This window comes from Streptomyces sp. NPDC029139 (genome assembly GCF_055564335.1).
The window spans coordinates 568103-624223 of record NZ_JBVHWN010000001.1 but is presented as its reverse complement, the minus strand read 5'-3'; the positions used below and the strand labels follow the sequence as shown (position 1 = coordinate 624223).

The 56121-nt window shown below is 72.6% G+C and carries 52 protein-coding genes and 1 pseudogene (2 of these 53 only partly in view); 21 read left to right on the top strand and 32 right to left on the bottom strand.

What is annotated here, in order from left to right:
* Positions 1 to 601, top strand: the 3' portion of a protein-coding gene (locus tag ACZ4VW_RS02785; RefSeq protein WP_467957685.1) for a response regulator. The gene continues 38 nt to the left of window position 1, outside the view; the window shows 601 of its 639 coding nt (coding positions 39-639); its start codon lies beyond the left edge, outside the window; the stop codon is at positions 599 to 601.
* Positions 602 to 694: 93 nt separating this feature from the next.
* Here ACZ4VW_RS02785 and msrA read toward each other — a convergent pair whose 3' ends face one another.
* The 4 genes from msrA to ACZ4VW_RS02765 form a co-directional block, all read right to left on the bottom strand.
* Positions 695 to 1354 (bottom strand): peptide-methionine (S)-S-oxide reductase MsrA, encoded by a 660-nt coding sequence (gene msrA, locus ACZ4VW_RS02780; protein WP_467957683.1) that lies wholly within the window; start codon positions 1352 to 1354, stop codon positions 695 to 697.
* Positions 1355 to 1431: 77 nt separating this feature from the next.
* Positions 1432 to 2562: a hypothetical protein gene (locus tag ACZ4VW_RS02775; protein ID WP_467958151.1), complete on the bottom strand. Its 1131-nt coding sequence runs from the start codon at positions 2560 to 2562 to the stop codon at positions 1432 to 1434.
* 15 nt (positions 2563 to 2577) lie between these two features.
* Positions 2578 to 4233, bottom strand: a complete 1656-nt coding sequence (locus tag ACZ4VW_RS02770) for a M48 family metallopeptidase (RefSeq protein ID WP_467957680.1) — start codon at positions 4231 to 4233, stop codon at positions 2578 to 2580.
* 296 nt (positions 4234 to 4529) lie between these two features.
* Positions 4530 to 5633, bottom strand: a complete 1104-nt coding sequence (locus tag ACZ4VW_RS02765; RefSeq protein WP_467957678.1) for a hypothetical protein — start codon at positions 5631 to 5633, stop codon at positions 4530 to 4532.
* A 156-nt stretch (positions 5634 to 5789) separates the two neighbouring features.
* Between ACZ4VW_RS02765 and ACZ4VW_RS02760 the strand changes: the two genes are divergently transcribed.
* Complete coding sequence (locus ACZ4VW_RS02760; RefSeq protein ID WP_467957676.1) at positions 5790 to 6944, top strand: cystathionine gamma-synthase; 1155 nt, start codon at positions 5790 to 5792, stop codon at positions 6942 to 6944.
* Between the two features lie 192 nt (positions 6945 to 7136).
* Here ACZ4VW_RS02760 and ACZ4VW_RS02755 read toward each other — a convergent pair whose 3' ends face one another.
* From ACZ4VW_RS02755 to ACZ4VW_RS02740, 4 genes are read right to left on the bottom strand one after another with little or no spacing between them, the layout of a single operon-like run.
* Entirely contained in the window at positions 7137 to 7328 is a 192-nt protein-coding gene (locus ACZ4VW_RS02755; RefSeq protein WP_467957674.1) for a DUF1059 domain-containing protein, read from the bottom strand.
* A 53-nt stretch (positions 7329 to 7381) separates the two neighbouring features.
* Positions 7382 to 7630 (bottom strand): hypothetical protein, encoded by a 249-nt coding sequence (locus tag ACZ4VW_RS02750; protein WP_467957672.1) that lies wholly within the window; start codon positions 7628 to 7630, stop codon positions 7382 to 7384.
* Positions 7627 to 8127, bottom strand: a complete 501-nt coding sequence (locus ACZ4VW_RS02745) for a sigma factor-like helix-turn-helix DNA-binding protein (RefSeq protein WP_467957670.1) — start codon at positions 8125 to 8127, stop codon at positions 7627 to 7629. The genes ACZ4VW_RS02750 and ACZ4VW_RS02745 overlap by 4 nt, the downstream gene beginning before the upstream one ends.
* A gap of 31 nt (positions 8128 to 8158) precedes the next feature.
* Complete coding sequence (locus tag ACZ4VW_RS02740; RefSeq protein ID WP_467957668.1) at positions 8159 to 8674, bottom strand: MarR family winged helix-turn-helix transcriptional regulator; 516 nt, start codon at positions 8672 to 8674, stop codon at positions 8159 to 8161.
* 147 nt (positions 8675 to 8821) lie between these two features.
* Here ACZ4VW_RS02740 and ilvA point away from each other — a divergent pair, with 147 nt between their 5' ends.
* The 3 genes from ilvA (at position 8822) to ACZ4VW_RS02725 (ending at position 12044) form a co-directional block, all read left to right on the top strand.
* Entirely contained in the window at positions 8822 to 10051 is a 1230-nt protein-coding gene (ilvA, locus tag ACZ4VW_RS02735; protein WP_467957666.1) for a threonine ammonia-lyase, read from the top strand.
* A gap of 125 nt (positions 10052 to 10176) precedes the next feature.
* Positions 10177 to 11202: an ATP-binding cassette domain-containing protein gene (locus ACZ4VW_RS02730; protein ID WP_467957664.1), complete on the top strand. Its 1026-nt coding sequence runs from the start codon at positions 10177 to 10179 to the stop codon at positions 11200 to 11202.
* On the top strand, positions 11199 to 12044 hold the full coding sequence (locus ACZ4VW_RS02725; RefSeq protein WP_467957662.1) for an ABC transporter permease: 846 nt from the start codon (positions 11199 to 11201) through the stop codon (positions 12042 to 12044). The genes ACZ4VW_RS02730 and ACZ4VW_RS02725 overlap by 4 nt, the downstream gene beginning before the upstream one ends.
* 13 nt (positions 12045 to 12057) lie before the next feature.
* Here ACZ4VW_RS02725 and ACZ4VW_RS02720 read toward each other — a convergent pair whose 3' ends face one another.
* The 4 genes from ACZ4VW_RS02720 to ACZ4VW_RS02705 form a co-directional block, all read right to left on the bottom strand.
* Complete coding sequence (locus ACZ4VW_RS02720; RefSeq protein ID WP_467957660.1) at positions 12058 to 14406, bottom strand: protein kinase domain-containing protein; 2349 nt, start codon at positions 14404 to 14406, stop codon at positions 12058 to 12060.
* A gap of 37 nt (positions 14407 to 14443) precedes the next feature.
* The gene (locus tag ACZ4VW_RS02715) at positions 14444 to 16813 is read right to left on the bottom strand and encodes a protein kinase domain-containing protein (RefSeq protein WP_467957658.1); all 2370 of its coding nucleotides are present in this window, start codon (positions 16811 to 16813) and stop codon (positions 14444 to 14446) included.
* 99 nt (positions 16814 to 16912) lie between these two features.
* Positions 16913 to 17410, bottom strand: a complete 498-nt coding sequence (gene greA / locus ACZ4VW_RS02710; protein WP_467957656.1) for a transcription elongation factor GreA — start codon at positions 17408 to 17410, stop codon at positions 16913 to 16915.
* Between the two features lie 200 nt (positions 17411 to 17610).
* Positions 17611 to 18012 (bottom strand): DUF4307 domain-containing protein, encoded by a 402-nt coding sequence (locus ACZ4VW_RS02705; protein ID WP_467957654.1) that lies wholly within the window; start codon positions 18010 to 18012, stop codon positions 17611 to 17613.
* A gap of 98 nt (positions 18013 to 18110) precedes the next feature.
* Between ACZ4VW_RS02705 and mca the strand changes: the two genes are divergently transcribed.
* Positions 18111 to 18992 carry a mycothiol conjugate amidase Mca gene (mca, locus tag ACZ4VW_RS02700; RefSeq protein ID WP_467957652.1) on the top strand — a complete coding sequence of 294 codons (882 nt, stop codon included), beginning with the start codon at positions 18111 to 18113 and terminating at the stop codon, positions 18990 to 18992.
* Positions 18985 to 19218, top strand: a complete 234-nt coding sequence (locus ACZ4VW_RS02695; RefSeq protein ID WP_467957650.1) for a hypothetical protein — start codon at positions 18985 to 18987, stop codon at positions 19216 to 19218. The genes mca and ACZ4VW_RS02695 overlap by 8 nt, the downstream gene beginning before the upstream one ends.
* Positions 19219 to 19349: 131 nt before the next feature.
* Here ACZ4VW_RS02695 and ACZ4VW_RS02690 read toward each other — a convergent pair whose 3' ends face one another.
* Positions 19350 to 22565 carry a tetratricopeptide repeat protein gene (locus ACZ4VW_RS02690; RefSeq protein ID WP_467957648.1) on the bottom strand — a complete coding sequence of 1072 codons (3216 nt, stop codon included), beginning with the start codon at positions 22563 to 22565 and terminating at the stop codon, positions 19350 to 19352.
* A 277-nt stretch (positions 22566 to 22842) separates the two neighbouring features.
* On the opposite strand from ACZ4VW_RS02690, the gene ACZ4VW_RS02685 reads away from it, so the two are divergent.
* Both ACZ4VW_RS02685 and ACZ4VW_RS02680 read left to right on the top strand, forming a co-directional pair.
* Positions 22843 to 23232 (top strand): rodlin, encoded by a 390-nt coding sequence (locus tag ACZ4VW_RS02685; RefSeq protein WP_467957646.1) that lies wholly within the window; start codon positions 22843 to 22845, stop codon positions 23230 to 23232.
* Positions 23233 to 23374: 142 nt separating this feature from the next.
* Positions 23375 to 25444 carry a thioredoxin domain-containing protein gene (locus tag ACZ4VW_RS02680; protein ID WP_467957644.1) on the top strand — a complete coding sequence of 690 codons (2070 nt, stop codon included), beginning with the start codon at positions 23375 to 23377 and terminating at the stop codon, positions 25442 to 25444.
* 19 nt (positions 25445 to 25463) lie between these two features.
* Here ACZ4VW_RS02680 and ACZ4VW_RS02675 read toward each other — a convergent pair whose 3' ends face one another.
* Entirely contained in the window at positions 25464 to 26495 is a 1032-nt protein-coding gene (locus ACZ4VW_RS02675; RefSeq protein ID WP_467957642.1) for an LCP family protein, read from the bottom strand.
* Positions 26496 to 27034: 539 nt separating this feature from the next.
* Here ACZ4VW_RS02675 and ACZ4VW_RS02670 point away from each other — a divergent pair.
* Positions 27035 to 27268, top strand: a complete 234-nt coding sequence (locus ACZ4VW_RS02670; protein ID WP_467957640.1) for a chaplin — start codon at positions 27035 to 27037, stop codon at positions 27266 to 27268.
* 262 nt (positions 27269 to 27530) lie between these two features.
* Positions 27531 to 28631, top strand: a pseudogene (locus ACZ4VW_RS02665) (glycoside hydrolase family 26 protein); the annotation flags it as partial.
* Between the two features lie 621 nt (positions 28632 to 29252).
* Here ACZ4VW_RS02665 and ACZ4VW_RS02660 read toward each other — a convergent pair.
* From ACZ4VW_RS02660 to ACZ4VW_RS02625, 8 genes are all read right to left on the bottom strand, one after another.
* A complete protein-coding gene (locus tag ACZ4VW_RS02660; protein ID WP_467957638.1) occupies positions 29253 to 30389 on the bottom strand; it encodes a GNAT family N-acetyltransferase in 1137 nt (378 codons plus the stop codon).
* Complete coding sequence (locus ACZ4VW_RS02655) at positions 30386 to 31081, bottom strand: YveK family protein (protein ID WP_467957636.1); 696 nt, start codon at positions 31079 to 31081, stop codon at positions 30386 to 30388. Before ACZ4VW_RS02655 ends, ACZ4VW_RS02660 begins: the two co-directional genes overlap by 4 nt.
* A 7-nt stretch (positions 31082 to 31088) precedes the next feature.
* The gene (locus ACZ4VW_RS02650; RefSeq protein WP_467957634.1) at positions 31089 to 32222 is read right to left on the bottom strand and encodes a glycosyltransferase; all 1134 of its coding nucleotides are present in this window, start codon (positions 32220 to 32222) and stop codon (positions 31089 to 31091) included.
* A complete protein-coding gene (locus ACZ4VW_RS02645) occupies positions 32219 to 32923 on the bottom strand; it encodes a polysaccharide deacetylase family protein (protein ID WP_467958149.1) in 705 nt (234 codons plus the stop codon). Before ACZ4VW_RS02645 ends, ACZ4VW_RS02650 begins: the two co-directional genes overlap by 4 nt.
* Entirely contained in the window at positions 32892 to 34694 is a 1803-nt protein-coding gene (gene murJ / locus ACZ4VW_RS02640) for a murein biosynthesis integral membrane protein MurJ (RefSeq protein ID WP_467957632.1), read from the bottom strand. The genes ACZ4VW_RS02645 and murJ overlap by 32 nt, the downstream gene beginning before the upstream one ends.
* Positions 34695 to 35007: 313 nt before the next feature.
* Positions 35008 to 36342 carry an O-antigen ligase family protein gene (locus ACZ4VW_RS02635; protein ID WP_467957630.1) on the bottom strand — a complete coding sequence of 445 codons (1335 nt, stop codon included), beginning with the start codon at positions 36340 to 36342 and terminating at the stop codon, positions 35008 to 35010.
* A 2-nt stretch (positions 36343 to 36344) separates the two neighbouring features.
* Positions 36345 to 37781 (bottom strand): sugar transferase, encoded by a 1437-nt coding sequence (locus ACZ4VW_RS02630; protein ID WP_467957628.1) that lies wholly within the window; start codon positions 37779 to 37781, stop codon positions 36345 to 36347.
* Positions 37778 to 38983: a glycosyltransferase gene (locus ACZ4VW_RS02625; protein WP_467957626.1), complete on the bottom strand. Its 1206-nt coding sequence runs from the start codon at positions 38981 to 38983 to the stop codon at positions 37778 to 37780. The genes ACZ4VW_RS02630 and ACZ4VW_RS02625 overlap by 4 nt, the downstream gene beginning before the upstream one ends.
* 605 nt (positions 38984 to 39588) lie before the next feature.
* On the opposite strand from ACZ4VW_RS02625, the gene ACZ4VW_RS02620 reads away from it, so the two are divergent.
* The 6 genes from ACZ4VW_RS02620 (at position 39589) to ACZ4VW_RS02595 (ending at position 43701) form a co-directional block, all read left to right on the top strand.
* The gene (locus ACZ4VW_RS02620) at positions 39589 to 39828 is read left to right on the top strand and encodes a chaplin (RefSeq protein WP_467957624.1); all 240 of its coding nucleotides are present in this window, start codon (positions 39589 to 39591) and stop codon (positions 39826 to 39828) included.
* 259 nt (positions 39829 to 40087) lie between these two features.
* Complete coding sequence (locus ACZ4VW_RS02615; protein ID WP_467957622.1) at positions 40088 to 40549, top strand: hypothetical protein; 462 nt, start codon at positions 40088 to 40090, stop codon at positions 40547 to 40549.
* 246 nt (positions 40550 to 40795) lie between these two features.
* On the top strand, positions 40796 to 41062 hold the full coding sequence (locus tag ACZ4VW_RS02610) for a hypothetical protein (protein ID WP_467957620.1): 267 nt from the start codon (positions 40796 to 40798) through the stop codon (positions 41060 to 41062).
* Positions 41063 to 41505: 443 nt separating this feature from the next.
* Positions 41506 to 42450 (top strand): LPXTG cell wall anchor domain-containing protein, encoded by a 945-nt coding sequence (locus ACZ4VW_RS02605; RefSeq protein ID WP_467957618.1) that lies wholly within the window; start codon positions 41506 to 41508, stop codon positions 42448 to 42450.
* Positions 42451 to 42652: 202 nt separating this feature from the next.
* Positions 42653 to 43129, top strand: a complete 477-nt coding sequence (locus ACZ4VW_RS02600; protein ID WP_467957616.1) for a hypothetical protein — start codon at positions 42653 to 42655, stop codon at positions 43127 to 43129.
* A gap of 290 nt (positions 43130 to 43419) precedes the next feature.
* Positions 43420 to 43701 carry a chaplin gene (locus ACZ4VW_RS02595; RefSeq protein ID WP_467957613.1) on the top strand — a complete coding sequence of 94 codons (282 nt, stop codon included), beginning with the start codon at positions 43420 to 43422 and terminating at the stop codon, positions 43699 to 43701.
* A 66-nt stretch (positions 43702 to 43767) separates the two neighbouring features.
* On the opposite strand, the gene ACZ4VW_RS02590 is transcribed toward ACZ4VW_RS02595, so the two are convergent.
* Positions 43768 to 44634: a tyrosinase family protein gene (locus ACZ4VW_RS02590; RefSeq protein WP_467957611.1), complete on the bottom strand. Its 867-nt coding sequence runs from the start codon at positions 44632 to 44634 to the stop codon at positions 43768 to 43770.
* Positions 44618 to 45022, bottom strand: coding sequence for a tyrosinase family oxidase copper chaperone (locus ACZ4VW_RS02585; RefSeq protein WP_467957609.1), 405 nt, complete (start codon positions 45020 to 45022; stop codon positions 44618 to 44620). Before ACZ4VW_RS02585 ends, ACZ4VW_RS02590 begins: the two co-directional genes overlap by 17 nt.
* Before the next feature lie 227 nt (positions 45023 to 45249).
* Here ACZ4VW_RS02585 and ACZ4VW_RS02580 point away from each other — a divergent pair, with 227 nt between their 5' ends.
* Genes ACZ4VW_RS02580 through ACZ4VW_RS02570 form a run of 3 tightly spaced genes read left to right on the top strand, consistent with a single transcriptional unit; the run spans position 45250 to position 47384 of the window.
* On the top strand, positions 45250 to 45708 hold the full coding sequence (locus tag ACZ4VW_RS02580) for a DUF5949 family protein (RefSeq protein ID WP_467957607.1): 459 nt from the start codon (positions 45250 to 45252) through the stop codon (positions 45706 to 45708).
* A 19-nt stretch (positions 45709 to 45727) separates the two neighbouring features.
* Complete coding sequence (locus tag ACZ4VW_RS02575; protein ID WP_467957605.1) at positions 45728 to 46372, top strand: vitamin K epoxide reductase family protein; 645 nt, start codon at positions 45728 to 45730, stop codon at positions 46370 to 46372.
* A gap of 1 nt (position 46373) precedes the next feature.
* Positions 46374 to 47384 (top strand): glycoside hydrolase family 26 protein, encoded by a 1011-nt coding sequence (locus ACZ4VW_RS02570; RefSeq protein ID WP_467957603.1) that lies wholly within the window; start codon positions 46374 to 46376, stop codon positions 47382 to 47384.
* Here ACZ4VW_RS02570 and ACZ4VW_RS02565 read toward each other — a convergent pair.
* Both ACZ4VW_RS02565 and trhA read right to left on the bottom strand, forming a co-directional pair.
* Positions 47350 to 47997: a TetR/AcrR family transcriptional regulator gene (locus tag ACZ4VW_RS02565; RefSeq protein ID WP_467957601.1), complete on the bottom strand. Its 648-nt coding sequence runs from the start codon at positions 47995 to 47997 to the stop codon at positions 47350 to 47352. The two genes, ACZ4VW_RS02570 and ACZ4VW_RS02565, sit on opposite strands and share 35 nt — an antisense overlap.
* A 17-nt stretch (positions 47998 to 48014) precedes the next feature.
* A complete protein-coding gene (gene trhA, locus ACZ4VW_RS02560; protein ID WP_467957599.1) occupies positions 48015 to 48689 on the bottom strand; it encodes a PAQR family membrane homeostasis protein TrhA in 675 nt (224 codons plus the stop codon).
* 206 nt (positions 48690 to 48895) lie between these two features.
* Here trhA and ACZ4VW_RS02555 point away from each other — a divergent pair, with 206 nt between their 5' ends.
* Entirely contained in the window at positions 48896 to 50719 is a 1824-nt protein-coding gene (locus ACZ4VW_RS02555) for a phosphoenolpyruvate carboxykinase (GTP) (protein WP_467957597.1), read from the top strand.
* Between the two features lie 100 nt (positions 50720 to 50819).
* Here the strand turns inward: ACZ4VW_RS02555 and ACZ4VW_RS02550 are convergent, their stop codons facing one another.
* The 6 genes from ACZ4VW_RS02550 to ACZ4VW_RS02525 form a co-directional block, all read right to left on the bottom strand.
* A complete protein-coding gene (locus ACZ4VW_RS02550) occupies positions 50820 to 51431 on the bottom strand; it encodes a hypothetical protein (RefSeq protein WP_467957595.1) in 612 nt (203 codons plus the stop codon).
* On the bottom strand, positions 51418 to 53019 hold the full coding sequence (locus ACZ4VW_RS02545; protein WP_467957593.1) for a substrate-binding and vWA domain-containing protein: 1602 nt from the start codon (positions 53017 to 53019) through the stop codon (positions 51418 to 51420). Before ACZ4VW_RS02545 ends, ACZ4VW_RS02550 begins: the two co-directional genes overlap by 14 nt.
* On the bottom strand, positions 53016 to 54185 hold the full coding sequence (locus ACZ4VW_RS02540) for a toxic anion resistance protein (protein ID WP_467957591.1): 1170 nt from the start codon (positions 54183 to 54185) through the stop codon (positions 53016 to 53018). Before ACZ4VW_RS02540 ends, ACZ4VW_RS02545 begins: the two co-directional genes overlap by 4 nt.
* Positions 54182 to 55300 (bottom strand): hypothetical protein, encoded by a 1119-nt coding sequence (locus ACZ4VW_RS02535; protein ID WP_467957589.1) that lies wholly within the window; start codon positions 55298 to 55300, stop codon positions 54182 to 54184. Before ACZ4VW_RS02535 ends, ACZ4VW_RS02540 begins: the two co-directional genes overlap by 4 nt.
* Positions 55301 to 55620: 320 nt before the next feature.
* Positions 55621 to 56013, bottom strand: coding sequence for an SCO4983 family protein (locus tag ACZ4VW_RS02530; RefSeq protein WP_467957587.1), 393 nt, complete (start codon positions 56011 to 56013; stop codon positions 55621 to 55623).
* Positions 56014 to 56093: 80 nt separating this feature from the next.
* A protein-coding gene (locus tag ACZ4VW_RS02525) for a pyridoxal phosphate-dependent aminotransferase (protein WP_467957585.1) crosses the window boundary here: on the bottom strand, positions 56094 to 56121 show its end. The gene runs 1184 nt beyond the window's last position; 28 of the gene's 1212 nt are visible here — the last part of the coding sequence; its start codon lies beyond the right edge, outside the window — the gene reads right to left on this strand; it ends in the stop codon at positions 56094 to 56096.

The window sequence follows — 56121 nt, the reverse complement described above, 5'->3', positions numbered from 1 at the left end:
CGTCCGCAGCGGCTTCCGGCTCGTCCTCGACTCGCAACCCGACATGACTGTCGTCGCCGAGGCGGCCGACGGCTCCACGGCCGTCGACCTCGCCCGTACGCTGCGCCCGGACGTCGTCCTGGCCGACATCCGGATGCCGAAGCTGGACGGCCTGGAGGTCACCCGGCGGCTCTCCGCCACGACGAAGGTGATCGTCGTGACCACCTTCGACCTCGACGACTACGTCCGCACCGCCCTGCGCCACGGCGCCTGCGGCTTCCTGCTCAAACGCTCGGGGCCGGCCCTGCTGATCGAGGCGGTACGGGCGGCGATGGCCGGCGACACCCTCATCGGCCCGCAGATCACGGTCCGCCTGCTGCGCCACCTCGCCCCCGCGTCCGGGCGCACGCCACCTCAGGACCCGCTGACCCCGCGTGAACGCGAGATCGCCCGCCTGGTCGCGGAGGGCCTGACGAATGCCGAGATCGCGGCCGAACTCGTGATCACGCCCGGCACGGCGAAGACCCATGTCGCCAACGTCCAGGCCAAGCTGGGCGTACGGAACAGGGTCGGCATCGCCGCCTGGGCCTGGCGGACGGGCCTGGCGTCCCCGACGCCCTGAGGGCGCTCCACCGTCCGGGCGGCCCATCCTCGGCCCTCGCGGCCCAGGGGTGTGCCGGGCGTCGCGGGCCGAGGCGGGACTTTCGCAGGAGCCCTAGTCGGCCTTCGCGACGCCGATCGGGCAGGAGACGCCCGTACCGCCGATGCCGCAGTAGCCGGCCGGGTTCTTGTCCAGGTACTGCTGGTGGTAACCCTCCGCCGGGTAGAACGGGCGGCCCTCGGCCGGGAGGATCTCCGTGGTGATCGTGGCGTAGCCGGAGCCCGTCAGGACCTTCTGGTACGCGGCCCGGGAGGCTTCGGCCGCCTCGGCCTGGGCGGGGGAGTGGGTATAGACCGCGGAGCGGTACTGGGTGCCGACGTCGTTGCCCTGGCGGAAGCCCTGGGTCGGGTCGTGCGACTCCCAGAAGAGCTTGAGCAGCTCCTCGTACGAGACCCGCCGCGGGTCGAAGACGACCCGGACGGCCTCGGTGTGGCCGGTGAGGCCGGAGCAGACCTCTTCGTATGCCGGGTTCGGCGTGAGGCCGCCCTGGTAGCCGACGAGGGTCGTCCAGACGCCCTCGGTCTGCCAGAACTTGCGCTCGGCGCCCCAGAAGCAGCCGAGACCGAAGTCCGCGACCTCGAGGCCCTCGGGGTACGGGCCGAGCAGCGGGTTGCCGAGCACGGTGTGGCGCTCGGGCACCGTGAACTCGGGCTCGGAGCGGCCCTTCAGCGCCTGCTCGGGCGTGGGGAGGACAGGGGTGCGTGACAGGAACATGCGGCATCTCCTCGACGGTGGGCGTTGTAAGAACGCCCGGGGGCAGGAGGGGATTCCGCTCCCGGCCCCGGTGGTGCTCAGGTGCCCGAACCGTTGGCCACGCACTCGTCGCGCATCCGGCAGAACTCCTCCGCCGCGTTGCCCCGGTGGCGCCACGGCAGGAACGCGCCCGCGTGGCCGTCCACCAGGCGGAACTGCTCCAGCGCCTCGTCCCAGCGGTCCTGCAGGTACAGGTAGTACGCCAGCAGGTGCCGCACCTCGGGCAGCCGCGGATGGTCCGGATCGGCCGCGGCCACGTCCGCGAGGACCGCGTCGACCGTCGCGTACATCTCGGGGGTGCGGTCGACGTCGGCCGTGTCCGAGTCGTCGTGCTCGAAGTGGGCGATCAGCGGGAACACCGACATCAGCGTCCCGGCCGGGGCGCCGGCCGCCGCCCGCACGGCGAAGGCGCGGGCGAGCTCCTCGGAACCGCGCCACTTCGCGCACCAGTACTGCAGCGCCGAGAACGTGGCCTCGTAGTGGTGCGGGGCGCGGTGGGTGATCTCCTTCCAGACGCCGTGCATCTCCTCGTGCGGGAGACCGAGGCCGAGCGCCGTCCAGATCCGGCCCACGTACGGAGCCGGGTCGTCCTCGGGCGCCAGCGCCTCGGCGCGCGTGTGCTCGTCGATCGAGCGGAGCAGGGTGCTGCGGAAGCCCTGGAACTGTTCCTGGGTGGTGTACTGCGCGCGCTTCGCTCCCCGCACCTTCCAGGCCAGGATGACGGTGCTGCGTGCCCGCAGAAGGGCCGCCCCCGCGTCGTCGGGGCGGGCGGCCTCCCACGTCAGCAGCCAGGTGTCGTCGTCTGCGGCCACGTGGGCCAGCTGCTCGCAGAAGTGGGTGCGCAGCTCCCACTCGCGCCGGGCGGCCGTCCCGTCCAGGAGGTCGGCGGCGGGCTGCCAGTCACCGGCCCTGGCCGCCGCCATGGCCACGACGAGCGCGGGCTGCAGCGGCGCGGGCAGTTCGGTGTTCTGGCGCTCGGGAGGCAGCAGCCCCAGGGCCGCGACGCGTGCGGCCGTCTCCTCGGCGGCGGCCTCGGCGTCCGGATCGTAGTTCCGGCCCTCGCGCATGCCCTCGATGGTGCCTTGGACGATGGCCTTGAGGAAGTACAGCCCGAGGGCCAGCACGCCCAGGACGAGGGGGGTCAGGATGATCCAGAGGATGATCACGATGAGGACCTGTGTTTCTTACGGGGTGTGCAGAAGCAGGCGGAGGGGAGCGGTGTCCGGGCGGTCCGCGACCGCCGCGTCCAGGGCCGCCGGGAGTTCGGCCTCGTAGCCGGGCGGCAGCCGCAGGCTCGCCGGAGCCGCCCACGACAGCTCCCAGCGCGCCCGGCCGTCCTCGGTCAGCGCGTCCGTCACCAGCTGGGACAGGCCCCGCCGCAGCACCGGCCGGGCGAACTCACGGGCGGCGCGGCCGGTCGCGGCGCCCGCTTGCTCGGACTTCGGGAGCCGGTCGGTGATCGCCCAAGCCTTGCCGGCGTCGATCGCGTCGAGCAGCGCGTCCAGCGCGGGCCGTGCCGAGGGCGCGGCGCCCTCGCCCACCGCGCCGGTTGCCGTGCCGGTCGCCGTGTCCGCCACCGCGCCGGTCGCCTCGGCCGTCGCGCGCCGCACCGGCTCCGACTCGTGAACGGAATGCGCGGTCATCGCCTCATGGACCAGCTCCGCCCACTCCACCCGCCGCATGTGCAGCGCGTCCGCCGTCAGCGAGACGTCCTCCACGGCGGTGAGGGAACGTTCCGGCGAGACGAGCAGCGTGAGCGAGGGGCCGGACGGCCGCGCGCCGCCGCCGTCGTCGGGCAGGGCTTCGAGGAGGGCGACCCGTTCGGCCATGGGCGGGTGGGAGTCGTACGGGGAGGCCGGCCGCGTCGGCAGGTCGTACCGCAGGTCGTCCAGCTCCTCCGAGCGCGCGGCGAGCAGGTGCCGTACGCCGCCGATCACCTCACCACGCGGGGGCAGCAGGCCGAACTCGGCTCCCATCGTCGCGTAGGAATCGAGGAAGAAGCCGTGGGCCGCCTCCACGACGGCGATCTCGCGCAGCGCGGACGCGGTCGCGTCCCGCCCGGCGATACGGGCCGCCGCGAGGTCGGCGGCCAGCTCCTGGCGGCGCGAGTCGGCCTGGGTGGCCCGCAGGGAGAACCGTCCGTAGGCCGTGTAGATCCGCGCCATCGTGCGGAAGGTGAACCCCACGCCGGTCGTGTCGATCGCGTGCGCCTTCTTGCCCTTGGCGAGCCGCTTGGCGGCCTTCTTCTCCTGCCGCGCCCGCTCCTTGGCGACCTTCCCGCCCGCCTTCTCCTCGAAGTGCGCGACGGTCCGCGCGACCTGGACGCGGCCGCGGGCGGTGATGCCGGAGAGTCGGGTGTCGGCGTGGACGAAGTGCCCGAACTCGTGGGCGAGGACGGCCCGCAACTGGGCCTCGGAGAGCCCTGCCATGAGGGGAAGGCCCAGGTAGAGGCGGCGCCGGCCGCCCAGCAGACCGAGGAGCCGGGAGTCCTCGCTGACGGCGGCGTTGACCTCACCGGTCAGCCGGATCTCGTCCGGTGCCCGGGTCCCGACCCGCTCGGCCAGCTCCCGTACGGTCCGCCAGAGCCTCGGCTCGTCCGCCTCGGTGACGAGGACGCTCGTGGTGATCTCGTCCAGGGGGGTGCGCAGCATGAGCATGCCGCGCACGACGGGGATCGCCAGCACGGCGGTGACGACGTAGAACTTGAGCGCCCAGGGACCGGGGGTCCAGAGCGTGGCCGCCCAGTCGATGAGACCGAGCACGACCAGCACGCCGAGGCCGAGGAGATAGAAGCCGGCAAGCAGCACGAGGGCGCGCAGCGCGCGCAGAGAAGCGCCCATTGGGCAGAGTTCCCCCACGGAGAAAGGTGATCGTTCGGGCTGTGGGGGGAAGCGGAGTATCACCCATCCACGTGTGTGCCGTCCACCGGTAAAGGCCGCCCCACCTGCGCTCCTCCGCCCGATCCGTTACCGGGGCAGGGTCGCCGGGCTCCCGCTGCCGGGGCAGGGCCGCCCGCCGGGGCCGCCGGGCTCCCGCTGCCGGGGCAGGGCCGCCCGCCGGGGCCGCCGGGCTCCCGTTCCAGGGCCGGGGCCGCCCGCCGGGTTCCGTTACCCGGGGCGGGCCCGCCAGGCTTCCGCTACCGGGGCAGGGTCGCCGGGCTTCCGCCGTTCGCCTCGTACCCGGCCACCGCCAGGTTCCGGTACACCGTGTACTCCGCGGCCGGGTCCGCGTTCAGCGTCCACGGCAGCGCGCCGACGTGGCCGTCCACGCGCACGAGCTGGTGCATCGCCTCGGACCAGCGCTCGGCGCGCACCAGGAAGAGCACGAGCAGGTGCCGTACGTGGGCGAGCATCGGGTTGTCGGGACGGGCCGAGTGGACGGCGTACAGCGCGCCCTCCATCGCCCGGCGCACCACCTCGGTCCCGAAGAAGTCCTGGACGAGGACGACCTCGGGCAGGTGCTCGTAGACCGCGAACAGCGGCAGCGCGGCGAGCAGCGAGCCCTGCGGCGCCCGGGCCGCGGCCGCCGTCGCGAAGCGGTCGGCGTCCTCGCGCGAGCCGTGCCACTTCTCGCACCAGTAGTGCAGGGCGGCCAGGTGCGCGCCCATGTGCTGCGGGGCGCGGTCGATGATCTTCGCCCAGACCTGGTCGAACTCCTCGTGGCTGTACCCGAGTCCGCGGGCGACGGCGAGCTGCACGATGTACGGGACGGGGTCGCCGGGGGCGAGCAGCGCCGCCTCCTCGCTCACCTTCTTCGCCTCTTCGAGGATGATCCGGAAGTCGTCGGTACCGGCCGCGGAGGACCGCCACGCCTGCTGCACCAGGAACTCGGCGTGCACGGCGGCCCCGCCGGGGTCCTTGGGCGAGTCGGCGCGCCAGGCGCGCAGCCACGCGCCTCCGACGCCGGGCTGCTGCTGGAGCTCCAGGGAGGCCGCGCCCGCGAACGCCTGGACGCGCTGCCAGCGGACCTCGCCCTCCTTCTCCGTGCCGGCGAGGAGCTGGGAGGCCGCCCGCCAGTCCTGCGTCGCCTGGACCACGTCGAGGACGTCGAGCAGGTCGGCGTCCGGTCCCGGCATCCGTACGTCCTGCTCCTCCTGGCGCAGGAAGCCGTACGCCTCGGGGTCCGCGGCGTCCGGCGAGCCGGGCGCCACCTGATGGATTCCGCCGCGGCGGCGCCTCAGATACGGAGCGAGGACCGCGAACAGCAGCCCCATCGCGAGCAGGAACCAGAGAATCTCCATGCGTCCATTGTCCAGGACGGCCCGCGCGGCCCCGCCGCCCGTCCCTCCCCGACTCGCCTCCCGGCGAGGACCCCGGCGGTCCGTGCGCCACGGGCTGAGACACCCGGTGAGACGATGGGCGGCGGTAAGCCGTGCTCAGGACTACGCTCCTGCCTCATGAGCGACGAGCACACGCACCAGAGCTTCGAGACCCGCGCCATCCACGCGGGCAACACGGCCGACCCGCTGACCGGCGCGGTCGTCCCGCCCATCTACCAGGTGTCCACCTACAAGCAGGACGGCGTCGGTGGGCTGCGCGGCGGTTACGAGTACAGCCGGAGCGCCAACCCCACCCGCACGGCCCTGGAGGAGAACCTCGCGGCCCTGGAGGGCGGCCGGCGCGGCCTCGCCTTCGCCTCCGGTCTCGCCGCCGAGGACTGCCTGCTGCGGACGCTGCTGGCCCCCGGCGACCACGTCGTCGTCCCGAACGACGCCTACGGCGGCACCTTCCGACTCTTCGCCAAGGTGGTCCAGCGCTGGGGCGTGGACTTCTCGGTCGCGGACACCTCCGACGTCGAGTCCGTGCGCGCCGCGGTCAACGACCGTACGAAGGTGATCTGGGTCGAGACGCCGTCGAACCCGCTGCTCGGCATCACCGACATCGCGGCGGTCGCGGACGTGGCCCGCACGGCGGGCGCGAAGCTGGTCGTCGACAACACCTTCGCCTCCCCCTACCTCCAGCAGCCGCTGTCGCTCGGCGCGGACGTCGTCGTGCACTCGCTGACCAAGTACATGGGCGGCCACTCGGACGTCGTCGGCGGTGCGCTGGTGACGGCGGACGAGGCGCTCGGCGAGGAACTGGCGTACCACCAGAACGCGATGGGCGCGGTCGCCGGTCCCTTCGACTCCTGGATCGTGCTGCGCGGCATCAAGACGCTCGCCGTCCGCATGGACCGGCACAGCGAGAACGCGACCAAGGTCGCCGAGATGCTGACCCAGCACCCGAAGGTCACCCAGGTCCTGTACCCGGGGCTGCCGGAGCACCCGGGGCACGAGATCGCCGCCAAGCAGATGAAGGCGTTCGGCGGGATGATCTCGTTCCGTGTGGAGGGCGGCGAGGAGGCGGCCGTCGAGGTCTGCAACCGCGCGAAGCTGTTCACGCTGGGCGAGTCGCTGGGCGGTGTGGAGTCGCTGATCGAGCACCCGGGCCGGATGACGCACGCGAGCGTGGCGGGTTCGGCCCTGGAGGTCCCGGCGGACCTGGTCCGGCTCTCGGTGGGCATCGAGAACATCGACGACCTGCTGACGGACCTGCGCCAGGCGCTGGGCTAGTCGGTACGGCGGGAACGGGACCAGTCGACGGTACGACGGGAACGGGACCAGTCGACGGTACGACGGGACCGGGAAGTCGTCGGGAACGGGGCCGGCCGGTGCGCCGGGCACCGGACCCGCTCGTACGGCGCGGGCGCTCTCGCCGAGGGCGCCCGCGTTCACGTCGGAGGGGACGCCGAGCGTGGCGGACGCTCAGGCGTTGACCTTCTCGTCCTCCAGCGATTCGACGACCATCTTGCGCAGCTCGGGACTGTCCGAGTGGCCGTGCACCGAGATCGCGTGTTCCGTCGCGGCCTTGACGACTTCCTCCTCCTCACCGCTGATGGTGAGTGTGCAGCCCATCACGCTGGGCGCCTTGCGGCAGTCGGCGACCTTCCTGGTCATGACGGCCTCCTCGGCTCGGAGTGGGTCCCGCTGTCTCCAGCCTAGGTCCGGACTCACCAGCCTTCGAGCGGTGGCGTGGTCTCCGGCGGGACGTGCCAGGGCTCGGCGATCGACGCCCACACCGCGAAGGCCAGCGCGGCCGCGGTCAGCAGCACCCACAGCGCACGGCGCAGCGCCCGGTCGCGGTGCAGCAGCCGGGTGCCGCGTGCGACGGCGCGGGCGGCCAGGTCGACGGGGACCTGCGGGGCCGGGCTCTCCAGCATCCGCCGGACCTCGTCCTCCTTGCGCCCGTGGCGGTTCACGAGGCCACCTCTCCCGGCCGGTGGTGCCCGTCCCGCGGGTCCCGGCGGTCCCGCAGGGCGGAGACCGAGCGGGCGCACAGGGCCCGGACCCGCTCCTCGGGCAGCCCGAGCAGGGCCGCGGTCTGTTCCTCGGCCACGCCCTCGTACAGCCGGAGCACCACGACGAGACGTTCCTGCGGGGTGAGCGCGGAGAGCACACCGCCCCGGCCGCGGTGGTGGCGCCAGGCGGTGCGGGCGAAGCGGGCGGCGAGGTCGGCGCGGGTGCGGTCGTACGGATCCTCGCCGCGCAGCCGGTTCCACTGGGCGTAGGTGTGGGCGAGGGAGGCGGTCAGCAGTGCCTGGGCGCGGGGGTTGCGGGCCCGGGTCTCGGCGGTGAGCAGGGTCGCGGCATGCAGCAGCCGCGGCGCCGCCCCGGCCACGAACGCCTCGAACTGCCGGGTCGTGCGCCGCTGTTCGCCTCCGTGGCCGTCCCCTGGGCCGCCCCGTAGATCTCGCACGTCCTCATATGAGGACAGGGCGGGGCCCGGGTCAAGAGGTTGCGGTGGACTCCGTGTCGGCGGCGGGCGGCAGGCCCGACTGACGCGCGGACAGGGCCGAGTTGAAGCGGGTGAGCAGCGTGCAGAACGACTCGCGCTCGGCCGCCGTCCAGCCGTCCGTCACCTGCGCCATCAGCTCGCGGCGGGAGGCGCGGACCTCCTCGAGGCGGGCGAGCCCGCGCTGGGAGAGCTGGAGCACGACCGCGCGCCCGTCCTCGGGGTGCGAAGTGCGCTTGACCAGGCCGGTGTCGACGAGCGGGGCCACCTGGCGGGTGACCGTGGACGAGTCGATGCCCATGCCCGCCGCCAGCGCCTTCACGCCCATCGGGCCTTCCTGGTCGAGCCGGTTCAGGAGCAGGTACGCGGCGCGGTCCATCGAGTTGCGGAGCTGTCCCGTGCCGCCGAGACGGGTCTGCTCGGCCCGGCGGGCGAAGACGGCCACCTGGTGCTGGAGGGCATCGAGGAGACCGGGGTCAAGCTCAGTCGTCATGTCCTGAGATGTGGGCATGGCTGTGGGGGCTCTCTCGTGCGGTGGTCGGTTGGTGGGGGACAGAGTACGCGGACCTGCGTGGGTCCGTACCGGCGCTGCGCAAACCCGATGCGGGGGCTCTCGCCCAGGCGGCCACGGGGCCCGTGAGCTGCGAGACTTGCTGTCATGAGCTTCCGTGGGCCTTACCCCTTGCACCATCTGATCCTCGACGACGTGCGCGGGGCGCAGAAGATGCTCTCCGGGGTGGCCAGAGTGACCGCGATGGAGGGCAGCCGGTATCTGTCCTCGCTGGTGGGGGCCCCGGTCCACCTCAAGTGCGAGAACCTGCAGCGGACCGGTTCGTTCAAGCTGCGTGGTGCGTACGTACGGATCTCCGGGCTGAGGCCGGAGCAGCGGGCGGCCGGGGTCGTCGCCGCCTCGGCGGGGAACCACGCGCAGGGGGTCGCGCTGGCCTCCGCGCTCCTCGGTGTGCGCTCCACGGTGTTCATGCCGGTCGGCGCCCCACTGCCGAAGGTCGCGGCGACCCGGGACTACGGCGCCGACGTGCGGCTGCACGGCCAGGTCGTCGACGAGACGCTGGCGGCGGCGGAGGAGTACGCGGCGGAGACGGGCGCGGTCTTTATCCACCCCTTCGACCACCCGGACATCATCGCCGGTCAGGGCACGGTCGGCCTGGAGATCCTGGAGCAGTGCCCGGAGGTCCGCACGATCCTCGTGGGTGTCGGCGGCGGCGGTCTGCTGGCCGGCATCGGGCTCGCGGTGAAGTCGCTCCGCCCGGACGTGAAGGTGATCGGCGTGCAGGCCGAGGGCGCGGCCGCGTACCCGCCCTCGCTGGCCGCCGGGCACCCGGTCGCGATCGACGCGCCCGCGACGATGGCCGACGGGATCAAGGTGGGGCGCCCGGGCGACGTGCCGTTCGCGATCGTCCGGGAGTACGCGGACGAGATCCGTACGGTCTCCGAGGACGCGCTCTCCTCGGCGCTGCTGCTCTGCCTGGAGCGGGCGAAGCTGGTGGTCGAACCGGCAGGCGCGAGTCCGGTGGCCGCGCTGCTGAGCGATCCCGAGGCGTATGCCGGCCCGGTGGTCGCGGTCCTGTCAGGCGGGAACGTGGATCCCCTGCTGATGCAGCGGATCCTGCGCCACGGCATGGCGGCCGGGGGCCGCTATCTGAGCCTGCGGCTGCGGGTGACGGACCGGCCGGGGGTGTTGGCGAACCTGCTCGGGGTGCTGTCGACGGTCGACGCGAACGTCCTCGACGTGGGCCATGTGCGGACCGATCCGCGGCTCGGCCTCACGGAGGTGGAGGTGGAGCTGCACCTGGAGACGAAGGGCCAGGAGCACTGCCGGGAGGTCGAGGCGGCGCTGCGGGACGCGGGGTACGTGGTGATGGCGTAGCGGCCCTCTTGTCTGTCGCGATGTATCGCGTTACGGTGTGCTCCGGGTCACACATTCACTGGGCGGCGACTGCCGTTCAAACCTAAACTTGGGTGGAAAACGCCCAAATCCCTGGGAGAACCCACATGCCAGGCGCGATCTACGCCGAAGGTCTGGTGAAGACCTTCGGCGACGTACGAGCTCTGGACGGCGTCGACCTCGACGTACCCGAGGGCACGGTTCTGGGCCTGCTCGGCCCCAACGGCGCGGGGAAGACGACCGCCGTGCGCGTGCTGACCACGCTGCTCCAGCCCGACAGCGGAAGCGCCGTCGTCGCGGGGATCGACGTGCTCAAGCACCCCAACGAAGTGCGGCGTTCCATCGGCCTCTCCGGCCAGTTCGCCGCCGTCGACGAGTACCTCACGGGCCGCGAGAACCTCCAGATGGTCGGGCAGCTCTACCAGATGAGCGCCAAGCGGGCGAAGGCCCGCGCGGGCGAGCTGCTGGAGCGCTTCAGCCTCGCGGACGCGGCCGACCGCCCCGCCAAGACGTACTCCGGAGGCATGCGCCGCAGGCTCGACCTCGCCGCCGCACTCGTCGTCTCGCCACCCGTGATGTTCATGGACGAGCCGACGACCGGCCTCGACCCGCGCAACAGGCAGGCGCTCTGGGAGGTCATCCAGGAGCTCGTCGCGGGCGGTACGACGCTGCTCCTGACGACCCAGTACCTGGAGGAGGCCGACCACCTCGCCCACGACATCTGCGTCGTCGACCGGGGCAAGGTCATCGCCCGCGGCACCTCGGACCAGCTCAAGGCCCAGACGGGCGGCGAGCGCGTCGAGGTCGTCGTCCACCAGCCGGAGATGATCGCCCCCGCCCGTGACGTCCTCGCGCGCTACGGGCTTGCGGGCATCGGCCACGGCGAGGTCTCCGTCGAGAACCACACCCGCAAGCTGACCGTTCCGGTCGCCGGCGGCGCCAAGCTGCTCGCCGAGGTCATCCGTGACCTGGACACCGTCGGCGTCGAGATCGACGACATCGGTCTGCGCAGGCCCACCCTCGACGACGTGTTCATCTCGCTGACCGGCCACGCGGCCGAGGCCGAGGAGGACAACGGTGGGGCGGCCGGCGCGGCGCAGCGGCGCGTAAGCGGGAAGGAGGTGGCGAAGTGACCGCAGTGAACGACGCCGTCAGGGCCCCGAGGCCACGCGGCGGAATCGCCCAGTCCGTCAGCGACTCGCTCGTCGTCGCCAAGCGCAACCTGATCCGGATGACCCGGATCCCGGAGATGGTCATCTTCGGACTCATCCAGCCGATCATGTTCGTGGTGCTGTTCAGCTACGTCTTCGGCGGCTCCATGACCATCGGCGGCTCGACCTCTCCCGAGGTCTACCGCGAGTTCCTGATGGCCGGCATCTTCGCCCAGACGGTCACCTTCGCCACGGCCGGCGCGGGCGCGGGCATCGCCGACGACATGCACAAGGGCCTCATCGACCGCTTCCGCTCCCTCCCGATGGCCCGCGGCGCGGTCCTCACCGGCCGCACCCTGGCCGACCTCGTGCAGACCGCCCTCACGGTCGTCGTCCTCGCGATCGTCGGGCTCCTCGTCGGCTGGCGCATCCACGAGGGCGTCCCGAAGGCGCTCGGTGCCTTCGCCCTGCTCCTCCTGCTCGGCTACGCCTTCTCCTGGATCGGCGCGCTCATCGGCCTCTCGGTCCGCACGCCGGAGGCGGCGACCTCGGGCGGACTGATCTGGCTCTTCCCGGTCACGTTCATCTCGAACGCCTTCGTGGACTCCAGCCAGATGCCGTCCTGGCTGCAGCCCATCGCCGAGTGGAACCCGTTCAGCGCCACCGTCCAGGCATGCCGCGAACTGTTCGGCAACCCGGGCGTCTCCACGTCGGACGCGTGGCCGATGCAGAACCCGGTCTGGGCCTCGCTCCTCTGGTCGATCCTGATCATCGTGGTCTTCCGGACGCTGTCGGTACGGAAGTACCGCTCCGCGACGGCGTAGTGGCACCGTTCCGCTACGGCAGGTATCCCGACACCACCAGGCCGCCGGGGAAGGGCAGGAACACCGCCCCTCCGGCGGCCAGCGCCTCCGCGGAGGTCAGGGTGCCCTCGTCGACGCCCTCCGGGAGGCCGGCGTCGAGCACCTCGATGTCCTCGCTCCGCTTCGGCGGCGCGGCCACCGGGACGACGTGCACCTGGTGCTTCCCGACGGCCATCACCCGGTCGCCCACGAAGTACACCCGGCTCAGGTCCTCGTAGAAGAACATCGTCTCCGTCCGCCACCGCTCGCGCCCGCTCTCCAGGTCGTAGGTGGCCACCGTCCCGCCGGTCTCCCCGCCCACGACGGCCACCACCCCGTCCCCGTTCACCACCGGGCCGCCCGCGATCCTCAAACCCTTGCCGAGGGTCCGCTTCAGCCGCAGGGTGCGGGCGTCGAGCACGGCGATCCCGCCGTCCAGGGTCGCCGAGCAGAGGACGCTCGCGCCGTGCGCGACGATCTCCCCGCACGGGACCTCGTCGGAGCCGCGGGCGACCTCCTTGCCCGTACCGGCGTCGAGTGCCACGGGTGTGGTGACGCCGACCGGCACGAAGACCCGGCCCCCGGCGACGACCGGCTGCTCCGGGATGCCGTCGAGCTCACTCCGCCACAGCTCCGCGCCCTCGCGGCCCCCCTTGCCGTCGAGCCGGACGGCCGTGACGAGCCCGCTGGTCTCGTCCGCCATGTTGACGTACGAGGAGTAGAGGACACCGTCGTGCAGGTCGGAGCCCTTCACCGCCCAGTCGCCCCCGGGCGCCGGGATCCTCCCCCGCTGCCCGCCGTCCTCGATCCCGTACGCCGTCACCCCGTCCGGGCCCGTGATGTACGCGGTGTCGCCGACGACGGCCGGATACCCGGCCGTCGAACGCAGGCCACCACCCCCGGGCGTCTCCCGGCCCGGCTCCGACCACAGCTTCTTGCCGTCCGCCGCGCGCAGACCCACCGCCGCACCACCGCCCCCGGCACAGACGAGGACCTTGGGCGCGAGCGCGCAGGACTGGACGTCCTCGTCGACCCGCGCCGTCCAGGGCGACCAGCCCGCCGGCCGGGCCGCGCGGTCCGCGCCCGCCGTGCCGAAGTCACCGGGGTGGCCCTCGCCGCCGTACGGAAGGACGACGTGGTCGAGGGTCGCCGGAGCCCCGGCGCCCGCGCCGGTGGGCCCGCCCGCCCCGCCCGTCGAAGCGCTCGAACCGCCTGAACCGCCCGCCCCGCCCTCCCCGTCCGTCCGGTCGAGCAGCACCACACCCACCGTCGCCAGAACGGCCACGGCCACCGCGCCCGCCGCGATCCGCCCCCACGGCCGACGCCGCCGGGCCGCCGGATCCGGCTCGGCGGGCCGGTAGCCCGCCGCCGTGGGGGAGTACGGCACCACCGGGCCGACCGTCGGCAGGTCCGCCACGCCGGCGCCCGAGGCCGCCACCTCACCGATCCGGCGCGCGGAGTCCCCGTACTCGGCCAGCAGCGACAGCACCCCGCCCGGCCAGGGAAAGGCCGCCGGCACGCCGGAGCCGAGCAGGGCCACCAGCTCCGCCGCCGACGGCCGCTCGGCCGGGTCGAGCCGCAGACACCGCTCCACCACCGGCCGCAGCTCCTCCGGCACGTCCGAGAGGTCGGCATCCGCCCGGCTGATCCGGAAGATCATCGCGGCCATCTCGTCGTCGTGGAACGGCCCGCGCCCGCTCGCCGCGAACGCGAGCACCGCACCCAGACAGAACACGTCCGAGGCCGGGACGACCGCCCGGCTGCCGATCAGATGCTCCGGCGACATGAACCCCGGCGAGCCCACCACGAGCCCCGTCGACGTCAGCGCCGTCGCCTCGAAGGCCTGCGCGATCCCGAAGTCGATGAGCTTCGGACCGGCCGCGCCCAGCAGCACGTTCGCCGGCTTGAGGTCCCGGTGGAGCACCTTCGCCGCGTGCACCGAGTCCAGTGCCCGCGCGAGCGCCGCACCCAGCGCCCGTACGGCCGGGACGGGCAGCGCACCGGCCCGGGTGACGGCCTCGGCGAGCGACGGCCCGGGGACGTACTCGGTCGCCAGCCACGGCACGGTCGCGTCCGCGTCGGCGTCGACGAGCAGCGCGGCGTACGGGCTGTTCACCGCCCGCGCCGCGGTGATCTCGCGCCGGAACCGGGTCCGGAAGTCCCCGTCGACCTCCAGGTCCTCCCGGACGGTCTTCACCGCGACCATCCGGTACGGATCGGCCGTCGGCGCGTCCGCCCGGCAGGCGAGATGGACCTCGCCCATGCCGCCCGCGCCAAGTCGGGCGAGGAGCCGGTAGGGGCCGACGAGACGCGGCGGCTGCCCGGAGGGCAGGGCTTCCAGCACGGGGACGTCCTTTCGCTGGCTGGGAGGGAAGCTCTCGCTACCGGGGAAGCTCCATGGAGGCGATGACGCCCTGGTCGTAGACGATGTGGGCGATCCCGCCGAGGGGCAGTACCTCAGGCGCCCTGATCATGTCCGCGAACGTCGTCCCGTTCATCGGGTCGGCCTCCTTCTCCGCCCGGGGCCCCGGCGCACCCGGCACCGGCGTCGTCCTCAGCCCGGCGGGCCTGCCGTCCGCACCGAGCCGCACGGTGTGGAGCGCGGACTGGTCGGCGTACACCACCCGGTCGCCCGCCAGCAGCGGCGCCGACCACGCCTGCGCGAGACCGGCGGGCGCGGCCTTCGCCGTGTACGAGCCGAGCCGCCGGCCGTCCTTCGGGTCGTGGACCCGCAGCCCGCCGTCGAAGCCGATGACCGCGTTCGCGCTGATCACATCGGGTCGCAGCGTCCTGACGGGGGAGGGCAGGCTGCCCCTCGGCGCGAGCGTGACGGCGTCGAGGAGGTGCAGCCCCTGCCGCGCGTCGGCGACATGCGGGGTGCTGACGCAGTACGCCGCCGGGCCGAGGACCTTCAGCAGTTCACACGCCTGCGCTTCGCGCTCGACCTGCCCGCGGACGGCGCCCGTCTTCCCGTCGTACGCGATGAGGCCCGCGTCGGTCAGGGCGTACACGACGCCCTTCGCGTACGCCACGGGCTCGAAGTCCTTGATCTCCGAGCGCGGGATGTCGTTGTTGGTCAGCGCCTTCGACCACAGCGCCCTGCCGTCCGCGAGGGAGAACGCCGTCATGCCCACATGCTCCAGATCGGTCTCCGGGGCCGTGTTCGTGGCGGCGAAGACCACGCCGTCGGCGACGATCGGCCGGCTGGACACCCCCTGAGCGCCCATCGCCTCCTTCTCCCAGCGCACCGCGCCGGTGCGCGCGTCCCGTACCTGGATCCGGCCGCCGGAGGCGATGACGACCGCCGTGTCGTGGACGGCGGGGCGCGCCGTCGCACCGGCGATGAAGACACCGCCCGTGGGCCCCACATAGCTGAGGGAGTCCCGCTCGTCCGCCACCAGGTCCGCGCTCCACAGCCGCGCGCCCGTCGCCGTGTCCAGCGCCTCGTACCGTCCGTCGACCGTCCGGCACACCAGCACCGACTCCCCGGCCGAACAGCCGAGCGCGGGCGCGGTCAGCTTCGCCCGCCACGGCTTCCATCCCGCGGGACGCTGGGCGGCGTTCTGCGGTACGACCCCGGACCCGTCCGGCAGCCCCCGGTCGTCCACGCCCGGGACGCGGGGTCCGGCGGCGGCCGACGGCGTCTTCGCGTCCGCCGGCGGCGTCCCCTCCGGCCACAGCAGGTAGGTCCCCAGACCGCCGCCCACCAGCGCGAGGGCCACCACGCCCGCGAGCAGCCCCCGGTGGCGCTTCCGCGGCGCCACCGCCCGCGCCGGTGCGACAGGCGGCAGCGTGGGGAGCTGGTCCACCCCCGGCGGAGCGACCGCCGCCGCGGGGACGGCGACCAGCGGGCCCCCGGCGGCGACCAGCTGCGCGAGCTCCCTGCCGTACTCCCCGAGGTGCTCGCGCACGCTCTCGGGCCATACCGGCCTTCGCTCCCCGCCCAGCAGCTCCACCAGCCGTTCCGGCGCGGGCCGGGCCGCCGGGTCGGCGCTCAGGCACGCGCCGATCACCTCCCGCAGCTCCTCCGGCACCCGGCTCAGGTCGGCCTCGGCCTGCGAGACGCGGTAGAGGACGGCCGCCACGGGCCCGTCACCGAAGGGGTCCTCGCCGGTCGCCGCGTAACAGAGCAGCGAGCCCAGGCAGAACACGTCCGACGCGCCCGTCACGGTCCGCGCGCCCGCGACGTGCTCGGGCGACATGAAGGACGGGGTGCCGACCATCACCCCGGTCGCGGTCATGGTCGTGGCGCCCGTGCTGCGGGCGATGCCGAAGTCGATCAGGCGCGGCCCGTCCACGGACAGCATGACGTTGCCGGGCTTGAGGTCACGGTGCAGGACGCCCGCGGCATGCAGGTCGGCCAGCGCGCGGGCGATCCCCGCGCCCAGCTGCCGTACGGTCGCCACCGGCAGCGGACCGCCCCGCCGCACCGCCTGGGACAGGCTCGGCCCCGGCACGTACGCCGTCGCCAGCCAGGGCACCTCGGCATCGGCGTCGCCGCCCACCGGGGCCGTGGCCCAGTCGCTCCGCACCAGCCGGGCGACCTTGATCTCGCGCCGGAAGCGGTCACGGAAGGCGGGATCGTTCGCGACGTCCCGCCGCACGGTCTTCAGGGCCACGAAGGAGCCCTCGCCGGGCAGCCGGCCCAGGAACACCTCGCCCATGCCGCCCGCGCCGAGCCGCGCGAGCACCTCGTACGGTCCGATCTGCCGTGGCGCACCCTCGCGCAGCGGTCCCAGCACGCTTGTCATCCCCCTTGTGACGTGACGTCAGGCGCATCATCACATGGGCGCGCACAGCGGAAGGGCCGGGCCCCCGAGGGGACCCGGCCCTTCCAGGGCGAATCGGGCTCAGCCGCTGTACGGCGTCGCGCTGAGGATCTTCACCGTGGCCTTCCTGCCGTTCGGCAGCTCGTACTCGGCGTCCTCGCCGGCCTTCTTGCCGTTGACGCCCGTGCCGAGCGGCGACTGCGGGGAGTACGTCTCGATGTCGCTGCTCGCGTACTCGCGCGAGGCGAGCAGGAAGGTCATCGTGTCGTCCTCGTCACCGTCGAAGGCGATCGTCACGACCATGCCGGGCGCGACGACGCCCTCGTCCGCCGGAGCCTCGCCGACCTTGGCGTGCTCGAGCAGCTGGGTCAGCTGGCGGACCCGGAGCTCCTGCTTGCCCTGCTCCTCCTTGGCCGCGTGGTACCCGCCGTTCTCGCGCAGGTCGCCCTCCTCGCGCGCCGCGGCGATCTTGGCGGCGATCTCGGTTCGCGCGGGACCAGACAGGTACTCCAGCTCGGCCTTCAGCTGGTTGTACGCCTCCTGGGTGAGCCAGGTGACGTTGTCGCTGGTCTGGGTCACAGGTGCTCCTCGTAGGTACTGGGAATACAAAGCATCGCCCTACCCAGAAGGATTGTCCTTCTCGGGCGGGCGAAACCACGAGCCTAACAATGAGTGGCGAAAAGGGGGAGGACATACACCATGAAGATGGCGTCGCTCCTGGTCAGCGTGGCAATCGCGCTCGACACGCCGGAGACCCGCCACCGGGTCCCTACCCGCCGCTATCGGGCGGTACACCCCACGAGCTCGGCGCTGGTGGCCCGCGCGGTGGTCCGGATCGTCCAGACCCGGTCGATCCGGCCGGTGGCCTCGTCGACCCGCACGTCCTTGCGGCCGACCTCGGCCCCGTCCTCGGACCGCGAGCGCAGCGTGCAGACGCCGGTGACATCGACGTCCTTGCGTACCTCCAGGTGCACCTGCACCTCGGTGTCGCTCACCACGTCGAACTTGATCATCTCGGCGCTGATGGCGCTGTTCGCGACGTAGTGCCAGCCGAACCAGCCGATCATGCCGAGGAACAGCACACCGAGCACGGCGCCGGCGACCTTGAGCTTGCGGTCGGCGCGCTCGTCCGCGGAGCGGCCGTAGCGCCCCTCGGGCAGCTGCTCTCGCACCGCGCTCATGATCGTTCCTCTCGCCGCCGGGGAGCCCGGAATTTTCCGCCCCCCGGTTCCGTCACTATAGAGACCTGCCTCCGCGTCGAATCACTGAGGATCGAGTCTTGACTGAGCAGCTGCGACTGATGGCCGTTCACGCCCACCCCGACGACGAGTCGAGCAAGGGCGCGGCGACGATGGCCAAGTATGTGTCCGAGGGGGTGGACGTGCTCGTGGTCACGTGCACGGGCGGCGAGCGCGGCTCCATCCTCAACCCGAAGCTCCAGGGCGACGCCTACATCGAGGCGAACATCCACGAGGTGCGCCGCAAAGAGATGGACGAGGCCCGCGAGATCCTCGGTGTGCAGCAGGAGTGGCTGGGCTTCGTCGACTCCGGCCTGCCGGAGGGCGACCCGCTGCCGCCGCTGCCCGAGGGCTGCTTCGCGCTGGAGGACGTCGACACGGCGGCGGGCGCGCTGGTCCGCAAGATCCGCTCCTTCCGTCCGCAGGTCATCACGACCTACGACGAGAACGGCGGCTATCCCCACCCCGACCACATCATGACCCACAAGATCACGATGGTGGCCTTCGACGGGGCGGCGGACACGGAGAAGTACCCGGAGGCGGAGTTCGGCCCGGCCTTCCAGCCGCAGAAGCTGTACTACAACCAGGGCTTCAACCGCCCCCGCACCGAAGCCCTGCACCAGGCGCTCCTCGACCGGGGCATGGAGTCCCCGTACGGCGAGTGGCTGGAGCGCTGGAAGGACTTCCAGCGCAAGGAGCGCGAGCTGACGACGTTCGTCCCGTGCGCCGAGTTCTTCGAGACCCGCGACAAGGCCCTGATCGCCCACCGCACCCAGATCGACCCGGACGGCGGCTGGTTCCGGGTGCCGATGGAGATCCAGCAGGAGGTCTGGCCGACGGAGGAGTACGAGCTCAGCAAGTCGCTGGTGCCCACCTCCCTCCCCGAGGACGACCTCTTCGCGGGCATCCGCGACAATGCCTGACATGAGCGCACACCTGGCACTGACCCAGCTTGTCCCCTTCGCCGCCGAAGAGCTGGACAAGAACAAGGTGACCCCCGGCGTCCTCGGTTTCGTCGTCTTCGCCGTGATGGCGGTGGCCGTCTGGATGCTGATGAAGTCGATGAACCGCCACATGGGCAAGGTCTCCTTCGAGGAGGCCCCGGACCCGAAGGCCGTGAAGGCCGGGGAGCCGGCCCGGCAGGAGTAGGCGGCCGGCCGCCGGCGCGGGGCTCTCCCCTCGGGGCGACCCCCCGCCGCGGCGACCCCGGGGGCCGGCCGACCGCCTTCGATCCGCGTCGGCCGCCCCCTGTCCCCCGGACACTCAGGGGCCTGACCGGGTCACGTCATCTCCACCGGCACGCCCATCACCTCGCGGGCGTGGCGGGTCGGGACCATGCCCAGGTCCCATGCCTGCCAGCCGGTGTCGAGCTGGACGCCCCGCTCCAGGACCAGGGTGTACGCCTCCGCGCAGTCCTCCAGCTTCCCGTCCCGGGTCGGGTGGCGGTCCGCGATCAGCCGAGCCAGCTCCTCCTGGGCGACGGCCGTGCCCACCTCGACGCCGCCCGGCGAGGCGTACGGAAGCAGGGTGCAACGCAGGAAACGGGCCCAGTCGGCGCCCCGCCGGTCCCCGTACGACAGGAAGAGGCCGACCGCCTCCCCGCACAGCTCCACGGCCTGCGCGACCTTGCCGTTCCCGGCGTCGACGATCGCCAGCTCCAGACACGTCCAGGCCTCGCCGTGTGCCACACCGATGCGGTGGAAGTCCGCCCGGGCGTCCGTCAGGAGCTGACGAGCGAAGCCCGAATTTCGGAGATTGCCCGTCTGGGCGGCGCGCTGGTCACGGGTGACCCGGCCCGAGTGGTGCCGGGCGCAGGCGAGCCCGTACACGTCCCGCATCCGGGAGAACATCGTGCGCGCCCGCTCCAGCTCCCGTACCGCCTGATCCAGATCGCCGCGCTCCTCCAGCGCGTGCCCCAGGTAGTACAGCGTCCACGCCTCGCCCCGGGCGTCCTCCTGGTCGCGATGGCGGGCCAGGGCCTGGCGCAGGCCGTCCACGGCGGGCGCGATGTCCCCCTCGACGAGCCGGGCACGGGCCAGCTGCGTCAGCGCCCACGCCTCGCCGCGCCCGTCCCGCGTGCGTCCGTACCGGTCGAGGGCCGCGCGCAGCTCCGCGTCGGCCCGCACCGCGTCACCCATGCGCAGGCAGACCTGGCCCAGCTGGAAGTGAGCCCAGGCCTCGCCGTGCAGGGACTCGTTCTCCCGGTGCAGCTCCAGGGCGGTACGGAGCAGGGCCAGCGCCTCGGCCAGGTTCCCCCGGTCCCGCTCGACCGCCGCGAGCGCGTGGAGGGTCCAGCCCCGGTCGGCGGCCAGCGACTCCGGCTCCTGGAGCACCAGCGCCTCGCGGAGCTTCGCCGACGCCTCCGTCAGATTCCCCTGGTGGTGCAGGGTGATCCCGAGCGAGCAGAGCGCCAGGGCGGCCCCCGCGTCCTGGTGCGCCTCCTGATAGAGGGAGACCACCGAGGTCAGCGTGGTGCGCGCCTTGTCGAGCTCGCCGAGCTGCCGGGCCGCGATACCGGTCCGCCACTGCACCGAGCGGGACAACAGCCCCTGACCGACCGCGTCGGTCAGCTCGTTGATCTCACCGAGGCGGTACAGGTCACCCCGCAGCAGGCAGTAGTCGCAGAGCGCGCCGAGCAGGTCCAGCACGGTCTGCTGGTCGACGCCCTCGGCGTGCCGCAGCGCCGCCGTGATGAAGCTCGACTCGTCGTCCAGCCAGCGCAGGGCCGCGTCCAGGGACCCGAAACCGTGCCCGCCGAACCGGTCCGCCCGCGTCGACATCTTGCCGTCGACCATCCGGATCACCGCGTCCGCCAGCTCCGCGTAGTTCTGGATCAGCCGCTCCTGCGCGGCCGCGGTCTCCGCCGCGTCCTCCTCGTCCTGGAGCCTGGCCGCCGCGAAGCCGCGCACGGCGTCGTGCAGCCGGTAGCGCTCCCCCCGTACGTGATCGAGCAGCCCGGCCCCGGCCAGCTCCCGCAACAGCCGGGCCCCGTCCTGACCGCTCCCGCCCAGCAGCGCCCCGGCCGCCGCGGCGCCCAGCGAGGCCCGCCCGGCGAGCGCGAGCCGGCGCAGCAGCCGCTTGCCGTCCTCGTCGAGATCCGTGAAGTACCGCACGCACAGTGCCCGCTCGACGGCGGAGGGCCCCCACCCCGGGCGCTCCAGGAGACGTGCCAGATCGCTCATCGAGCGGCTGCCCAGCGAGGAACCGGCCACCCGCAGCGCCAGCGGCAGGCCCCCGCACAGCTCCCGGATCCGGTCGAAGGCCTCGGAGTCGTACGGACCGGAGTCCGGCCCCTCGGCCGCCTCCCGCAGCAGCTCCTCCGCCCCGGCGGCGTCCAGCGCCGCCACCGGCAGCCGGTGCACCGCCGCCGGAACGTCGTCCCCCAGCTCCAGCGGCTCCCGGCAGGTGACCAGGACCAGGCTGTCCGAGCGCTCCGGCAGCAGGGTACGGACCTGCTCCGCCGCCACCGCGTCGTCCAGGACGACCGTCACCGGCAGCCCGGTCAGATGCTGGTGGTACAACTCCGCCAGCCTGCGCACCTGTTGCTCCGCCGAGGACCGCTCACGGAACAGCAACTGCTCACGCGGCGCGCCCAGCCGGTTCAGCAGGTGCAGCAGCGCCTCCCGCGTCGACAGCGGCTTCTCGCCGCGCGTACCGCCGCCGCGCAGGTCCACCACGCACGCCCCGCGGAACTGGTCCCGCAGCGCGTGCGCCGCCCGTACGGCCAAGGCGGTGCGCCCCGAGCCCTGCTCCCCGTACAGCATCACCACCGTCGGCCGGGTCCGCGTCGACGCCCGGCCCGCCTGCACCCACTGGGTGATCTGCGCCAGTTCGGCGCGCCGGCCCACGAAGGGCCCTCCCGGGTCCGGCAGATGACCGAACGACTGCTCGAGAACGGTCCGCCGGCGCGCCGCCGCGCTGCGGTCCGCGCCCCGCAGCTGCGCCACCACCTTCTGCGGCGGCTTCTGCGTGCTCGCCATGAGCACCCGCTGCTGATCGAGGAACGGCCGCACCCCCCGCACCTCCAGCGCCGTCAGCCACTGCAACCGCAGCTGCTCGGAGCCGCCGGGCTGACCGAGGGCGCCCGCCCTGCGGTGCGCCGCGGGCCAGTGCCCGGCGGTCGCCTTCAGGACGGTCGCCGCCGCACCCGCCACCGCCACCACGGCGCCGGCGCCCAGCGCGGTCCCGGCCGCCGTGCCCAGCGCCAGGTCCGCCCCGAACGCGGCGGCCGCCGCAACGGCCGTGACCAGCGCCGGGGTCGCGACGGCCTGCCTGTCGAGCCGGTCACCCAGCGACTGCCGCCCCGCCTCCGTCTCCTCCAGCACCCGCAGATAGGCCGCGTACTCCTCGCCCGCACTCGCCGCCATGGTGTCCAGCGCGGCCCGGCCGCGCGCCAGCAGCGCCGTGGAGTCGAAGCGGCCCCCGGTGCGCCGCACCTCCTCCTCCACGGCGCGTGCCAACAGCCGTTCGGCTTCGGCGCGGTGGCTTTCCCGCATCTGCGTCCCCCTCCGAGAGCTTCCGCTTGCGTGAACAAGTGTCCTGCGTGACGCGCGTCGGCGCGAGGGAGCGGAGCGGTCGACCGGTGTCCCGCCCGGCCTCGGGGGGGGATCGCGCCGTGTCGAACGTGTGCCCTTCGAGACCGCGTCCGATGGCGTTCATGTGCCGAATAGCGCATCCGGGTGATCAGCCGGAACCAATCCATTTTCCGGCAGTTGATCAGCGTGCTTCGGTAACGGAGCATTCCAGGGCCCTCCAGCTCAAGAAGGAAATCTCGTGATCAAGAAGGTTCTTGCCACGGCGGCAGTTGCGGCCTCCGTCGTCGGTATGTCTGCTGCCACGGCGTCCGCGGCGGGTGACGACGGTGCCAACAGCGCCAACATCATCGGCAACCAGTCGAAGCAGTCGATCGGCAGCAACTCCACCGGTGGCTACATGAGCCCCAACTTCGGCCTCGTCAACGGTGGCGTCCTGCACTGCTTCGACGTCCAGGACATCACGGCTCAGGTCCCGGTCATCAACCTCGTTCCCATCAACGTGGACGACGTTCTGAGCCCGAAGCAGAACATGACGTGCACCCAGAACTCGGTGCAGGAGCAGCAGAACAACCCGCTGTCGGACCTCATCGACGTCCTGTCGGACAACGCGAACACCGACGTCAGCTGACGTCCGCTTCGCCGCTGAGCGGCCCCGCCCCTCGTAGATCCGCTGCGAGGGGCGGGGCCGCTCGCCGTTCCGGGGCCCCTTCCACACGCCACCGACGGTGGCGTACGGGCGGGGCGCGCGCGGGTGCGCGAGGATGGGGGGTATGCCGAACAGACTGGCCCATGAGACGTCCCCGTACCTCCTCCAGCACGCCGACAACCCGGTCGACTGGTGGCCGTGGTCGGCCGAGGCATTCGAGGAGGCGCGCCGCCGCGACGTGCCTGTGCTGCTCAGCGTCGGCTACAGCAGCTGTCACTGGTGCCATGTGATGGCGCACGAGTCCTTCGAGGACGACACCACCGCCGCCCAGGTCAACGAGCACTTCGTCGCCGTCAAGGTCGACCGCGAGGAGCGCCCCGACGTCGACGCCGTCTACATGGAGGCCGTCCAGGCGGCCACCGGCCAGGGCGGCTGGCCGATGACGGTCTTCCTCACCCCGGACGCCGAGCCGTTCTACTTCGGCACGTACTTCCCGCCCGAGTCCCGACACGGGATGCCCTCCTTCCGTGACGTCCTCGACGGCGTCTCCCGCGCCTGGACCGAGCGGCGCGAGGAGGTGGGCGAGGTCGCCGGGAAGATCGTCAAGGATCTCTCCGCGCGCTCCCTCGCCTTCGGCGGCGACGGCGTCCCCGGCGAGGAGGAGCTCGCCCAGGCCCTGCTCGGACTGACCAGGGAGTACGACGCGACGCGCGGCGGCTTCGGCGGCGCGCCCAAGTTCCCGCCGTCGATGGTGCTGGAGTTCCTGCTGCGCCACTACGCCCGTACGGGATCCGAGGGCGCTCTGCAGATGGCCGCCGACACCTGCGAGGCGATGGCCCGCGGCGGGATCTACGACCAGCTCGGCGGCGGCTTCGCCCGCTACTCCGTGGACCGCGACTGGATCGTCCCGCACTTCGAGAAGATGCTGTACGACAACGCCCTGCTGTGCCGGGTGTACGCGCACCTGTGGCGGGCCACCGGCAGCGACCTGGCCCGCCGGGTCGCCCTGGAGACCGCCGACTTCATGGTCCGCGAACTGCGCACGGCCGAGGGCGGCTTCGCGTCCGCCCTGGACGCGGACAGTGCCGTCGGAGACGGATGGGGGCACCCCCAGGACGAAGGCTCTGGGGGAGGCAGGGGACGGCACGTCGAGGGGGCGTACTACGTCTGGACCCCGGAGCAGCTCACCGAGGCGCTCGGCGCGGACGACGCCGCGTTCGCGGCCGCGCACTTCGGCGTCACCCACGAGGGCACCTTCGAGGAGGGCGCCTCCGTCCTCCAGCTGCCGCGGGACGCCGAAGCGTCGGACGCCGACCGGATCTCGTCCATCAAGGAGCGCCTGCTCGCCGCCCGCGGCCGGCGCGAGCGCCCGGGCCGCGACGACAAGATCGTCGCCGCCTGGAACGGGCTCACCATCGCCGCGCTCGCCGAGACCGGCGCCTTCTTCGACCGGCCCGACCTGGTCGAGCGCGCCACGGAGGCCGCCGATCTGCTCGTACGGCTGCACATGGGCGCGGACGCCCGGCTGGCCCGTACCTCCAAGGACGGGGAGGCGGGCGCCCACGCCGGGGTCCTCGAGGACTACGCCGACGTCGCCGAGGGCTTCCTCGCCCTCGCCGGGGTCACGGGCGAGGGCGTCTGGCTGGAGTTCGCGGGATTCCTGCTCGACATCGTCCTGGACCAGTTCGTCGCCGAGGGCGGGGCGCTGTACGACACGGCCCACGACGCCGAGGCGCTGATCCGCCGTCCCCAGGACCCGACGGACAATGCCGCGCCGTCCGGCTGGACGGCCGCCGCCGGGGCGCTGCTCTCCTACGCCGCCCACACCGGTTCCCAGGCACACCGCTCGGCCGCGGAGGGCGCGCTCGGTGTGGTCAAGGCGCTGGGCCCGCGCGCTCCGCGCTTCATCGGCTGGGGCCTGGCCACCGCCGAGGCGCTGCTCGACGGGCCGCGCGAGATCGCGGTGGTCGGCGCAGCCGACGACGACACCGCCCAGGCTCTGCGCCGCACCGCCCTGCTGGCCCCGGCGCCCGGCGCGGTCGTCGCCTTCGGCGCCCCGGACGGCGAGGAGTTCCCGCTGCTCAAGGACCGCCCGCTGGTGGGCGGGGGAGCGGCCGCCTACGTCTGCCGCCACTTCACCTGCGACGCGCCGACGACGGACCCGGCCGAGCTGGCCCGCACGCTCTCGCGCTGAGCGGGGGCGAAAAAGGCCCCTAGGGGCAGACGAGCGAGGCGCCGCCGGCCGGCCGGTAGTCGCCGAGGCCCTGCGGGATCTCGCTCGTCTGCGTCGGCCGGGCCGCCGGCAGCGGCCGGTCGGCGCGCAGCGCCGCGAAGATCTCAGCCGCCTGGCGCTCGTCCCAGACGACGCTGGACCCCACCCCCGCGACGGTGCTGAAACGGAGGGTGGGCACGGTCGCGAACTCGGTGCGGTCCGGGGTGACGTTCCGCAGCAGGACGGCGAGGGCCAGCATCTCGGTCGTGGACAGCGCCCGTTCGGTGTGGGCCCCGCCCCGCAGCGTCGCGGCCAGCAGCCGCAGCCGGACGGGGTCGTCGAGCAGGCCGGCCCGGACCGTCTGCCACATGTTGACCACGAACTTCTGCTGCTTCCGCATCCGGCCGAAGTCCATCTTCCCGTCGCGCCGCGACCGCACGTACTGCAGCGCCTCGCCGCCCCCGACGTTCTTCGTCCCGGGCGCCAGGTCGATCGCGGTGACCAGGTCCTTGAGCGGCTCGGCCGTGCAGATGGGCACCCCGCCGTCGACCTGGTCCACCGCGTCGACGAAGCGCCGGAAGTCGATCTCCAGGTACCGGTGGACACGGGTGTCCGTCACGCGCTCGACGGCCTCGATCGTGAACGCGGGACCGCCCTCCGTGTGAGCGGCGTTGATCTTCGCCGGGTGCGGGGCGTGCACCGCGCCGGTGCGCTGGTCGACGTGGCCGGTGGGGAACTCGGTGAGCGAGTCGCGAGGCAGACTCACCACGCTGACCCGGTCGTTGCGGGCGGAGATGTGGACCAGCATCATCGCGTCGGTGCAGTCGCAGCCCTTACCGCCCGCGCGGTAGCGCTCCAGCTCGTCGGCCGTCAGGCCCGCCCGGCTGTCCACGCCGACCACCAGGATGTTCAGCCCGCCGGCCCGCGAGGGCAGGGCGGTCGGGACCGCGGCGACCGCCCCGGAGGCGAGGGCGGTGAGCACGGCCGTGGCGAGCACGAGCCGGCGCGGGCGGAGAAATTTCCTGAGGAACACGGGCGTACTCCACCGGCTCGGAAATGTGAACGCCCGCACGGTAAGCCGTTTCCCGTCGTACACAGGTTCGCGACGCGACGTGGGCCGGTTGAATCACTCTCCTGCGGGGTCTGTGGAATGATGCGAGAACCGCAGCCGATGGGAGGGGAAAATGGCGCCCGATCCCGGGAAATGGGAGCGGATGGCCTTCATTCCGAAGAGCCGTTACGTGGCGGACCCCCCGCCGCCCGCCGACCGGGGACCCTTCCCCGTGTATTCCTCGCTGGTCCAGCAATGGGCTTCGGCGGGGCGCACCGTGCCGGGGATGCCCGACCGTGAGTGGGAGCGTCTGATGACGACGCCCGTCTGGCCGCGCTGACTGCGCCGACTGCTCCGGGCGGCGAAGGCAATGGGGTGAATACCATTCGGTCGATGATAAGCCGGTTTCCTTTTCAGGGCACGGTCGTTGTGATGTGTGCGGCGGAGGTCGGTTGCTGTAATGCGCCGGCACTTCACGAGATACGTGATATTCCGTCCGCCGCGGAAAGGACTCTGACGAAATGAAGTGCAAGAAGGCTGCGGCCGTCGTCGCCGGTCTGTTCCTGGCCCTGGGTGCTGCCTCCCCCGCGATGGCGGACGCCGGTGCGCACGGTCTGGCCGCCGGTTCGCCGGGCCTGCTGTCGGGGAACGTGGTCCAGGTTCCGATTCACATTCCGGTCAACGTCTGCGGCAACTCCGTGAACATCGTCGGTCTGGTGAACCCGGCGTTCGGCAACACCTGCATCAACGCCTGACGTATTGCTCGGGCCGGTTTCCCGGGACGTCTCGTACGTTCCGCGGAACCGGCCCTTCGTCATGCCCGGGCAGCCGCCGTCCGCTCGTCCCCGTACGCGAACGGCCCTCGGTACCGGCCCTCCGGTGCCCCAACTGGGCGATGAAATACACCAATGGACTACGCATCAGATCGAGACGGCGTTCACCGTCGGCTCATTAGGAATACTTTCGGAGAATCAGACTGGCGGTCCATCAAGTGGTGCGCAAAGTGAAGGAGTGGCCATGGCCTACCGGAAGCGAAGAATTTCGAGTGTGTGGCTGGGGGTGTTCACCGCAGGTCTCCTCGCCTCGGGTTCGGTGGTGCTGTCGTCTCCGGCCTACGCCGCCGAGTCCGAGACGACCAGGGACCCCCGGCCGACTCTGTCCTCCGCCATGGGGGCGTTCCTCGAATCCGGGCCCGTCGGCGTCGGGCGGATCGGCCAGCTGGAGCGGTGGCTCGGCGGGCGGGAACTCCGCGTCGGCCACACCTACCTCCCCGGCGACCTCTGGTCGAACATCGAAGGCCCCCCGGGCTTCCTGAACGCCTGGGCGGACTGGCGCAACGAGCGGGACGACCGGCTGTTCGTGCTGAACGTGCCGATGCTGGAGCGGAACGAGGCCGGCGTCTCCGACTACGAGGTCCGCCGCCAGCTCCAGCTCGGGGCGTCGGGGTACTTCGACCACCACTTCCGGACGCTGGCGCAGCGCCTGGTCGATCTGGACGCGACCGACACCGTCATCGTCCTCGGCTGGGAGATGAACGGCACCACGTACACCCACCGGTGCGCACCGGATCCCGAGGCGTGGAAGAAGTACTGGAACCGGATCGTCACCACCATGCGGTCCGTTCCCGGCCAGAAGTTCCGCTTCGACTTCAACCCGAGCCGGGGGCGGGACGCCATTCCGTGGACGGAATGCTATCCGGGTGACGACGTGGTCGACATCATCGGGATGGATTCGTACGACCAGCCGCCGGGCTCCAGTTTCGACCAGCACGTCAACGAGCCGTTCGGTCTGCGGAAGCAGGTGGAATTCGCGGCCGAGCACGGCAAGCAGATCTCCTATCCGGAATGGGGACTCTTCCGGAACGGGGACAACCCCGAGTACATGCGGCGCATGCTCGAATGGATGAACGAGCACAAGCCGCTGTATCACACGATCACCGACTACTGCCCGCACGGTGTCTGGCAGTGCGACGACAATCCGAAGTCGTCGCAGGTGTTCCGGAAGATGCTGTACGGCATGGAGCCGGACGCACCTGAGGTCCCGACCGAGCCCGAGGTCCCGGAGATCCCGGAGGCGCCTGAGGTTCCGGAGGCTCCCGAGGTCCCGGAGATCCCGGAGGCGCCTGAGGCTCCGGAGATCCCGGAGCAGCCCGAGGCACCGGAGATTCCTGAGGTTCCCGAGGCACCTGAGGTGCCCGACGTTCCGGCGCAGCCGGGGACCCCGACGGTTCCTGAGCCGAAACCCGAGCCGAAGCCGGCACCCAAGCCGGAACCCAAGCCGGAACCGAAGCCGGAACCCAAGCCGGAGCCCAAGCCCGAGCCGAAGCCGGAGCCCAAGCCGGAACCGAAGCCGGAGCCCAAGCCGGAACCGAAGCCTGAGCCCAAGCCCGAGGCGAAGCCCGAGCCCAAGCCTGAGCCCAAGCCCGAGCCGAAGCCCGAGCCGAAGCCCGAGCCGAAGCCGGAACCGAAGCCCGAGCCCAAGCCGGCACCGAAGCCTGAGCCCAAGCCCGAGCCGAAGCCCGACTGCTGGGACGTCAACCTCGGTTCCTGGCTGGAGAACCTGGTCGGTGGACCGGTCTGCGTTCCCAAGGCCGAGTGGAAGGACGACTTCTTCGACGACGACACCGAGGTCAACGAGCCCTGGGAAACCATCATGGACAGCGACGACTGGCCCTTCTGACCTGATCGCCTGATCACCTGATCGGCGAAAACGTCACGGCCCCCACGGCGGCGGAGGAGATCATCCTCCGCCGCCGCGCGTCCTCCTCATCCGTTCGAGCGCCCGCCCCACCCAGGCCCGCTCCCGCGCCTGCCGGGCCGCCCAGCGACGGCCGCCCGCCGCGCCCGCCCGCAGCCACAGCAGGGGAGCCGCCCCCCGGCCCGCCAGCATCAGCCGCTGGTTGCGGACGGTCTCCGGCCGCCAGTGGTGCTTGTACGGTTCGTTGCCCCGCAACAGGCTCAGCGTCCCCCGCCCGCTCGCGCTCGTCTCCCGCGCCCCGTACCGCAACAGCATCGTCGACACATCGACCTTCCGGTCTCGCAGTACCGGATGCGCGCCGTACAGATACCCGCCCGCGAGCCGCGGCGACATCAGCGTCAGATCGGCCGCGACGACGTCACCCGCCAGCCGGAACTCGGTCACCCGCGCGTCCCCGCGCTCGACCATCGGCCGCACCGCCCGTACGAGATGCTGCGCGAACCGGTCGCTGGTGTGCTCGGCGGTGACACGCCGCCCCTGCCACTGGAGCTGGTGGAGCTCCAGCAGCCGTTCGAGGGCGGCCGGCACCTCCTCGCCCGGCACGACGCGCTCGTCGATGCCGAGGGCGTCCAGCTTGCGCAGCTTGGCCCGCACGCGCTGGGCCCTGCTCGACGGCATGCGTGCGATCAGGGCGTCCATCGACACCGCGGGCAGCTCCAGACAGAGCGAGTCGGCCAGTCGGCGGCGCGGACCCCGCCAGTGGGCGAGGACCTGCTCGGCCGACGCCCCCGGCCGCACCTCGCGCAGGTCGACCACCGTGCCGCGCGCCGCCCGTGCCAGCGCCGCGGCCAGCGCGGGCGCCGCCTCCGGACACCCGTCGTCGAGCAGGACGTCCGTGAAGTCCGTGATCGCGCCACCGAGCTGGGTGAGGACCGGGAGCGGCCCCGGGGCGCGCATCAGCGGCGCCGCCGCGACCAGCTCGCCGTCCTCCCGCCGTACGAGCACCACGCGCAGCGCGCCCGGCCTGCCGTACGACACCCACCAGGAGTGCAGCCAGGAGTGGGACTGGAACGGGGTGGCCGTGGAGCAGCGGGCGTACAGCGACGCCCACCGTTCGCCGAGCCGGCCGAACTCCTCGCCGTCCCGGCAGATCTGCGTACTCAGCTGGCTCGGGGTCACACCGCCTCCGGTTCCGGCTGGTGCTGGGCGGCCGTCGGGCCGGGAACGGCGGCGGACGGACTCTGCCGGGAGTGCCGCGCCTCGGCCCGCACCGCGCGCCCCGGCCGCACCAGGAGCGCCAGTCCGCCCAGCAGCCCGCCCGCGCAGCCGCCGACCAGCGCGGAGAGCGGCGCGGACGGCGAGACCGGTTCCACCGGGCGGGTCGCCCGGGAGAACTGGACGACCTTCACCCCCGTGCTCTTGGCGACATGCGAGCCGTTGACGATCAGGGCGCGGGCCACGCCGTCCGCCATCGACACGGCCCGTCCCGGCTTCGCCGCCCGCGCGGTGATCGAGATCATCGGCGCGTCCGGGGAGGTCGCCGCCTGCACGCTCGAGCGCAGGGTCTCGGTGGAGACCCCGGCCCACACCTGCGCGTCACCGGTCACCGCGATGTCGGTGGCGACCCGCCCGTACGCCTGGGCGAAGCCGAGCGCGGCGGCCGGGTCGGACTTCTCGCCGGGGACCACGATGACGTAACTCGTCGCCGCGTACTCGGGTGCCTTCAGCGCCCCGTACCCGCCGCCGAGCGTGGCGCCCACCAGCACGGAGGCGGGCAGCACCCACCAGCGGCGGGGCCTGCGCAGAGCCGTCATGAGAGGCGAGCGCTGTGGGGGCAGCGGGCTGGGGCGCGAGGAGCTGGTGGAACTCATGGGTGTCTCACTTCGTGAGGAGAGGGGTGCCGTGGACGGCCTGTTCGTAGAGGGACATCAACTGCTGTGCGCTGCGCGCGATGTCGTAGCGGCGCGCGGCCTCGGGCTGCGGCAGCCGGGCGAGGCGGGCGTCCCGGATGCCGCGCAGCGCCGAGACCAGTTCGGGTACGGACGGGCCGATCCGCCGCGCGCCCGGCGCCGCGTCGGGCGGCAGGTCGTCGATCGCCGGGCAGGCCACGTACAGCACCGGAAGTCCGGCGGCCAGCGCCTCGACGACCGCGAGACCGAAGGCCTCGTCGGGGGAGGTGGAGACGAACACGTCCATCGCCGCGAGGAGCGACGGCAGGCCGGGGCCCGCGGACGTCACGGACGGCGGGTCCTCGCAGGCACCCGCGAGGAGCACCCGCCCGCCCGCCCCGCACTCCCGCGCCACGGCGAGCAGCCGCTCGCGCTCCTCGCCCTCCCCGACGAGCAGCAGCCGCGCCTCCGGCACCGCCGCCACCGCACGGACCAGCCGGTCGAAGCGCTTCCCGGGCGCGAGCCGCCCCACGCCGCCGACGACGAACGCGTCCTCCGGCAGCCCGAGCACCTTCCTCGTCATCCGCCGCTGGTCCTCGTCGTGGCCGAAGCGCTCCCGCTCGATGCCGTTCGGGACGACATGGATACGGGAGGGGGCCACGCCCCACTTCTCCAGGCGGCGGGCGACGCTGGGCGAGACGGCGACCGTCGACGTGCCCAGGCGTTCGGTGGCCCGGTACAGGGCGCGGGTGCCCGCCGACAGCGGCCGGCCCTCGATCTGGGTGTCGCCCAGGGAGTGCTCGGTCGCGAGAACGGCCCGTACCCCCGCGAGACGGGCGGCGATCCTGCCGTACACGCAGGCCCGGTAGAGATGCGTGTGGACCAGGTCGTACCGGCCCCGGCGGACGATCCCGGCGAGCCGGGGAAGCGCGCCGAGGTCCCGGTTGCCGGTCATGCCCAGATGCACGACCGGCACCCCGTCGGACACGATGCCGCGGGCGACGACGCCCGGGTTGGTGAGCGTGACGACCTCGCTCCGTACCGGCAGGTGGCGCAGCAGCAGCCTCAGCTGCTGCTCGGCGCCGCCGATGCCGAGACCGGTGATGATGTGCAGCACCTTCACGAGAACTCCTGGACGAGATTGCTCGGCCGGCGGCGGCGCAGCGGATGCAGGACCCGCTTGGCCGTGAGGCGCCAGGGCGTGTCCTGCTCGTCGATGTGGACACGGGGCAGGGCGTGCGCACAGGTCAGCGGGCCGGGGTCGATGGCACAGCCGTAGCGGTAGCCGGCGTCCCGTACCGCCGCGACCACGCGCTCGTCGACGTGTCCGTACGGGTAGCAGAAGCCGTCCACCGGAGCGCCGGTGATCTCCCGCAGGAGGTCGCGGCTGCCGCGTGTCTCCTCGGCGAGGGCCCCGTCGTCGAGGGTGGGCAGCGAGACGTGCCGCAGCCCGTGCGAACCGATCTCCATGCCGGCCTCCACCACGCGCAGGATGCCGTCCTCCGTCAGCAGGGACTTGCGCGGGCCGTCGCCGTCCCACGCGTTCTCGCCGCCGATGCGGCCGGGCAGCACGTAGACGGTGGCGGTGAAGCCGTGGCGGCGCAGCAGCGGGAGCGCCGAGTCGACGAAGTCGGCGTACCCGTCGTCGAAGGTGAGGCCGACGAGCCCCTTGGCCCGGCCGGCGGCGGTCGCGGCCAGCAGCTCCCGCACGGACACGCCGCGCAGCCCCCGGTCGTTCAGCCAGTGCAGTTGCCGGGCGAAGCGGACGGGGGAGACCGTCACCCGGTAGGGATCATCCGTGGGGTCGGCGATCGAGTGGTACATCGCCACCCACGGGGGCGGCTTCGGCAGCAGTCGACGAATCGCGGCGGCGCGAGGCGCCGTGGCAACGGGCATGGGCGAGCCTTCGTGATGCGGTGCGGGTGAGGGGTGGGATGTCCGGCGCCCGGGAGGCGCAGGCGAGGAAGACCAGGAAGACGGAGCCGGAGACGAGAGCGGCGACCGCGAGGGAGAGGAACGGGGGGTCGACCCACAGCGAGCAGAGCCAGCCGGCACCGGTGGCCCAGGCGGCGGCCGTGGCCAGCCGCAGGAGCCCTTCCCCGAGGTAGCGGATGCGGACCGGGATGGCCTGGCGGCGGGCGCCGAGCAGCAGCATCACGGCGGTCAGCGTGATGCCGAGGGCGTTGGCGGCGGCGATGCCGACGACGCCCCACAGCCCGGCGCCGAAGACTCCGGCGACGGCCGTCACGGCGAGACCGGCGGCCATCGCGGCCGCCGGGTACCAGAGCGGGTGGGCGGCGGAGAAGTAGCAGCGGACCAGTGTGCCGACCGTCGTCTGGCCGAGCAGACCGAGGGCGTAGACCCGCATCACGGCGGCGGTCGCGGCGGTGTCGTCCGCGTCGAAGGCACCGCGCTGGAAGAGGAGTTCGACGATCTGCGGTGCGGCGGCGATCACGACCGAGCTGCCGAGGAGGACGATGACGGCGGCCAGGAGCAGATCCCGCTCGACGCGGTGGCGGGCGCCGTCCGTGTCGCCCGCGGCCATGGCCCGGGCGACGACGGGGAAGCTGACCGTGCACAGCATCAGGGAGAGGATCATCGGCATCTGCGCGACCTTCTGCGCGTAGTTCAGATGCGAGATGGCGCCGGCGGGCAGGGGCGAGGCGAGGAAGCGCTCGATGAGGATCTGCGACTGCCGGGAGACCGCGAAGACGATGACGGGGGCGATGAGCCCCAGGACGAGGAGGCGTCCGTCGTTCCTCCTGGCCGGTCCGTCGCCCTTCGGTACGGGGCGGGCACGCAACTCCCTGACCAGGTACGGCGCTTGGACCGCCACCATCAGCGCGCCGCCGACGGCGACCCCGACGGCGGCGGCCCGCACGCCGAAGGGTTCGCGCAGCACCACCATCGCGCCGATGATCCCGACGTTGTACGCGACGTAGATGGCGGCCGGCGGGAGGAAGGAGCCGTGTGCCCGCAGCGCGGCCGAGCAGTAGCCGGCGAGTGCGAAGGTCAGCACGCAGGTCGCCGTCAGCCGGGTGCAGTCGATGGCGAGCCGCGGGTCCGGAAGGCCCGGCGCGAGTGCGCCGACGAGGACGGGCGCGGCGAGGACCAGGAGCCCGGCGACGGCGCTCATGGCGAGCGCCAGCCGGGGCAGCGTGGAGCGTACGAGCGTACGGACGGGGTCGCCGCCGCCCGAGAGGCCACCGGTGCGGCGGGCCAGGGCGCGGCTGAACGCGGGCACGAGGATCAGCGCCATCGCGTCCTCGATGAGCAGCGTCGAGGCGAACTCGGGCACGGTCCAGGCCACCAGGAACGCGTCGGTCTCGGCTCCCGCCCCGAAGAAGTGCGCCAGGATCTGGTCCCGTACGAGTCCGAGAAGGGCCCCCGCCGCCGTGAGACCCGCGGTCACGGCGGCGGCCCGCGCGAGGAACCGGCCGGGGGCGGAACGCCCCGGCGTACGCCGCGCGTGTGCCCCGCGCGGCGGCGTGGGCCGCTCGAACCGGTCCTCCCTCGTCCTGCTCGGGGGCGCGGTGCTGGGGCGGTACGAGGTCAGGGGTGGACGCGTCCGGGCTACGGCCGCGGGCGGAGCCATCGGCGCCGGGGACGCCGTTCCCGCCCAGCGCCAGCCGCCTCCCGCGTACGCGGAGTCCGAGCCCGGGCCAGGGCCGGGGCCGGAGCGGGGACCGGGACCGGAACCGAAGCGGGGGCCGGGGCCCGAGCCCGATGCCGAACCCGCTGTCGAGCCGGATGTCGAGGACGCGGTCGTCGCGTGGTCGCTCACGGACCACGGGTCCGCGGGCGCGACGGAACCCCCCTCGTGCTCACCCACCCCCGCGCCGGACCCCTGACCGGGGCTCTCCGGAGGCCGCCCGCGGTCCGTGGACTCCGGCTCCCCGCCCCAGGGGTCACGCACGCTTCACCTCCGCGAGCGACCACCACGCCGCGAGGCCGAACGCCACCGACATCAGGACCGTCGAGGGCCCGCCGATGTCCGCGTAGAAGAAGTCGATGAGCTGCCACGACAGCACCCCGACCGCGACGAGGGCGCAGTCCGCGCCCCGCCCGCCCGGCCCGCCCCGCACCCGCCGTCGCAGCGCGGCCACCAGCAGCGCCGCCCAGCTGCCCGCGAGCGCGAGGAGCCCCACCAGTCCCTGCTCGCTGAGCACCAGCAGGTACATGTTGTGCGGGGACAGCAGCGGCTGGCGCTGGAAGCCGGCGCCAGCACCCGCCGTGTCGCTGCCCGAGGACAGCGCGAGCGAGGCGTTCGAGTCGCGGTACTGCGGGAACCCCTTCAGACCCACCCCGGTCACCGGGTCCGCGCGCCACATCCGCCCGGCCGCGGCCCACATCGTGTACCGGTCCGTCACCGACTGGTCGGGCGCCGCCGTCACCTGCGTGATGCTGCCGACCCGCTCCTTCACCATCGTCGAACCCACGCCGAAGCCCCCGACCAGAACCACCGCGAGCGCGCCCACCACGAGCGCCACCCGCCCCGCCCGACGCGGCCCCGACAGCACCAGCTGGATCGCGCAGGCGAGCACCGTCGCGATCCACGCCCCGCGGCTGAACGAGAGCACCAGCGGCAGGAACAGCAGGCCCGCGCAGACCAGGGCCGCCGTACGCGTCCGTCCGCGCCCGCTGCCCAGCGCGATCCCGGTGACCACCATCAGGCCGTACGAGACGACCGTCGCCATCCCCATCACATCGGTCGGTCCGAACGTCCCCACCGCCCGGACGTCCTCGCCCATGTACGAGGCGCCCGTCCCCGTCACGTACTGCGTGACACCGACCGCGCCCTGCAGCAGTGCCAGGCCCACCAGCGCCCACGCGACCACCGCGAAGTCCCGCCGGTCACGCACCATCAGCACCACGGCCGCCGGGACGAGCACGAAGACCTGGAGGTAACGCGCCACGCCCGGCAGGCTCGTCGCCGGGTCGTTCGAGGTGATCGCCGCCAGACAGATCCCGAGGACCGGCAGCCCGAGGACGACCGCAGCCCCCCGGGTCAGCGGCCGGGCGCCACCGCGCACCACCCGCACCAGGGAGATCAGCACGAGCAGGCCCGAGGCCGCGTCCGCGAGCGTCCCCGTCCCCCCGGTGCCGCCCTCCGCACCACCGGCGGCCGGGACGAGCAGCAGCGCGATCACCGCCAGGACCGGCGACAGGGACCAGGCCCTGCGGGCCCAGTCCCGTACCTCCCACCGATCCGCAGCCGCCGGCACCGTCACGGCCGTCGCCATCATCAACTCCCCGCCGGTCGCAGCAGGCCGGCCGCCGTCCGCAGCAGAATGCGCACGTCCTGCCAGAGCGACCAGTGATCGATGTAGTGGTTGTCGAAGCGGCAGCGGTCCTCGATGGAGGTGTCCCCGCGCAAGCCGTGCACCTGCGCCAGACCGGTCAGCCCGACCGGCATCCGGTGGCGGTCCGCGTAGCCGGCGTGGATCCGGCTGAACTGTGCGACGAAGTACGGCCGTTCGGGCCGGGGCCCGACCAGGCTCATGTCCCCGCGCAGCACGTTCCACAGCTGCGGCAACTCGTCCAGGGAGCTGCGCCGCAGGAAGTTGCCGACCGCGCTCATCCGCCGGTCGTTGGCGACGCTCCACCGGGTCGCCGACTCGGCCTCGTCGGTCGGACGCAGCGTACGGAACTTCAGCAGCGTGAACAGACGGCCGTTCTGCCCCACCCGCTCCTGGCGGAAGAGCACCCCGGGCCCGTCGGCGAGCCGCACCGCCAGCGCGCACAGCAGCAGCACGGGCAGGGCGAGGGCCAGGGCGGGACCGGCCAGGGCCACGTCGAGCGCGCGCTTCGCGGTCAGCCCGCGCCGCTCGCCCAGCGGAACCAGCCGACGGCAGCCGTACCCCCACAGGTGGTCGCCCATCGGCCCTCCGTGCGGCTCGCCGCCCACCCGCCAGGTGGTGCAGCCGTAGTGCTGGAAGAGCGTCACCAGGTTGCCGTCCTCCACCAGGAAGATCGCGTCGCGCACGGTGTTCTGGATGACCGCCCGGTGGATCTCCTCGGCCGAGGAGAGGACGGGAAGGCCGGGCTCCCCGTCGGGCCGCGAGCCGACGATCCCGACCGGCCTGATGCCGTACTCCGGATGCTGCGCCACCGCCGCCGCGAACCGGCGCGCGGCCGCGGGCCCGCCCACGACCAACGCCGACCGCGGATGCGCCCGCGCGGCCCGGCGCCTGCGCGCGTGCACGGCTCCGCGGCCCGCGCACACGGCGACGAGATGGGTGGCGTACGCGGAACAGAGCGCGCCCGGGCCGATCGCCAGGGCGGGGGAGTACGCGGCGAGGACAGCCGCCCCGACGCACCACGCCACCGCGGCGCGGGCGGCGAGCGCGGGCAGCTCGTCCACTACGGACGTGAGGGGGCCGGGCCGGTGGAGCCCCGCGTACCCGTTGAGCAGGAGGGCGCATCCGGCGACCAGCAGGAACAGTCGGAGGGCGCGGTGCGGCTCGGGCAGCAGCGCCGCGGCGAGCAGCACGGCCAGGCCGTCGGCCGCGATCAGCGGTACGGCGGCCGTACGCAGCGGCGCCAGCCGGCGCGGTGGCAGGGCCAGCCGGTCCGACCTGCGGCGCGGCGGTGCGAGGGAGGTGCGCCCGGGCGCGTGGCCCTGGCCCGCCGAGGGCCAGGGGCCCGATGAGGAAGGGACGCTGGTGCTTTCCGTGGTCACGGCGAAATCGGCTCTCTGTGCTCGGTGCACCGCACTCCGGCCAGCTCGCGGTACACGTCCGCGACGGCCGCGCCGGTGCGCCGCACATCGAATCTGCTGAGTACGTGGTGGTGGGCCTGGCGGCCCAGGGATCGCCGCAGCTCCGGCCCGCCGAGAAGGCGGGCGACGGCGGCGGCGAGCGCGGCCGGGTCCTCGGGCGGGACCAGGCACAGGGGTTCGTGGCCGGGTGGCAGGCTCTCGCGCGCCCCGTCCACATCGCTGACCACGACCGGCCGGCCGCTCGCCATGGCCTCCAGGGGCGCGAGCGCCATGCCCTCCCACCGGGAGGGCAGCACGACCAGATCGGCCGCCCGGTACCACGGCGCCGTGTCGTCGACGGCCCCGGCGAACCGCACCGAGGGCGGCGCCGCGGCCCACAGCCGCTCACGGTCCGGGCCGTCACCGACAAGCACCAGCCGGGCCGTCGGGACCTCGGCGAGGACGGCGGGCCAGGCGGCGAGCAGAACGTCCTGCCCCTTCTGCCGGCAGAGCCGTCCCACACACACGACGAGGGGTCCCGCGCCGGCGAGGGACTCCGCGCCGCCGGGCGCGCCCGGCGCCGGGATGCCCGGGACCGGCGGGAGCGAGGCCCCGCGGGCCACCGGCCCGTCGGCGAACCGCGCCACGTCCACACCGTTGTGGATCACCGACCAGGCCGCCCGCACGCCCGCCTCCTCGCCGGTGCGGCGTTCGGCGTCGCTGACGCAGATGACCCGGTGCGTCCAGCGCGCCGCCCGGCGCTCCCAGAGCCCGGCCAGCGCGGCGACCGTTCCGTCGACCGCCTCGAAGGACCAGGCATGCGGCTGATACACCGTCGGGACACGTCCCCGCAGGGCGAGTCGGGCGCACAGCCCCGCCTTGGCGCTGTGCGCGTGGACCAGCGCGGGGCGGACCGTGCGGATCAGGCGCGCGAGGTCGCGGGTCTCCCGGACCAGGCGCGGACCCGGGTCGCGACCCGCCCGCCACGCGTGCAGTCCCGCGCCCTCGGCCCGGACGGCCGTGGCGAGCGGGGTGTCGGCGGGGCAGGCGACCTCGACGCGCAGTCCGGCGGCGAGCTGGGCACGGACCAGGTCGGTGACGACCCGTGCGACACCCCCGTCACCGGGCTGGACCGCGTGCAGCACGGTGAAGGAAGGGGAGTCCGACTCCTGTGGGGACCGCACGTCAGCGCCGGTCGTCTGCGTCGGAGTTGTGTCCCGGGCTGTTCTCGCCGTGCGCGGAAAGGACGGAATCGGAGAGCAGGGCCTTCTTCGGCCGGCTCGTTTCCACCCGCATATCGACGGTGTCCGAGGTGGCGAACAGCGCCGCCGGCCGAGCCGTACACGACGGGGCGTACAACAGACCGCGGCGCACAGCACGAACCGCTGAATTCCGCATACAGGTTCTCCGCTTTGATGAGAGAAGGAAGGGAAGACCCGTGAAGACCGGGAGAGAGGAAGGAGTCGGCCGTACGAAATGAGAGAACGCGCGACGGGACGGGAAGCAACGTTCCGGTCCGTTATAACCCTGATGCCGGGCGATAGTAAGCATGAGATGCCCGGTAACGCTAACTCCCGTATCCACTCGGCAGGTTCTTCGTTGAGCGTGTTGCGCCATTCCCGGCTCTCGCCCTCGAATGGCACTCCTATGGCCCAAAGATCGGTTGAACGTCACCCGTTCGGGAGAGCAACCCATGGAATGGCGAAGCGTTGTTGAGGGAGCGTGGCGAACCCGTCCGCGCAGACCGTCCGATGCGACTGGTCCGAACACAATCGAGGAGCGTTTCTCCATGTCCCGAATCGCGAAGGCCGTAGTCCTGTCCGTGGGTGTCGCCGCGTCCGTCGCGGGTGCCACCGGCGTCGCCGCTGCCGACTCGCACGCGGAGGGCGCGGCCGTGGGCTCCCCGGGCATCCTGTCCGGCAACGTCGTCCAGGTTCCGGTCCACGTGCCGATCAACCTCTGCGGCAACACCGTCACCATCATCGGCGCCCTGAACCCGACCTTCGGCAACACCTGCGTCAACGCCTGATCTCGCACGTCGGATCGTGGTCCTTCCGAGGCCGGCCCGCCGCCCCTTCCCGGGTGCGGCGCGCCGGCCTTCCGCTCGTTCGGACGCACCCTCGTGCGCCGCCCGGTGCAACGGCGTACGCCCCCCGGAGGACCAGGTCAGCGGGTGGGATTCACTCGAACGGAGGTGTGGCGCTCCGTAGTTCTTCCGTTGCGGAGCGCTATAGCCGCAGGCACGGTAGGTGGCGTAGTTGTCCGACGCATACGGAAAAGGAACATTCATGCGTCTCCTGGGTTCAAGCCGCCTCACCGCCCTGGCGATAACCGCCGTCATCACCCTCGGTACGGCGGGACCCGCCGTCGCCGACGAATCCGCCCCGTCCCGCCCGGCCGCCGCGTCCGTGCAGGCCGTCCCCGCCGGGGAGGCGGATGCGCTCCAGGCGAAGATCGACGCGGCGGTCGCCGCCGCGAAGGCCGCTTCGCTCCCGGAGGCCGAGGCCGCCGACGGGAGGGCCGCACCCGCCGACCTCGTGTCCGACGTCCTCGCCACCGTCCAGAAGGCGGTCGCCGATCTGCTGGCCGCGGTCTCCGGCGGCGCTACGGGTGTGGTCCCGCAGGTCACATCGACCCTGACCTCACTGGTCGACCAGCTCCTGGGGACCGTCCTCGGCGGTAACCCGCTCCCGGCGGAACTTCCGGCCACCGCGCCCCAGGCGCCGGCCGCCGCCCCGCCCGTCCGGTAGCCGCGACCCCACCCTCCGCGCCGTGCCGCCCGATCGACCGCCGGGCGGCACGGCGCGCGGGTATTCGATCGTCAGATATGACCGGCTCTCATCAATCGGGTGCGGCGACGAGAAATCCTTCCGCCCGGAGTTTCCGGGGAGCGGGCGTCTCGTTACAGAAGGTGGAACGACGTGCGGGATTTCTCCAAGAGGACTGCACAGCAAGCTATTTGCTTGCAATGACGCCATAGAGGAAGGACTCGTTTCATGAAGCCCACCAAGGTTGCCGCGGTCGTCGCCGGTTCTGTGATGGCTCTGGGTGCCGCCGCGCCCGCCATGGCCGCCGAGTCGATGGCGATCCCCTCCAGCCTGGACGGTGGTCTCAGGGCGGTCACGGACGAGGGCCTGAAGACGGACGCGCTGAGCAGCACCACGGACGGTTCTGTCGTCAAGACCGTCGGTGACACCGCGAACCAGGTGAACGAGGCGACCCAGAGCGCGTCGCTGCTCGGTGGCCTCCCGGTCGGCGGCTGACGGAGCCACCCGCGGTACCGCTCCACCGCGCACGCCTCCCGCGCGGACGACCGCGACCCGCGGTCTCGCCCCTCCCGGATCACCCCCTCGCTCCGCCGCCGGGCGGACGCTTCCCGCCGACGCAGGGCGGCCACCCGTGGTGATCGGCCGATTGAATGATTTTCTCTTCGGCCGCCGTGTGGCCCCGGCTCCGCGCAGCACCCCGCTCCTTACGCTCTCGCCAACCCACCACGGAAGGTTGGCCCATGGAGAGACCGAGGACGGCGGCGCGCGACACGCGCCCGCGGCCTGCGTCGCATCCACCCGGTGTTCCTGAGCCCTCCGTTCCGTAACCAGTCCGTCAGCGACTGACGCACTGAGTGCGCGGACAGGCCGGTCGGAGCGAGGGGGGTACCCCACCGGTCTCTCCCTTTCTCCAGAGGAAGAGCGGTATGCGATCCATCATGAGCAGGAAGCTGTTCACCGCCGCGGCCGCGACGGGCATCCTGTCGCTGACCGGAGGCTTCGCCGTGGCGGCGAACTCCCCGGGCGGTACGGGCGATTCACCCGCCCCCGGCACCGGTCACCACCTTCAGGCCCCCCTTCCCGCGCATCTGTGCGGCGACTCCGCGCAGCTCGACGACTTCGCTGCCGACGTGGTGGACGACGTCTGCGCCCCGACGGACGACGACGAGCCCGGCGGCTACGGCGACGACGACACCCCCGACGACGAGCACCAGACCCCGAAGCCCCCGGGTGAGAACCCGGACCACCCGGGAACGCCGGACCACCCGGGGAACCCGGATCACCCCGGGACGCCGGATCACCCGGGCACCCCGGATCACCCTGGCACCCCTGGTAACCCAGACCACCCGGGCACCCCGGATCAGCCCGGTACTCCGGACCACCCCGGCACCCCCGGCAACCCGGACCACCCGGGGACGCCGGATCATCCCGGCGCCCCCGGCAACCCGGACCACCCGGGGACGCCGGACCACCCCGGCACGCCCGGGAACCCGGACCACCCCGGCAACCCGGACCACCCGGGAACCCCGAAGCCTCCGACCAAGCCTCCGACGACCCCGGACAAGCCGACCCCGGACAAGCCGACCCCCGACAAGCCGACGCCGACCCCGCCGTACCCGGACGGGCCGGGTGAGTGCGAGAAGCCCGAGCCGGGTGAGGAGCCGGAGCCGGGGTGTGAGGAGCCGACGACTCCCACCACGCCGCCGTCCACGCCGACCAAGCCTCCGGTCACCCCGGACAAGCCCGAACTCCCCGACACCGGGAGCGACCCCGCCCTCATGGGCGCCGCTGGGGTCAGCGCCGCTCTCCTCGTCGGCGGCACGCTCATGTACCTCCGGGCCGGACGCCTCGTGCGCGCCGGACGTCCGGAGCGCCGGCACTGACGCGCCATGCTGACATAGCGTCAACCGAGGCCCTCACCGTCACCGGTGAGGGCCTCCGGCGTTGCTGCAATCAGGCGAATTCTGCGACGTCACCCCTGGCGCAGTCGTTCTCAGAGCGCAGCACCACAGCACCGTCGTCACTTGCTCTGAAGGGCGTAACGCAGTCATGAATCTGCGATCTCAAGCCGGCATGGGAATCCTCATGACCGCTCTCGCCTCCGCGGCCATGGCCGCCCCCGCGACCGCCGCCGAGGCACCGGTGATCGTGCCGCTCCAGGGTCTCGAGCCGGCCATCCCGATGGACGCCCCCTCGGTGGCCACCGGGGTCCCGCTGCCCGTGCCCGGAGGACCCACCGGCTTCCACGAGGGGCAGGCCCGCGGACTGCCGGACGTCACCCTGCCGCGGGTGCCGGTCGCCAGCACCTTCCCGAAGACCCTCGTCGAAGCCCCCCTGCCCGAGGTCATCGAGGGCAGCACGCCCGGAACGGCCGCGCTCACCGCCCCCCGCTCGCCCCTGCACGCGACCACCCCCGGCGCCATCGTCGGCAACCCCGTCGGTTTGCCGCGCGGCGACCGGTTCGGACTGCCCGACTTCGCCCCGCCGGAGGCCGGCGTTCTCACCCCCGCGGTGACCGGAGCGCTGGACTCCCAGGCGGGTCTGGCGCAGCCGACGGCCTGAGGTGGCCTTTTGTGCGACCAATGACCCGGCGGGTGAAGACACGATTCTTCCCCGCCACCCGAGGGGTCGTTGCTCGTTACAACAGAAGGCTGTCGCATGGCCGTGGCCCGCAGATCCAGGGGGTCGCTCCGTCGTATCCGACGGCGGGTCGCCCATTGATCTGCGGGCCTTCCCCACGTCAACTTCATCCCGTCCGGCCCAAAGGCCGTGACCCCTGCGCCATTTCGGCGTTGAACGGAAACGTCGGCCGTGATTCTCGCGGTCGTCTTTCCACGTCCAAGGAGTTCTTGATGTCTCGCATCGCGAAGGCTGCCGCTGTTCTCGCCGGCACGGGTGCCGTGGCCCTCAGCGGAGCCGGCCTGGCCGTCGCCGACTCGGGCGCCCAGGCCGTCGCCGCCGCCTCTCCCGGTATCGGCTCCGGCAACGTCGTTCAGGTTCCGGTCCACATCCCGATCAACCTGTGCGGCAACACCGTGAACGTCATCGGTCTGATCAACCCCGCGTTCGGCAACCAGTGCGCGAACGTCGACGGGAACCACGGCGACCACCGCGACGGTGGCTACGGCGGCTGATCCCCACCGGCAACACCGAGCGGCCCCCCGGCAGTCCAGCCGGGGGGCCGCTCCCGTGCGTGCCCCCTACGCGTAGCGGTAGATCCCGCTGTGGTCGAGCATCTCGGCCGGGGTGACACCCCAGGGGCCCATCTTCTCGTCGCGGGCCGCGATCCGGCGGTACTGCGAGTCGCCCAGCTCTGGCGGCCGGGTGGGCAGATAGCCGGCCCGCGGGTTGCGCTGCTGCCAGCGTGACCAGAGCAGATCGACGAAGGAGTGGTGGAGCCAGAAGACCGGATCGTTGACGGAGGCACCGCCGAGCATCAGACCGCCGACCCAGCGGTGCACCCGGTTGTGGATACGGAAGCGGTCGTTGCCCCGGCCCGGGGCCCAGCCCTCCAGCCGGTTGCGGAACCCCGATTCGCTCGTCGAGTTCCAGGGCGCCACGTCGTACACCGTCTCCCGCATCACCTCGTCCAGCTCTGCCTTCGTCGGCAGCGTGATCGGGTCCCGGGGGCGGCCGAAGTCCCTGGTCAGGAAGCGGCCCTCGGTCATGGCGTGCTTCACGGTCCAGCGTCCGCGCCCGTAGGCGAACGGGCCGGTCACCACCTGGAGGTCGCTGCGACGCCCGTTGCCGCCCATGAAGTCGTCGCTCCACAGCGAGGCCGCCGGGGTGTTGTCCCGGGTCCAGTCCCAGTACGGCACGGTGACCGTCGGGTCGATGCGGCGCAGCTCCCGCTCGAACTCCAGCAGGAACTTGCGGTGCCAGGGCAGAAAGCTGGGCGTCATGTGGGCGACCCGAAGACGCTGGTCCCCGTCGGCGACGTAGTAGTCGATGTGCGTACGGACGAAGTCGTCGTACTTACCCCGGCGCTTGAGCTCCAGGACGGCGGCGACGAACTTCTTCCGCTCGGCGCTCGTCAGATCGCGCTGGTTCTTACGTGTGTACGCCACGCGGGCTCCCTCCCGGACGGGCACCGTGGGCGGCGGCGAAGCGGGTCAGCCGCGCGGACCCCAGCTCGTCCACGGCCGCGCGGGTGGCCGCCAGTGGTGTCGGATAGGTCTGGTAGTGATCGATGGGGGTGAGGTAGCCGCCGTCCGCGCAGCGCATCAGATGCAACGGCCTGCCGTCGACCAGGATTTCCGGCACCCCGGCCTGGGTGATGCGGGCCTGGATGCGGCGCCCCCCGTACATCTCGTCGAAGAGATCGGCGGAGCGGTCGTCCGCGGGGACGGGCCCTCCGGAGGGTGTGGTGGCGATACGGGCCAGCGCACCGCCCGTGAAGGCGGCGACGGCCACGGTGAAGAGGGACCGCAGTGCGACGCGGCGCGGGACGATCATGAGCGATCTCCTGGTGGTCGACAAATGCCCCCTGGGACAACGAGAAAAACGCGGCTTCGTTGCGGGGGAAATGGCAGCCGGGTGAATACCGGCCGATCGAGTGAATTCGGCGCGGGGCGGCGGGCACGGGACCACTAGCATCCGGACCCATGACTTCTTCCAATGTGGTTTCCGAGGCGCGCAGCGTCTCTCCGGATGTGGTTGCCGGGTCGCGCAGCATCTCTCCGTTGGGGACCCTCGCGGCGGTCTTCTGGACCACCGGCCCCACCGATGACAAGCCGGCCGCGCCGTATCTGATGGTGTATTCGCTCGGCAACGGCAGCGAAGGTCGCGAGGCCGGTGAAGAAGCGATGCGGGCGGCCGTGGAGGGCATGGGCCTGCCCGTCGGCGGGCCGGTGATCGACGCGTCGAAGGAGTCCCGGGTCGACGCCCACCTCCTCGTCGAGGCTCAGCAGGCGGTCCTCACCCTGCCGTTCCTCAAGGTCCAGTGCGCGGTGCCGGCGGAGTGGGACGCGGCCGCCAGGGAACTCGGTCACGCCTACCTGATCTGCTCCGTCCGCCCCTGGCCCGAGGTCCCGCCCGGCGGGACGGTTTCGGAGGAGCAGCTGCGGACCTTCTTCGCTGGCGAGGAGCCCCTGGCGGGCGCGGGACACGTCGTGCTGCCGGTCCGGCGGCTGCAGGGCTGAGCGGGGAGGGGGCGGCGTCATGGCGACGACCGACGTACGGGGCGGGGTGCCGGGGCAGCGGCAGGAGGGGTCCCGGGAGGACACCGGGGCCATCGGTGGAAGCCGTGCCCTCGGTCTGCTGCTGATGATCACCGGGGTGGCCGGGGTGCTGGCCGCCTGGGTCATCACGATCGACAAGTTCAAGCTCCTGGAGGATCCGAACTTCCAGCCGGGCTGCAGCCTCAACCCGATCGTGTCCTGCGGCAACATCATGAAGAGCGAGCAGGCGGCGGTGTTCGGCTTCCCGAACCCGATGCTCGGTCTCGTGACGTACGGGATGGTCGTCGCCATCGGCGCCGGGCTCCTCGCCGGAGCCCGCTACCGGCGCTGGCACTGGCTCGGACTGAACGCCGGGATGCTGTTCGGCGTCGGGTTCTGCACCTGGCTGATGCACCAGTCGCTGTACGAGATCAACTCGCTCTGCCTCTGGTGCAGTCTGGCCTGGGCTGCCACGATCGTCATGTTCTGGTACGTGACCTCGCACAACGTCCGTACGGGCGTGCTGCCGGCGCCCGCCGCGGTGAAGGGGTTCTTCGAGGACTTCACCTTCGCGCTGCCCGTCCTGCACATCGGGATCATCGGGATGCTGATCCTGACCCGATGGTGGGACTTCTGGACCAGCTGACGTGACCCCCCTCTCCTGGCCGCGGGCCGCACTGATCGTGCTGCTCGCGGCCGTTGCCGCGCTGGTCCTCCTCCAGGACCGGATCGCGCCGGGCTCCCGGCACCGCGCGGACCCGGTCGCCCCCGTCCCGGCGCCGCTCACCGTGGCGTCGGGCTTCTTCACCGGCTCCGACGAGACCGGGGTGCGGCGCATCGCCGAGGTGCAGCGCTGGCTCGGCGGCGCGTCGCTGACCGTCGGGCACACCTACCTCCCCGGCGACCGCTGGTCCAACATCGAGGGCCACCCTGCGCTCTTCGAGCCCTGGGCGCGGTGGAAGGAGGAGCGGCCGGGGCGGCTCTTCGTCCTGAACGTTCCGCTGCTCGACCGCAGCGAGGAGGGGCTGTCGGACACCGAGGTCCGGGCCGGGCTGCGGCGCGGTGCGGCCGGGGCGTACGACGCTCACTTCCGCACCCTGGGCGAGCGGCTGGTCGCCCACCGGCTCGCCGACGCGGTGCTCGTCCTGGGCTGGGAGATGAACGGCACCACCTACAGCCACCGCTGCGGTCCGGACCCCGAGAGCTGGAAGGCGTACTGGCGGCGGGTCGTGGGCGTGCTGCGCCAGGTGCCCGGGCAGCGGTTCCGCTTCGACTTCACCGCGAGCCGGGGGCGGGACGCGGTGGAGTGGCCGCGCTGCTACCCGGGCGACGCGTACGTCGACATCATCGGACTCGACGCCTACGACCAGCCCGAGGGGCTCTCCTTCGACGAGCAGGTGACGGAGGAGTTCGGGCTCGCGCACCACGTGCGGTTCGCGGCGGAGCACGGCAAGCCCGTCTCGTACCCGGAGTGGGGTCTCTTCCGCAACGGGGACAACCCGGTGTACGTACGGGGGATGCTCGACTGGTTCGCGCGGTACCGGCCGGTGTACCAGACGTTCACCGACTACTGCCCGCACGGGGTGTGGGCGTGCGCCGACAATCCCGAGTCGGGCCGGGTCGTCAGGGGAGCGCTCGGAGCGCCAGACCGCCCTTGAGGGTGTCGATGGTCCGGTCGAGCAGAAGGTTCAGCTCGTGCGGGCGCTGTCCGTGTTCCGCCCAGTAGACGGTCGCCTCGCGCAGCGCGCCGAGCGCGGCCGCGCAGAAGACCCGTACCTCCAGGTCGTCCGCCTCCCGGCCGGTCCGGTCGGCGACCGCCCCGGCCAGGCGCTGCGCGGTCTCGGCGGTCGTCTCGGTGAGCCGGGCGCGGACGGCGGGGATGTCGACCAGGAGCCGGGCGCGCACCAGGCTCTCCCGGGGCCCGTCGGCCAGGGCCTGCGACACCGCCTCGCTCACCACGGCCCGCAGCGACTCCAGCGGATCCTCGTCGACCGGGCGGGCCCGCAGGCGCGCCTCCCAGAGATCGTCGTCGTCGCCGCTGAGGAGGATGTCCTCCTTGACCGGGAAGTAGCGGGCGACGGTGCTGGGGGAGACCTCGGCCGCCGCCGCGATCTGCTCGGTCGTCGTCGACTCCCACGACTGCTCGTCGAGGAGGCGGTACGCGGCCCGGCGGATCGCGGCGCGGGTCTTGATCTTCTTGCGTTCCCGCAGGCTGAGCGGTGCTGGGGGGCTCCCCACGCCTCCGGGCGCGGGGGGAGTGTCGGCGGCCATGGCCGTCATTGTGCGGGTCATCCGTGCTGGTAGGCCACCAGCGAGATCCCGATGTAGTGGACGATGAAGGCCGCCAGGGTCAGGGAGTGGAAGACCTCGTGGAAGCCGAACCAGCGCGGGGACGGGTTCGGCCGCTTCAGGCCGTAGATGACCCCGCCCGCGCTGTAGAGCAGTCCGCCGACGACGACGAGGACGAGGACGGCGACGCCGCCGGCCCGCATGAAGTCGGGCAGGAAGAAGACCGCGGCCCAGCCCATCGCGATGTAGCAGGGCGTGTACAGCCAGCGCGGAGCGCCGACCCAGAAGACCCGGAAGGCGATACCGGCCACGGCGGCGACCCAGACCGCCCACATGAGCGGCCGCCCGGTGGAATCGGGGAGAAGGAGCAGCGTGAGCGGGGTATAGGTGCCCGCGATGATCAGAAAGATGTTGGCGTGATCCAGGCGCCGCAGGATGGCCTCGCCGCGCGGTCCCCAGGTGCCGCGGTGGTACAGCGCGCTGATGCCGAAGAGCAGACAGGCGGTGAGGACGTAGACGCCACAGGCGATCCGGGCCCGCGGCGAGCCCGCCAGAGCGACCAGAACCACACCCGCGACGATCACGGCGGGGAACATCCCGGCGTGCAGCCAGCCTCTGAGCCGGGGCTTCACGAACTCTTCGATCTCGGTGACCGACGGCATGGCTGAAGTCATGGGTCGATGCTACCTACGCCCCCGTAGGCCACTGAAAGGAGTGGCGATGCTCACGTGGGCGGCCCTCTGGACATATGGGCACATGCGTCGGATGATCAAATGAGTGCGGTCGGCACCGGATGAGCGCGAGCGTCTCCACACGAGAAGCATCCGGGTCGCAGCCCCCAAGGGGCCTACATCTAAAAACCCCTCATCAAGGAGCAATCGTGGCGCGCGACAACGCGGCTCCCACCACCCTTCCGACCCAGCACCAGGAGCTGATCTCCTGGGTGAACGAGATCGCGGCGATCACTCAGCCGGACGCCGTGGTCTGGTGCGACGGATCCGAGGCCGAGTACGAGCGCCTCTGCGAGGAGCTCGTCGCCAAGGGCACGTTCAAGAAGCTCGACCCGACGCTGCGGCCCAACTCGTACTACGCCGCCTCCGACCCGTCCGACGTCGCGCGCGTCGAGGACCGGACCTTCATCTGCTCCGAGAAGGAGGAGGACGCGGGCCCGACCAACCACTGGAAGGCGCCGGCGGAGATGAAGGAGATCTTCGCGGGTGAGCAGGGTATCTTCCGGGGCTCGATGCGTGGCCGCACCATGTACGTCGTGCCCTTCTGCATGGGCCCGGTCGGCTCGCCGCTCTCCGCGATCGGCGTCGAGATCACCGACTCCGCGTACGTCGCCGTCTCCATGCGCACCATGACCCGCATGGGACAGGCCGTCCTCGACGAGCTGGGCACCGACGGCTTCTTCGTCAAGGCCGTCCACACCCTCGGCGCGCCGCTCGCCGAGGGCGAGGCCGACGTGCCGTGGCCCTGCAACACCACCAAGTACATCTCGCACTTCCCCGAGAGCCGCGAGATCTGGTCGTACGGCTCCGGCTACGGCGGCAACGCCCTGCTCGGCAAGAAGTGCTACGCCCTGCGCATCGCGTCCGTCATGGCGCGCGACGAGGGCTGGCTCGCCGAGCACATGCTGATCCTCAAGCTCACCCCGCCGCAGGGCGAATCGAAGTACGTCGCCGCCGCGTTCCCGTCCGCCTGTGGCAAGACCAACCTCGCCATGCTGGAGCCCACGATCTCCGGCTGGACGGTCGAGACCATCGGTGACGACATCGCCTGGATGCGCTTCGGCGAGGACGGCCGCCTCTACGCGATCAACCCCGAGGCCGGCTTCTTCGGCGTCGCGCCCGGCACCGGCGAGCACACCAACGCCAACGCCATGAAGACCCTGTGGGGCAACGCCGTCTTCACCAACGTCGCGCTGACCGACGACGGCGACGTCTGGTGGGAGGGCATGACCGAGGAGGCGCCCAAGCACCTCACGGACTGGAAGGGCAACGACTGGACCCCGGACTCCGAGACCCCGGCGGCCCACCCCAACGCCCGCTTCACCGTCCCCGCCTCGCAGTGCCCCATCATCGCGCCGGAGTGGGAGGACCCGAAGGGCGTGCCGATCTCGGCGATCCTCTTCGGCGGCCGCCGCGCCTCGGCCGTGCCGCTGGTCACCGAGTCCTTCGACTGGAACCACGGCGTCTTCCTCGGCGCGAACGTCGCCTCCGAGAAGACCGCCGCCGCCGAGGGCAAGGTCGGCGAGCTGCGCCGCGACCCCTTCGCCATGCTGCCGTTCTGCGGCTACAACATGGGCGACTACATGGCGCACTGGGTCAAGGTCGGCGCCGGTGCCGACCAGGCCAAGCTGCCGAAGATCTACTACGTGAACTGGTTCCGCAAGAACGACGCGGGCAAGTTCGTCTGGCCCGGCTTCGGTGAGAACAGCCGCGTCCTGAAGTGGATCGTGGAGCGCCTGGAGGGCAAGGCCGAGGGCATCGAGACCCCGATCGGCATCCTGCCGACCGTCGAGTCCCTCGACACCGAGGGCCTTGACCTGCCGGCCGAGGACCTGGAGTTCCTGCTCAAGGTCGACCGCGAGGTCTGGCGCGAGGAGGCCGCCCTGGTCCCCGAGCACCTCAACACCTTCGGTGACCACACCCCCAAGGAGCTGTGGGACCAGCACCGCGCGCTGGTCGAGCGCCTGGGCTGAACCCACCCCGCAGACTCGTGACGGGTCGCCCCGAACACCGCCCTGACCAGTGGGGTCACGAACGGCTCGTCACGACGCACACCGGCCCCCCGAAGCCCCCTCACGGTTTCGGGGGCCGGTGTCTTTCCGTACGCCCCTCCAGGTACGCGGTGTGCGTGTGCTGGCGCACCTCGTCCGCGTCCTGGAGGGCGCGGACGATCTCGCCGGCCTCGTCGTGCAGCGCCGCCAGCTGGCGTTCGAGGTGACGCTCGGGGGGCTCCGACCCCGGCGCGACGCGGGTCCACCACCGGGTCCGTACGAAGGCGTCCACCGCCTCCGGGACGTCCTGGCGCACCGCGCGGGCCAGCACGTGCAGATGCTCCGGATCGCTGACCCGGCCCGGGGCCAGGAGCGTCTCGACCAGGGCGTCCAGTGCGGCGAGGCGACCGGCAGCGGCGGGCGGCAGCTCGATCTCCGCGAGATAGCCGCGCAGGGTCGCCACGTCCGCCCGCAGGGCGTCGAGCTGTTCCGCGGCATCGGGGAACGCCGGCGCCGGCGGCCGCTCGGGCGGCGCGATCAGCGCGCCCGCCCCGTACAGTCCGGCCACGACCACGGGCCACAGGGAGCCGGCCGCGCCGGTGAAGGTGAGGGCCAGACCGACGACTCCGCAGGCGCTGCCGGTGAGGTTCTTCCGCGATTCGAGGTACCGCAGGACCGGGTTACTGGTAGCCACGGATCTCCTCGAACGCTCCGTCCAGCGAGCCCTGGGTGGCGTCGAAGAGCCGGCCGCCGGTCAGGGTCGCGATGTGCTCCAGAGCGGCGCGGTCGGAGTCCCCGAAGAGGATCGGGAAGACCGGCGTCCGCTGCCGCGCGGGCGGCAGGTCCCCGTAGAAGGAGTCGAACGCGGAGGCCGGGTCGCCGTCGGTGTTCTGGCCGTCCGTCATCAGCACGACCGAGGTGAAGGTGTTGTCGCCGTCGGGGGCGGCACCGAGGTGCTCGTACGCCTCCTTCAGGCTGGAGTAGATCGCGGTGCCGCCCGAGGCGGACAGCCGCGCCGCGTCCGCGCGGATCGCGTCGAGCGCGGCCTTGGGGGAGGCCGGGTCGACCGTGTGCGTCCGCACCTCGGGCGTCTTCACGGCCGAGCCGAACGGCATCAGCGTGACCACCTCGCGGTCCCGGAAGTCCCCGGTCAGCTCGGCGAGCGCCGCCTTCAGCCGGGAGAGCCGCTCGCCCGCCATGGACCCGGAGGTGTCGAGGACGTAGACGGTACGGGAGGGGCGCCGGAGCTTGTTCTCGTACGCGTCGAGGAGGCCGTCGGCGACGGACCGGCTGCCGGGGAAAGGCAGTTCGCGCCGCTGGTCGGCGGTGAGGGGCCGCGCGAGCCGGACGCCGGGGACGACCGGGCGGCGCAGGGTCCGCTCGGTGATCATCCGCTGGACGGCCGGGGTGCGGAGATGGGCGGTGAGGTCCGCGGCCGACTGCTTGGCCTCCGCGCTCGCGGAGGTGAGGAGGGTGAAGGGGTAGTCGGCGGTGACGACACCGTCGGCGGGGCGGACGACCGTGATCTTCTCGCCCATGGTCAGCAGTACGGACTCGTAGTTGATCAGCGCGTCGACGTCGGGGCGGCGGGACCAGGCGGTGGCCAGCCACCCGGAGGAGCCCGAGGTCAGCTGCTGGCCCCCGAAGAAATCCTTGAGCTTCGGTGTGGCGGCGGCGACGTCCTTCTCGGTGAGGGCGGACTGGGCGCCGGAGAGGCCCGAGGCGACGGAGACGAGGGCGGAGAAGCCGGAGTTGGAACGGGCCGGGTCCGTCATGCCGTAGCCGAGCTTCTTCTCGGCGACGGCCTGGTGGATCTGCGACCAGGTGACCTTGGCGGGGTCCCAGCCGAGGGCCGTCACGGCGCCCGGGCGGAGGCCGAGGGCCACCGGGGAGGTCATGATCGGCGTCTCGCCGGTGATCTTCTTCGCGGTGTCGGGGCGCAGCCGCAGGTAGTCGTTGGAGGAGAGCCACACCGCGTCGTACGACCTCTCCGCCGCACCCGATGCGATCTGCCCGACGGCGTCGAGCGTGCCGGCGTAGGTGGGGCGGACGGTGACCCCGGTCGCCTTGCGGGCCTCGTCGAGGACGGGCTGCATGTCGGCGAGCTCGGAGGAGGCGAGGACGCGCAGCGTGCGGGGCGGGTGCGGCTGCCCGCCGCCGCTGTCACCGCCGTCATCGCCGTCGCCGGGTCCGGTGGTGCAGGCGGCGGTGAGAGCCACCGACGCGGCGAGCGCGAGCGCGAGCCGGGCGGTGCGTCTCGGGCGGGGGGCCGGGCGCGTCATCCCGCGCCCCCTTCCAGCGCGCCCGTGCGGCGGGTGCGGTCCAGGTAGGCGCTCGCGGTGTGGAGCTCGGCCGTCAGGGATTCGATCGTCGCCGCCATGGACTCGGTCGCCTGCACCTTGTACGTGTCGATGGCGTCGAGCGTCCGGTAGATCTGCTGGAACGCCGTGCGCAGCGTCTCCGCGCCGACCGCCGGGTCCGCGGCGATCCGCTGGATCTCGCCGCTCTGGGTCGCCAGCATCTCCGCGTTGCCGCGGATCAGGTCCTCCGTCGTCGAGCGCAGTACGTTGACCTGCTCGGCCACCTTCCGCTGGTTCTCCAGCGCGGAGGAGAGCATCACCGCGATCCGCAGCGCGGAGACCGTCGTCGTCGCCGCCCTCTCGACGCCCTTGATCAGCTCGTCGTTGTTGCGGCGGACGACGTCCATCGCCAGGTATCCCTGTGCGCAGACGGCGAGCTGGGTCAGCAGGTCCTGGTGCTTCTGGCGGACCGGGAAGAGGACGTCGGAGCGGAGCGCGTCCGCCGCCGTGGGGTCCGCGGTCAGCGCGATGCGCTCCTCGACGGCCGCGTCGAGGGCCTCGGTGAGCACCGCGTACTCCTGGAGCTTGCCCATGGTCTCCCAGAGCCGGGCGCGCTCGGTCTGCAGCGCTGCGTTGTCGCGGCGCAGTTCGTCCTGGCCGCCGCGCAGGGAGCCGACGATCCGGTTCAGGGTGCCCTGGGAGGAGGCGTACTTCGCGACGTGGTCGCGCAGCTTGTTGCCGCCCGGCAGCTTGGACAGCAGCCGCCTGGCCCCCTTGCCGGGGGTGTCGCGCGGGTCGAGGTCCTCCACGGTGCGGCGCAGCTCCACGAGGGAGGAGCCGACCCGGGACTGGGCGTCGCCGCCGCCGTCCGCCAGCGAGCGGACGGTGCGGTCGAGCATGCGGTTCGACTGCGCCGCGGCGCTGCGCATCTCACCGGCGCCGAGGGTGGCGATCTCCCCGATGCGGCCCGCGAACTCGGGCGAGCGGGTGTCGAGTCCGGCGAGGGATCCGACGTACTCGACCGCGCGGCGGGTCATCTCCGTGCGGACGGACTCGTCGAGCGGGACGAGCCCGGAGGCCTGTTCGGTACGGATCGGGGCGACCGGATCGGGCGGGGTGAGGATCAGTGGTGTGTCGGGCGTGGTCATGCGGGGTCCCCCTGGGTACGGGCCCGCCGCGCCATCTCGTGCAGCACCTCGCTGGTGGGCACGGGCGCCTGGCGGACTCCGGTCATGGTCTGGTTGAGGCGGTCCTTGAGGGCCGCGGTCGCGGCCGTGAACTCGGCGGCGGCGCCCTGCGGGCGGAAGCCGTGTCCCACCGCGAGCTCGCGCAACCGCTTGTCGGAGGTGAGGAGTTCGCCGAGCGCACGGCCGTGGTCGGAGAGCGGGACGAGCGTGTGGTCGCTGATCACCGTGGTGTCGGGGTAGAGCACCACCAGGTCGCCCAGGTCCCGCTTCGCCAGGAGAGGGGAGGCGACCTGGGACTCGTACACGAGCACCAGCGGGTTGCCGACGCCGCTGACGAAGTCGCGGAAGGGGGCGTCCGAGCCGGACTGCTGGGCGCCCTGCACCTGGATCAGTTTGCGCATCAGCGGCGCGGTCCGGTCCACGGCCGCCTTGTCGCCGGCGACCTTGCCGCCGTCGGCGACGTAGCTCGCCGCGGCGAGGTAGAGCGCGCCGGAGTTGGAGGCGACCGGGTCGGTCGACGTGATGAAGACCGTGCCGCTCAACTCCGGGTGCCCGGCGGCCCCCTTGAGCTGCTGCCAGGTCCGGTCGGCCCGCGCGGCCTCCAGGTACGGCCCCATGCGCAGGGTGCCCGTGCGGCCCCCGGCGCCGAGGGTGACCAGGCCGTTGTCGGCGAGGACCTTGGCGGCGCCGCTGTGGGCGACGACGACCAGGGGCGAGTAGAAGGGCCGCAGCACGGCGCCCTTCGCCTTCGTCCGGGCGCGCAGCTCGTCGGCCGGGGCCTTGGAGGCCGGGAACACGAAGTCGTAGCCGTCGAGCGGCAGTTTCTCCATGTCCCAGGACCCGGAGGTCTCCGCCTTCACGGTGAAGCCCTTGTCGGCCAGGGCCTTCACCACCTCGGGATCGGCGAAGAACTCCGCCTTCTCCGATCCGATCACTCCTCGCACGGTCTTCGTTGCCGTGCCCTTGTCCTTGTCGCCGCCCGCCACGAGGGCGACGGCCACGCCGCCGAGGAGCAGGGCGGCCAGGACGATTCCCAGAATCCGTCTCACGCGGGCAGAGTGCTCGCGGAAGCCCACATTCCAGGGCGAGTTGGGTGGACGGCGGGTGAAGTGCCGATCCCGGTACGGAACCGGAGCGCGGGCTCCCGCGGTCCGGGCGCGAGCAGGCGCCGGGGGTGGGGGGAGCCGGGCCGGGCGCGAGCAGGCGCCGGGGGCGGGGGGAGCCGGGCCGGGCGCGAGCAGGCGCCGGGGGCGGGGGGAGCCGGGCCGGGCGCGTGTGCGCGCAGCGGGCGGACGGTGCCGGGGCGAGCGCTGGGCCCGGGCGAGCGGGGGTCCGGGCGACGTGCGTGTGGGTGGCACCCGGTCCGCGCGGCTGTGTGGCGCGCGGACCGGGGCCGTCAGGGGGCGCTGACCAGCTCGGGGGAGGTCAGCGCCGCGGTGTGCGCGTCCATGCGCTCGGCGGCGAGGATCGCGGCGGCCGTGTCCGCCCTGGAGGCGGCGACGACCAGGGCGCGGCCCGCGAGGGCGTGGGCGCGGCGGTGCAGCGCCTCGGCGTCCGAGCCGCTCAGCCCCGCGTGACGGGCCGGCGGCGCGCCGCGCAGCCGTGCCACCTGCCGGGCGATGAGGTCGCCGGCCGCGGTGTCGCCCAGCTCGTCCGTGACGGCGAGCAATGCGGACAGGTGTCCGGCGAGCTGGATGTCCAGCTCCTCCTCGCGCGAGCGGTGCGGGTACGCGTTCTGGTCGTCGTCGGCCATCCGGTGGACCGACTTGGTGCGGATCGGTTCGTACATGGGGACGGCCTCCTGCGGTAGCTCTGGAGCCATCCTATCTTAGATTCAATCTAAAGTTGAGCTGGGTCCGGAGGTGGCTTCTACGGCTGGCTGTAGCCGTCCAGGAAG

Bases quoted from the DNA above. Each gene is read 5' to 3' on its own strand.
- ACZ4VW_RS02610 (WP_467957620.1), top strand. From the start codon at position 40,796: ATGAAGCCCACCAAGGTTGCCGCGGTCGTCGCCGGTTCTGTGATGGCT.
- ACZ4VW_RS02705 (WP_467957654.1), bottom strand. From the start codon at position 18,012: ATGAGCGCGGTGCGAGAGCAGCTGCCCGAGGGGCGCTACGGCCGCTCC.
- murJ (WP_467957632.1), bottom strand. From the start codon at position 34,694: ATGGCTCCGCCCGCGGCCGTAGCCCGGACGCGTCCACCCCTGACCTCG.
- ACZ4VW_RS02600 (WP_467957616.1), top strand. From the start codon at position 42,653: ATGACCGCTCTCGCCTCCGCGGCCATGGCCGCCCCCGCGACCGCCGCC.
- ACZ4VW_RS02680 (WP_467957644.1), top strand. From the start codon at position 23,375: ATGCCGAACAGACTGGCCCATGAGACGTCCCCGTACCTCCTCCAGCAC.
- msrA (WP_467957683.1), bottom strand. From the start codon at position 1,354: ATGTTCCTGTCACGCACCCCTGTCCTCCCCACGCCCGAGCAGGCGCTG.
- ACZ4VW_RS02605 (WP_467957618.1), top strand. From the start codon at position 41,506: ATGAGCAGGAAGCTGTTCACCGCCGCGGCCGCGACGGGCATCCTGTCG.
- ACZ4VW_RS02530 (WP_467957587.1), bottom strand. From the start codon at position 56,013: ATGTACGAACCGATCCGCACCAAGTCGGTCCACCGGATGGCCGACGAC.
- ACZ4VW_RS02575 (WP_467957605.1), top strand. From the start codon at position 45,728: ATGGCGACGACCGACGTACGGGGCGGGGTGCCGGGGCAGCGGCAGGAG.
- ACZ4VW_RS02670 (WP_467957640.1), top strand. From the start codon at position 27,035: ATGAAGTGCAAGAAGGCTGCGGCCGTCGTCGCCGGTCTGTTCCTGGCC.
- ACZ4VW_RS02770 (WP_467957680.1), bottom strand. From the start codon at position 4,233: ATGGGCGCTTCTCTGCGCGCGCTGCGCGCCCTCGTGCTGCTTGCCGGC.
- ACZ4VW_RS02585 (WP_467957609.1), bottom strand. From the start codon at position 45,022: ATGATCGTCCCGCGCCGCGTCGCACTGCGGTCCCTCTTCACCGTGGCC.
- ACZ4VW_RS02690 (WP_467957648.1), bottom strand. From the start codon at position 22,565: ATGCGGGAAAGCCACCGCGCCGAAGCCGAACGGCTGTTGGCACGCGCC.
- ACZ4VW_RS02540 (WP_467957591.1), bottom strand. From the start codon at position 54,185: ATGACCACGCCCGACACACCACTGATCCTCACCCCGCCCGATCCGGTC.
- trhA (WP_467957599.1), bottom strand. From the start codon at position 48,689: ATGACTTCAGCCATGCCGTCGGTCACCGAGATCGAAGAGTTCGTGAAG.
- ACZ4VW_RS02765 (WP_467957678.1), bottom strand. From the start codon at position 5,633: ATGGAGATTCTCTGGTTCCTGCTCGCGATGGGGCTGCTGTTCGCGGTC.
- ACZ4VW_RS02740 (WP_467957668.1), bottom strand. From the start codon at position 8,674: ATGCCCACATCTCAGGACATGACGACTGAGCTTGACCCCGGTCTCCTC.
- ACZ4VW_RS02620 (WP_467957624.1), top strand. From the start codon at position 39,589: ATGTCCCGAATCGCGAAGGCCGTAGTCCTGTCCGTGGGTGTCGCCGCG.
- ACZ4VW_RS02760 (WP_467957676.1), top strand. From the start codon at position 5,790: ATGAGCGACGAGCACACGCACCAGAGCTTCGAGACCCGCGCCATCCAC.
- ACZ4VW_RS02635 (WP_467957630.1), bottom strand. From the start codon at position 36,342: ATGGCGACGGCCGTGACGGTGCCGGCGGCTGCGGATCGGTGGGAGGTA.
- ACZ4VW_RS02715 (WP_467957658.1), bottom strand. From the start codon at position 16,813: ATGACAAGCGTGCTGGGACCGCTGCGCGAGGGTGCGCCACGGCAGATC.
- ACZ4VW_RS02645 (WP_467958149.1), bottom strand. From the start codon at position 32,923: ATGTACCACTCGATCGCCGACCCCACGGATGATCCCTACCGGGTGACG.
- ACZ4VW_RS02615 (WP_467957622.1), top strand. From the start codon at position 40,088: ATGCGTCTCCTGGGTTCAAGCCGCCTCACCGCCCTGGCGATAACCGCC.
- ACZ4VW_RS02755 (WP_467957674.1), bottom strand. From the start codon at position 7,328: ATGACCAGGAAGGTCGCCGACTGCCGCAAGGCGCCCAGCGTGATGGGC.
- ACZ4VW_RS02545 (WP_467957593.1), bottom strand. From the start codon at position 53,019: ATGACGCGCCCGGCCCCCCGCCCGAGACGCACCGCCCGGCTCGCGCTC.
- ACZ4VW_RS02565 (WP_467957601.1), bottom strand. From the start codon at position 47,997: ATGGCCGCCGACACTCCCCCCGCGCCCGGAGGCGTGGGGAGCCCCCCA.
- ACZ4VW_RS02695 (WP_467957650.1), top strand. From the start codon at position 18,985: ATGCCTGACATGAGCGCACACCTGGCACTGACCCAGCTTGTCCCCTTC.
- ACZ4VW_RS02655 (WP_467957636.1), bottom strand. From the start codon at position 31,081: ATGAGTTCCACCAGCTCCTCGCGCCCCAGCCCGCTGCCCCCACAGCGC.
- ACZ4VW_RS02595 (WP_467957613.1), top strand. From the start codon at position 43,420: ATGTCTCGCATCGCGAAGGCTGCCGCTGTTCTCGCCGGCACGGGTGCC.
- ilvA (WP_467957666.1), top strand. From the start codon at position 8,822: ATGAGCTTCCGTGGGCCTTACCCCTTGCACCATCTGATCCTCGACGAC.
- ACZ4VW_RS02730 (WP_467957664.1), top strand. From the start codon at position 10,177: ATGCCAGGCGCGATCTACGCCGAAGGTCTGGTGAAGACCTTCGGCGAC.